This window comes from Streptomyces sp. NPDC002513 (genome assembly GCF_053595355.1).
This window is the reverse complement of sequence record NZ_JBSFXK010000055.1, coordinates 1-48,588: the sequence shown is the minus strand read 5'-3', so window position 1 is coordinate 48,588 and position 48,588 is coordinate 1. Positions and strand designations below refer to the sequence as shown.

Sequence of the window (48,588 nt, the reverse complement as noted above, 5' to 3'; positions counted from 1 at the left end):
TGTCCGTAGCCTGATCCGCCAGGCATGGACGACCCACCGCTGGGACGACCGCCCGAACCGCCGCCCATGAGCGCACGCCTATCTGCGCGGCCTCTAAGAAGCTGCTCCTGGTCGACGGGGCCCAGGCTCGCGCAGTCCCGGTGGTGATCGAAGACATACAACACGCGAGCAATGCTCAGGACGTGCGGCGACCGGCGTAGGGGTGATGGGCGAGGGTGAGCATCCGCCGCTCGTAGGTGGCGAGGAAGAGCTTGAGGGTTTCGCGGGTCATGCGGCAGTTCGTCTCCGGATGGTCCTGGATGTCGAAACCGGCGGGCGTGATCTTTCCGGAGTCGCAGATCCGGGTGACGACGCTGTCGACCACGACGGGCCGGAACTCCTCGATGAGGTCGAGGGCCAGGCTCGGCCGGCCTCGTTGGAGATCGTGCAGGAGACCGACGGCCGGGTCGAGGCCCGCGATTTCGAGTGCGGTGACGGCTTCGCGGGTCAGGAGGGTGTAGCCGAAGGACAGCATGGCGTTGACCGGGTCGGGAGGCGGGCGGCGCTGTCGGTGGGTGAAGCCCCAGACGGGGCCTGGTCCCCCACCACGCTCTCAGTAGGCTGGCGTAATGAACGAAGACTGGTTCGAGGTCGAAGATGAAGTGGACGATACACAGAAGACTTTTCTGGATGTCTTGAGGCCGTATGCCCGAAGCTGGGTGGATTGCCCCCCGAGTCATGCCATCGCCCTTGTGTTCGACGAGGACCTGAAGGAGGGCGATGAGGTGGAGATGCGGGCGGTCGTGGACGTGAGTGACGCGATGGGGGACCGAATTCTGCTGACTCTCGCGGCCTCCCTGGTCGGGAACACCATGCACTGCAGCGAAGTGCACACGCAGACGTATCTACCCGAGGAGAGCGGGGACGGCGTGCGGGTGCTGGAGGCCACCGGGGCCCCGGAGGACCTGGCCCGGATGGCTGCCGCCTGGTTCGACGAGGTGCTGCGGCGACCGGTGATCACCCCAGTGGGGAAGCGGGGGTGGTCCTTCGCCGACCCGGGCCGACCGCTCCCTGAGGGTTTCCGCCTGATGCGTGGCGAGATGCCGGGCCCCCGCGCATGAGACCGCGGGGCGCTCAGGGAGTTTTCCTGAACGCCCCGCTTACGTCAGTCCCGTCGCCCGTTGTCCGCCGGGACAGGGGCGTGGTCCGTCACTCGTCCTCGAGGCCCATCACCATGCCTTCGGCCATGCCCTCCGCTTCCGCTTCGGCCAGTTCTTCGGCTTCCTCTTGCGCCAGTGCCGAGTTCGAGCCCTGCTGGAGGTCGAGGCGCCCACCGGGCCTGAAGTTCGCACCGGACGCCCTGAACTGCTCGAGTTCATGGATGCCCTGACACCGGAGACAGATCTCGACCTCCTGGCCCCCGCGCGGACCAATGGCCTTGGTGAACTGGAGATCCTCCTTCGCGGATCCGTTCTTCACCGCTTCCTGGTCGCACAGGTCCTCGGCGCAGTACGGGCTCGATCCCTTGTTCTGTGCCTTCAGGGCGGCCACATAGATCATGCCCTTCTTCTCATCCCAAGCGGCGGCGGGCCACCGCCAGCGAGCCCGCGTTCGCCGCACGCCGGCGCCCCCCGGCCCGACGCGGGATGTTCTCCACCATCTCCCGCAGCACCAGCGCGTAACCCTGGCCGGTGAACAGCCACATCGCCAACGTGAAGTACACCATCAGCGTCGAAGGCAGCGACCGCGTCCGCTCCTCCCGCGCCCCAGCCTCCTCGACCGCCAGGTCCACCAACTCGGGCGTGAAGGTACGCGTGAGCAGCCCCAACCGCACCCGCTCCGGGTAACTCCCACCAGCAACATGATCACTCGGCACGAGACATGCACCCTACCCGGCCAAGATCAACTAATCGAACGACGTTGCCCGCAGCGCATGCGACGGCCCGTCCCACAACGACAGGGGACAAACCGGGCAGTCAACCGCTCACTGCGACGCCGCCACGACGCAGAAGAATCGAGGCAGACGCGCCGTCACACGGCGGATCGGGCCTGAGAAGGCTCATCGGGATCTACGACGCCGCCGAGCGCGGCGGATTTCCAGGACCACCAGCAAGGTCACCAGGAGAATGCCAGGAACCACCAACCAGAGCAGTCTCAACGCCGCAACCTGGTCGTCTTCCTGACCAGTATAGCCCCCCAAAGGTGATGAATAGGACACATAAAACAGCAGGGAGTCACCAATCACGGCTACGACTGCAAGCAGCAATGCCACCAACTCAAGGGCGATAATGATTCCACGCCCCATCCAACGGATACCGTTCACCGAGCTCCTCATCTTCAACAGCCGCACCGGCCAGGGCGGGTTCCGCCATGACCGGTGCCACAGCCATTCGACCTTTCCCCTCCTATGCTATAGACGCAGATCCGAACGTGTAGTCGAGCATTGCCTGAGCCTGGCCCACGTAGCCGTCAGTGCTTTGTACGTAGTCCGTACCGCGAGGACCGAACACTCCGTTGACTGCGGCTCCCCTACGGAAGGCGTCCTCTCCTGTGTTGTAGATCCCCTCCACGATCTCATTATCGGTGTAGTTGCTCCGCAGTTTGGACGAAGCGGTATCCACATACGTCCGCTGGAGGTATTTGACGTAGTAGGCCGTCGCCTTGATGTCGAGGGAATCATTGCCCTCGAGGTCGGACCACCCCACCCCTTTGAACTGATCCGGAAAGGCCTGCTTGACCGTGCCGAAGACCGTTGGCTTGACGTTGGTCACGCCCAGCGAGGCCCCGCCGTGCGGCCACACACCGAGGTCGGTTCCCACGACGCTCGACTTCTGGTAGCTCTGGTAGATCAGTCCCTCGCCGCCCAGCACCTCCATCTTTCCGGAGGTCTCCTTCATCGCGATCCCGAGCAGCAAGGCGGGGTCGACCCCGGCTTCTTGCCCGTACTTCTCGCTGGGATCGGTCCACTTGCCGGAGTAAGGCTGGAAATATGGCACCGCATTTCCGAAGAGGTTCAGTGGCGGTGCCGACGACGAATCGCTGTGGTTCGCTTCGTACTGTTCCTCGCAATGCGTGATGCCGGCCACCGTTCCCGAGCAGCCGTTGTCGTCGATCAACATGTGGCCGTCGAGTTCGATGTTGGTGGTGGGGTTGCCGGCGCCGAAGGCGTAGCGGTTGCCGGTGAGTGGGTTGGTGGTCAGGTTCATGTCGGCGAGGGCGCCGTTGTACATGTCCCTGCTGGTGAAGGTGTTCAGGCCGGGGTCGTAGGTCCGGAAGCCCATGTCGTAGGTGCCAAAGGTCTGGTCCCAGCGTTTGGCGTTGAACCGGTAGGCGTCATACGGCTCCTTGGTCGGGTCCTGGGCGTCGGGTTTGTCAATGCCGGTGAGCTCGGTGGTGTCGTTGTTGCCGTAGGCGGTGTAGCCATAGGTGGCTTTGGTCTGTCCGGTGGAGTCGGTGAGGGTTTCAACGTCGGTGTGGCTGTTGTAGCCGTAGTAGGAGTCGGCGGTGGTGCCGTCGGTGTTGTGGGTGACCTGGGACAGCCGCTCGCCCCAGGGCGAGTACTGGTAGGACTTGGTGAGCTGGCCTGCGACGGTTTCGTCGAGGATCTGGCTGGTCAGGCCGAGGTAGGAGAAGTTGGTGGTTTTGCCGCCGACGGTCTTGGAGGCGGTGCGGTCGAGGGGGTCGAAGGTGTAGTTCGTGGTGGTGGTGACGCCGCCGGTGCCCAGTTTGGTGTTCTTGGTGATGTGGTCGAAGCCGTCGTAGGTGTTGCGTTCGATGACGGTGCCGGCGGCGGTGACGGTGTCAAGGCGGCCGTAGGGGTCGTAGTTGTAGGCCGCGCTCGTACCTCCGGAAGCGGAGGACAGCAAGCGGTTGCGGTCGTACGTGTAGGTGGTGGTGGCGCCGGCGACGGTTTGGGAGGTGACGTTGGCGTTGTCGTCGTGGACGTAGGTCTCGATGGTGGCGCCGTTGCCGGTCTTGACGGCCTTGGCCAGGCGGTCGACGGGGTCGTAGGTGTAGTCGGTGGTCGAGTTCAGGTATGCACTGTGGTTGTCGGCGTTCTGTTTGCTGGCGATGTCTTCGGCTTTGTTGCCGTTGGGGTCCCAGGTCAGGGTGTGGTCGTCGACCAGGGTGCCGCCGGTGGTCTTCTCGGTCTGGGTGTGGACCTCGCCGGAGGGCCAGTAGGTGAAGTCGACGGTGTTGTTGTTGCCCTTGGTCTGCCGCAGTTGCTGGCCGCGGGGGGTGTAGGTGTAGCTGGTGGTCTTGGGGGAGGCGTCAGTTGAGGAGTCGCCGACCTTGACGGTCTGGACGAGTTCGCGCAGGTCGTAGGTGTAGGTGGAGTACTGGCCGGGGTGGTCGACGGTGGCTATTTTGCCGTCGGGGTCGTAGCTGTAGGAGGTGTGGGTCTTCTCCGCGCCCGACGCCGACTCCGTGACCTTCTGGACCTCGTTCAGGCCGGTGTAGTCGATGGTGTAGGTGTCGACGGCCGTGCCCGGCGAGCTGTCGCCGATTGTGGTGAGGTTGCCGTTGGGGTCGTGGCTGTAGGTGAAGGTGTGCTTCTCGCTGTCGGTGTCCGCGCTGTTGTCGCGGACCAGTTTGACCGCGTCCGCGGACACGGTGCCGCCGGTGTTCTGGGCGAGGGAGACCGATGAGCTGCCGCCCTGGGTGAAGCTGTAGGCGCCCAGAGACACCCACGTGCCCGCACCGGTGGCCTGGTTGACGGTCTTGGCGGTGTTGGTGCCGTCATGGGTGACGGTGTACGCAGCCGCCGTTGCCGCGCCGGTGACCTGCGGGTATTTGGCGTAGACGGTGTAGGTGCCGTCCTGGGGGATGTTGAGCTGCCAGGTGAAGGCATCCGTGCCGCTGCCGGCGGCGTGGGTGCGGTAGTCGTAGCCCTGATGGTCCGTGCCCGTGGACGCGGTGGCCCAGGTGCCGGTCGTGGTGGTGTTCTGGGTGTCGGAGTTGTCGACGAGCACCACCTGCAGTCCGACCGGCACACCGTCGTCACTGCGCGAGGCCAGGGAACCGTCCGGGTAGTACGACCAGCCCATCGTCCGCGACGACGACCCGCCGGCCGAGGTCAACGTCCGGGAGGTCTGCTGGCCCAGTTCGTTGTAGTCGTAGGCGGTGGTGATGTCCCACGGGTCGGTCGAGGTGCGGACCTGCCCGTCGTCGTAGTAGGTGTAGGTGGTGTCGTTGCGGACACTCTGCCCGTTGGACGGCGGCGCGGAGGTCTTGGTGACCCGCCCGACGTCGTCGTAGTAGGTGTACGTGGAGACCGGGTGGTTGTACTTGGCGTCGGCCGGGTCGTACGGCTGGATCGTCTCCCTCGGGCGGTTCAGCTCGTCGTACACGGTCTGGGAGATGAACGCGGTGGTGCTGCCCGCGGCCGTGGCGCGCGGTGAGTAGACCTTGGTGGTGTTGCCGACCTGGTCGTACTCGTACTTCGTCGTCCGGAAGGTCGGGGATCCGGCGCTGCCCTGGTACGGGGTCTGGACCTGGGCGACCTTGCCCCGCTCGTCATAGGTGGTTGTGGTGGTGTTGTTGTCGGCGTCCGTGGACGTCGTCTTCAAGCCGTCCTTGTCGTAGCCGGTCTTGGTGACCTTCCCTGCCGCGTCGGTGACCTGGTAGGGGCGGTGGTCGAAGTCGAAGTCGGTCTTGGTGGTGTAGTCGGTGGTGTCAGGGGTGGCGTTCTTGACCGGGTCGATGACCGTGGTGGCGTTGCCGACGTCGTCGTACTGGTACGACACCTTGTCGCCCTTGGCGTTGGTGACGTCGGTGAGTTCACCGATGGAGTCGTAGGTGTTGGTGGTGACGTAGTCCGTCGGATCGGACGTGGTCAGGGTGCCCTTGGGCTCGGTGGTCGTCTTCAGCTCGCCGATCTTGTCGTAGGTGTAGCTGGTGGTGCGGTCGGGGTCGGTGGTGTGGTCCTTCGGCGCGGTCGCAGAGGTGATCTCGTCGGCGTTGTCGTAGACGGCGGTGGAGACGGCGTTGTTGGGGGCGGTGGACTGGGTGACGTTGTCGTTCGCGTCGTACACCGGCGCCGGGGTCGTGATGTAGACGCTGTGCGCCTGATCCTTCGGCACCTTCTTCACCAGCGGACGCCCGAAGACGTCGTAGGTCTGGCTCGTGGTGTGACCGAGCTGGTCGGTGACCGAGGTGACCTGGCCGAGCGAGTCGTAGGCGGTCGTGGACGGCTGGTCGTACGGGGCCGGGTTGGTGGTGGTCCTCGGGTAGCCGTTCGGATCGAAGTCGCTGTAGGTGGTGGTGTGCTGGTTGGCGTCCTTGGCCGACGTCAGCTCACCGTTGGCGTCGTAGGAGTAGATGGTGGTGTAGTCACCAGCCGTGGAAGTGGCCACGCCCTTGGGGTCGGTGACCGAGGTGAGGTTGCCGAAGGAGTCGTAGCCGAACTGCCACTGGCGGCCCTCCCGGGGAGGTCTTGGTGAACACGTCGGCGGAGTAGCCGTCCAGCCGGGTCTGGTACGTGTAGGCCGAGGCGGGCCAGCCGTTCTTGACGGCCTCGGCGTCCTGCATCGTCAGCGGGTAACCGGTCTTCGGGTCGTAGGTCCACTTGGTGGTGGCGCCGTTGTCCTCGACCAGTTGGGTGACGTTGTTGTCCGCGTCCCAGCTGAGCTTGGTGACCTGGTTCTTGGCATTCGTGGTCTGCACCGGGCGGGCGAAGTCGTCCGTGACGTACGTCGTCGCATGGGTGTTGGCGTCCGTGACCGTCGTGTCGGTGAACGCGGAGTTGGAGGTGTCGGTCGCATACGCGACCGATGTCGCGTCGTTCAGCCGGTCGGTGAGGGTCTTGGCCCACCAGTGGTACTTCGGGTTGTCACCGGTCTGCGGGGCGTAGTAGTCCAGCCTCGTCGCATGCCCGCGCGGGTCCGTGACGGACACCAGCTTGACGTTCTTCGCGCCCTGGGTGGCGTCGTAGCCGAACCTGAACACCTTCGGCTGCGTGGCTCCGTCACCGTCGGTGAGCTGGGCCATCAGGCCCTTCGTGGTGTACTCGAACGTGATCTTCCGCGCCGGGTTGGTGCCGTCGCCCAGCGCCGTCATCGACGCGACATGGTCGATGATCTTCGGGTTGGTCAGGTTCGTGCCCGGCTGCTCGGCGCCGGTGTCGCAGCGTGAGCTTCGACAGGATCCTTCTGATCGTCTCGGTGACGATCTCCACCGTGCTGGCCGTGCGACGGATCTGGGCCCGGCTCAAAAAACATCAGAAGCATGATCGAAGACGGGATCTGACGGTGACGCGCGCTCGTGCTACGTGGTGCCCACCGTGCGCAGCACGGCGAGGACGAGGGTGCGGGCCACGGCGACGATCTCCGGGACGGACACGTGTTCCCGGGGGCTGTGGGCCAGCCGCACGTCCCCGGGCCCGAACTGCAGCGTGGGGATGCCCGCCGCGGCGTAGAGCCTGAGGTCGCTTCCGTAGGGGGCGCCGCGCTCGCGCACCCGCGGCCCGCCGACCGCATCGCCGTGGGCGTCGCGGACCAGCTCCGCGAGCGGGTGTCCCGCGGGCAGGCGGCCACTCGCGAAGCGGCCGCCGGGCCAGGTGACGCGTGCGGGGTGGTCCCGCAGCCAGGGGTCGTCGGCGCACGCCTCGGCCACCCAGTTCTCGAAGGCGGCCACCGCCTCGGCCGGATCCTCGCCGAGGCGGACGCCGAGCCTGCCCTCGGCGACGAGGCTGTCCGGCACGCTGCTCGCCCAGTCCCCGGAGCGCAGCACGCCGACGGACAGTGCGTAGGGGATCCCGTACTCCGCCATCAGCGGGTCGACCGCGGTGTTCCGCCGGGCTTCCAGCCGGGCCAGCGCCTGATGCAGGGGCAGGTACGCGTCGATGGCGCTCACTCCCGCATCGCGCGTACTCGCGTGGGTGGCGAGGCCCGTGACCTCGATACGGAAGGTCAGCGCACCGGCGTTGGCGGTCACGAGCGTGCCGCCGGTCGGCTCGGTGATGACGCAGGCATCGCCGGTGTGACCCCGCTGGAGGGTGGCGAAGGCTCCGAGCCCGCCGTCTTCTTCACCGACCACGAAGTGGGCGGCCACCCGGCCCCGCAGCCGTGTTCCGCTCGCCCGGATCGCCGTCAGGGCGGCCAGGTTGGCCACCAGCCCGGCCTTCATGTCACAGGCGCCGCGGCCATGGACCAGGTTCCCCTCCACTCGCGGAGTGAAGGGATCACCGATCCACTGTCGCGGGTCGCCGGGGGGAACGACGTCGACGTGCCCTTGCAGAATCATCGTCGGCCCGTCATGGCCGTCCGGTGTGGTCGCCGCCAGACCCCATGCCTCCTCCCGCGGTGCCTCGGTTCCGGGGAAGTCCGGGTGGGCGCGCAGCGCGGGCAGATCCGCCTGCCACAGGTCGACGTCGAGCCCGAGACGGTCCAGTCGTCGCGCCAGATGGTGCTGGAGGTCGGACTCGGCACTGCTCCCGGTCACGCTCGGGATGGCGAGCAACTCCAGGAGAGACCGGGCGACTTCGGTCTCGTCGATGGCCTCGAGGGCGGCGGACTCCTCGGGGCTGAGCGCGGCCGGCATGGGGGCACTCCTGTCGTTGCGGCTCGGCGGTTGATCCCGGATGCTACGACCACACCCCTCGCGCCATCAATCGCCGTATCGCCCCTTCGCCCCGCGGAAGCGGGAACCGGCCGCCGCCTTCCTCCCCGGTGGCTCACCCGGCTTCCCCCCAGTGGCTCACCTGGCTTCGTTCCTGGTGACCCCCCAGTTCCTCCCCGATAACTCACCCGGCGCCCTCCCCCGTGGCTCAGCCGGCCGTCGAGCACCTGGCCCCGTTCACGGTGAAGGCGCGCGGTGCGGTGTTGCCGCCGTGCCGGGACGCGACGAACCCCACGGCGAAGGTGCCGTTCGCGGCGACCTGCTTGTCGTAGTCGGCGGCCTTCGCGGTGACCTCGGGGCCGTTCTGGCTGACGATGCCGTCCCACATCTGGGTGATGCGCTGGCCGTCGCCGAAGCTCCAGTCGATGTGCCAGTCGTCGAGCGCTTCGGTCGAGGTGACCGTGACCGTGGCCTGGAAGCCCGTCGACCACTCGTCGACGATGTCGTACGCCACCCGGCAGACCGGGGCCGTCTGCCGGGCGGGGGCCGATGCCGTGGGCGTGGCGGCGTCCACCGGGCTCGTCGACCCGCCCTGGGGTTCGGTGTCGGTGTCACCGCTCCTGGTGGCTCCGCCCGGGCCGGCCGGGCGCGCGGTCGGGGACGCGCCGGTCCGGGCATGGCCCGCAGACGCGCCGCTCCGGGTATGGCCCGGGGCCGTGCCGAGGGGTGACGGGGACGACGGGGACGGTGTCGAGGCGGCGATCGTCCCGTCGACCGGGTCACCGCTCGCGCTCGCCCGCCCGTCCGGGTCGCCGAAGTGCATCAGCGAGACCGTCAGGGCCAGCGCGGACACGATCACGGCCGCGGCCAGGATCCCGGCCCGGCCGATCCGGGGCCGCGTCACGGCGCCCGCCGCGATGCCCCGGTCGGTGCCCGCGTCCGCGCGCCCGCCGCTCAGCCCGGCTTCCGCGGCCCGGCGCCGCCGTTCCAGATAGGCGAGCCCGCCCCAGCCGATCACCCCGCTCGCCAGTGCGGCGGGCGTGCCTCCGTCGTGCGACCGCAGGCAGGCCGCGGCCTCCGCGCACTCCGCGCAGGTGGCGAGGTGCCGGGAGAGGTCCTCGGGCGTGTCGGCGCCCGGGGAGCGGGTGACCGCGTCGAGGAGCCGGGCGAAGCTGCGGCAGTCCGCGTCCATCGGCGTGTCGAGATGGTCGCGCCGGCAACGGTCCCGGAACAGCGCCCGCACCTGGACGAGTTCCTGCGCGACGGCCGCCGGGTCCAGGCCGAGGCGGCGGGCCACGTCCGGCAGGGGCAGCGCCTCCACCTCCGCCAGCCACAGCAGCGCCGCGTCCGGTTCCTGAAGGTCCTTCAGTCCACGCAGGGCCAGCGGGCGCTTCAGGGGCGGACCGGTGTACCGGGCGGCCTTCCGGGAGTTCAGCCACAGCCGCAGATCCGGGTCGAGCAGGTGTCCCTGGCCGTTCTCCTCCCAGGCCGCGGCGGTTGTGCGGACCGCGGCGAGCAGCAGCGGGATCCGGGGCAGCCGCGGGGCTCGGCGCCCGGTGGTCCTCTCCTGGGTCTCGGCCTCGCGCGCCTCGTGGACGCCGCGGCGGAACGCCTCGGTGGCCAGTTGCCTGCCGGCCGACGATCCGGAGGTGCACAGGTCGGCGTACGACAGGACCGCGTCCCAGCACTCCGAGAACAGCGCCGCCTCGGCGGCGTCCTGAGGGGTCGGCAGGTCGGGCATGGGGGCTCCTGCATCAACTGCATCCACAAGCAAAGCCAGCCAATCCGCTTGCAATACAAGGGAGTTGGGGTCTTCCCACGGCAGGCCCAGAGCCTTTCATGCCTTCCGCGCAACTGACAAGCGGCCTATTCAATTGCCGTTGCCAGGTGGTGCCTTGCGTCGAGTGGTACGGATACGGGCCCCCGCACGACTCACCGTGCGGGGGCCCGTGATGCCTTCGTTACGCGTGCTACGCGCGGGCGGGTTCCTCGGCCGCCTCCTGCGCCGGAGTTTCCTGTGCCGGAAGGCTGTCCATGAAGGAGCTGACGGAGAACACCGCGCGGCCGGGGCCGGGCGGGCCGTAGCCGGGCGGCGAGGAGAGCCCGAAGTCGTCCATCGTGGCGCGGTAGGCCTCCAGCAGGCGGATGTGGTACTCCAGCGGCGCGCCCTGCGGGTTGGCCTTGCCGAGCGGGGTCGTCGGCTCCGGGCACCAGGTGGTGAAGCGGGGTGTGATGCCGTGCGACATGAAGAAGCGCAGGCCCTCCGTGGTGGAGGCGATCGCCTCGTCGACGGTGGTGAAGCCGAAGGGTTCGGCCATCTCCACGCCCGCCACGAAGTTGGGGATCACGTTGCGGGCGCCGAAGACGTCCGCGGAGTCGAGGATCCGCCGGTGCCACTCGTCCCGGCCGACATACCGCTCCTTGCCCGGGCAGTACAGCTCGAACAGGCGCCGGTCCCACACCTCGAAGTTGGGGTGGTAGATCTGCACGCCGTAGTCCTTGAAGCGCTGTACGTCGGCCTTCGGCAGCGCCTGAGCGACGACCTTGCCGATCCAGCGGCCCGGGAAGCGCTCCTCGATGGCCTTGGCGTAGTGCCCGTAGAAGTCGGCCTCGTCCCGGCCCGCGACCTTGGACGTGATCGCGCCGCCGGTGAGGGTGTAGGCGGTGGACGCCCGCTGGGTGTCGTACCGGTCGATGATCTCCAGCGCCTCCAGGACCTCCTCGACGTCCTTCACGCCGGTGTACGGGCGGCCGGCCGCCTTGTGCTGGCGCCAGTTGTGGTTGATGTCGCAGTACTGGCACTCCTCCTTGGCGCCGAAGTACTGGCACACGCGGAAGACCGTGAGGTAGATCAGATAGCCCCACTGGATGGTCGGGGCCACCTCCATCACGGACTTCCCGTTGGACAGGGTGTGCCGGTAGTACTCGGGCATGGGCGGCACGCCGACGTCCGCGATCCGCCGCCCGTCGAGGTAGAGCCCGAGCAGCCCCTGCTCGTCGGCGGCCACCCGGTAGGGCGAGGCCGGGTTGACCCGCACGGAGACGACGGTCCGCCGCAGGTCGTAGGGGCCGCCGGTGAGGATGATCTCCTCGGGCGGGCGTCGCAGGGCCGCCTCGCCCAGTTCGGGGAGGGTGCCGTGGTCGAAGGAGAAGATGAAGTACGACTTCGGCTTGACCTCGCCGCTCTCGTTGTCCGAGAGGGCGGACGCGTCGAAGGCCACGCCCCCGCGGAGCAGGTCCTCCTTGACGACGGCTTCCCGCGGTACGTGCGGGAATCTCTCCATCAGATCCTCGACCAGTGCGGTGCGGCTGCCCATCCCGTGTCTCCTCCCGGCTCAGGCGTTCGACTCCTCACGGTATGCCCCCGCCTGGGCGTCCGCCGTGCCGGGTCCCCTCGCGCCGCGCGATGTGCCTTCGGGGGGGCAGGGCGAGCAGGGTGGCGGCGGCTGTAGGTTTCCCGGTGGATGCGTGGTCGCCGTGCGGCGCGGTCGTGCTGTGCGGGTGTGGATGCGTGGTGGGGCCTGACGTGGCCCTCGATGCCACGGGAAGGACGACGGATGACCGAGAGCGTGACCAACTGGGCGGGCAACATCACGTACACCGCCGGGGAACTGCACCGGCCGGCCTCGCTCGACGCGCTCAGGGCACTGGTCGCCGCGCAGGCGAAGGTGCGCGTCCTGGGCAGCGGCCACTCCTTCAACGAGATCGCCGAACCGGGCGCCGACGGTGTGCTGGTCTCGCTGTCCGCGCTGCCGGGCGAGGTGGACGTCGACACCGCGGCCCGTACGGTACGGGTGGGCGGCGGCGTCCGGTACGCCGAGCTGGCCCGGGCGGTGCACGCGCACGGGCTCGCCCTGCACAACATGGCGTCCCTGCCGCACATCTCGGTGGCGGGCTCGGTGGCGACCGGCACACACGGCTCGGGGGTCACGAACGGCTCGCTGGCCTCCGCCGTGCGTGAGGTGGAGCTGGTCACGGCGGACGGGTCGACGCTGCGGATCGGGCGGGGCGAGCGCCGCTTCGACGGTGCCGTGACCGCGCTCGGGGCGCTCGGCGTGGTCACCGCGCTCACCCTGGACCTGGAGCCGGACTTCCGCGTCGAGCAGCATGTGTTCACCGAACTCCCCCTGGATGGGCTGGACTTCGAGACGGTGGCGGCGTCGGCGTACAGCGTGAGCCTGTTCACCGACTGGCGTGCGCCCGGCTTCCGGCAGGTGTGGCTGAAGCGGCGTACCGATCAGCCGCTGCCGGACTTCCCGTGGGCCCGGCCGGCCACCGAGGCGCTGCACCCGGTGCCCGGCGTGCCCGCGGTCAACTGCACCCGGCAGGGCGGCGTCCCGGGGCCCTGGCACGAGCGGCTCCCGCACTTCCGGGCGGACTTCATGCCGAGCAGCGGTGCCGAGCTGCAGTCGGAGTATCTGCTGCCGCGCCCGTACGCCCTCGACGCGCTGCACGCCCTGGACGCGATCCGTACGACGCTGGCGCCCGTGGTGCAGACCTGCGAGGTGCGTACGGTCGCCGCCGACGCACAGTGGCTGAGCCCCGCACACGGGCGGGACTCGGTGGCGCTGCACTTCACCTGGGTCGAGGACGCGGCGGCCGTGCTGCCGGTGGTGCGGCGGGTGGAGGAGGCCCTCGACGGGTTCGAGGCCCGGCCGCACTGGGGGAAGGTGTTCACCGTGCCCGCGCGGACGCTTCGCGCACGCTATCCACGGCTCGGGGACTTCGCGGCGCTGGCGGCCGAGCTGGATCCGGCGGGGACGTTCCGGAACGTGTTCGTGGCGGACGTGCTGGGAGCGCGCTGAGCGGACGCCCTGACCACGGTCCCCTCGCTCCGCACGGCACCGGCACCTTCCTTCCTCCTTGCTTCGTAAAACGCGCTTCGTAAAACCCCTTTCCTAACCCCTTGAAGAAACCCCTCGGCAGCCATAGGCTCGCGCCGCGCCAGGGCCCGGATCGCAGGTGGGGGGAAGTCGGATGAAGCGCGGCACCTCACGCGACATTCGCACCGCGAACCGGTACGAGGTGCTGCGTCAGATCATCGCCCGGTCGCCGACGTCCCGGCAGCGGCTGGCGGCCACGACCGGGCTCAGCCTGCCCACGGTCGCCACGCTCGTCGGCGAACTGCTCGACCTCGGGATGCTGACCGAGGTCGGCTTCGAGGACTCGGCGGGCGGCCGGCCGCGCGGCCTGGTCGCCGTCAACGCGTCGGGGGGCGCCCTGATCGGCGTCGACATCGCGGAGACGTACGTCCGCGTGGAGCTGTTCGATCTGGCGCTGAACGTACGGGCCCGCGCCGAGAAGGACATGCGCCCCGGACAGACCCGGCCCGAACAGGTCGTCGCCCGGGTGGCCGCGGCCGTCGGCTCCGTGGTCGCCCAGGCCGGCGCGGCGGGCGCCCGGGTCCTGGGGACCGGCATCAGTGTGCCCGGTCAGGTCGACCGCGACCGGGGCGTGGCCGAGTACGCCGCGAACTGGGGCTGGCACGACGTGCCGCTGCTCGACCTGCTCGCCGAGCACATCGCCCCTCCCCTGTACCTGGACAACCCGCTGCGGGCCGGCGTGGTCGCCGAGCTGTGGTTCGGCGCGGCCCGTGGACGCGGGGACGCCGTGGTCGTCAACCTCGGCACGGGCGTCGGGGCCGGGCTGGCGCTCGGCGGCGGACTGCACCGGGGCGTCAGCAACAGCGCGGGCGAATGGGGCCATACGACGCTGGTGCTGGACGGGCGGCCCTGCCACTGCGGCAACCGCGGCTGTGTGGAGACCTATGTCGGGGCGCCCGGGATCATGCGGAACCTGCGGGAACTGAGCCCGGACAGCCCCCTGTTGCACCCCGGGGACCAGACCGCCACGATCGACGCCCTCGCCCGCGGGGTCGCCGACGGGGACCCGGTCGCGCTCGCGGTCCTCAGGAACACCGCCCGTTATCTGGGTGCCGCGATCGCCGACCTGGTCAACCTGCTCAACCCCGAAGTGGTGGTGCTCAGCAGCTGGGTCGCGGCGGCGCTCGGCGAGCCGCTGCTGACCGAGGTGCGCGCGGCCGTCGGCCGGTACGCGCTCGGGCGCCCGTTCACCGCCACCGAGATCGTCCTGTCCCCCATCCCCACCGACCCGGTGTGCCTCGGCGCCGCGACCTTCGCCCTCGAAGGCGCGCTCCAGCCGGCCGGCGCGCCCCGCACCACCACCAGCACAGCCTCCGCGAGAACCTAGGAGACCGATGTCCTTCCACACCTCTCCCTCCCGTTCTCTCTCCTCTCCTCCTTCCTCTTCTCCTTCCTCGGCCGTCGACTACGTCGAGGACGTCGCACCGGGCAGCGGCAGCCTGCCGCCGCGCGCCTGGTACGCGTCCTCGGACGCGGCCTCCCTTTCCCTGAACGGCAGTTGGCGCTTGCGTCTGTCCCCGACGGCGCACGCTCAGGACGACTCGTTCGCCGAGCCCGGGTACGACGCCGGGGACTGGGCGCAGATCGCCGTGCCCGGCCACTGGGTGCTCCAGGGCGGCGGTTCCCTCGGCTCCCCCATCTACACCAACCACCTCTATCCCTTCCCGGTCGACCCGCCCCGCGTCCCGACCGAGAACCCCACCGGCGACCACCTGCGCCTCTTCGACCTGCCCGACGACTGGCCGTCGGACGGCGGGGCGGTGCTGCGCTTCGACGGCGTGGAGTCCTGCGCCCGTGTGTGGCTGAACGGCACCGACATCGGCGAGTTCAAGGGCTCCCGGCTGCCGCACGAGTTCGCCGTCGGGCATCTGCTGCGGCCGAGCGGCAATGTGCTCGCGGTCCGGGTCCACCAGTGGTCCGCGGGCTCCTACCTGGAGGACCAGGACCAGTGGTGGCTGCCCGGCATCTTCCGGGACGTCACACTGCTGCACCGTCCGGCGGGCAGCGTCCTCGACTTCTTCGTGCACGCCTCGTACGACCACCTGTCCGGCGAGGGCACGCTGAAGGTCGACTCGGACGTGGACGGCCGGGTCACCGTGCCGGCCCTCGGCATCGACATCGCCACCGGCGAGTCGGTGACCGTCCCCGTGGAGCCGTGGTCCGCGGAGATCCCGAGGCTCTACGACGGTGTGCTGGCCACCGAGGGCGAGCGGGTGCCCCTGCGGATCGGCTTCCGCACGGTCGTGCTCCAGGACGGCCTGATCAAGGTCAACGGGAGGCCGGTGCTCTTCAAGGGCGTCAACCGGCACGAGTGGCACCCCGAGAAGGGCCGCGCGCTCGATCCGGACACCATGCGCGAGGACGTGCTGCTGATGAAGCGGCACAACATCAACGCCGTACGCACCTCGCACTATCCGCCGCATCCCGCGTTCCTGGACCTGTGCGACGAGTTCGGCCTGTGGGTGATCGACGAGTGCGACCTGGAGACCCACGGCTTCACCGAGGAGGCCTGGCGTGACAACCCGGTCGACGACGACCGCTGGACCCCGGCGCTCCTCGACCGTGCCGCCCGCATGGTCGAACGCGACAAGAACCACCCGTCGGTCGTCCTGTGGTCCCTGGGCAACGAGGCCGGCACCGGGCGCGGGCTGACGGCGATGGCCCAGTGGATCCGCGGCCGGGACGGCTCCCGGCTCGTGCACTACGAGGGCGACCTCACCTGCCGCGACACGGATGTGTACTCGCGGATGTACGCCTATCACGAGGAGGTGGAGAGGATCGGCCGGCGGCTGGACGGCGGCAGCCACAAGCGGCGCGAACTCCCCTTCATCCTCTGCGAGTACGGGCACGCCATGGGCAACGGACCCGGCGGGCTCGCCGACTATCAGCGGCTCTTCGAGACGTACGATCGGCTCCAGGGCGGCTTCATCTGGGAGTGGATCGACCACGGCATCAAGGACGACCGGTACGGCTTCGCCTACGGCGGCGACTTCGGTGAGGAACTGCACGACGGGAACTTCGTCTGCGACGGGCTGCTGTTCCCGGACCGCAGGCCCTCGCCGGGCCTGATCGAGTTCAAGAAGGTCATCGAGCCGGTCCGGATCGAGGGCGACGGCCGCAGCGGCACGGTGCGGATCCGCAACGGCCATGACGTCGCCGACCTCTCGGCACTCGCCTTCGAGTGGTCCCTCCAGGCGGACGGCGAGACGGTCGCCTCGGGCGCGCTGCCGGTGCCGGTGCTCGCGCCGGGCGAGTCGGCGGACGTGAAGCTGCCGGAGCCGCCCGACGTGCGGGGCGCCGAGACCCTGTGGACGGTGCGGGCGGTGCTGGCCTCCGACACGCCGTGGGCGCCCAAGGGGCACGAGGTGGCGTGGGGTCAGTTCCCCGTGGCGCGGCGGACGTCGGTGCGGTCCGCCCCGGACCGGGCCCCCGTCGTCACCGACGGCCGGATCACGCTCGGCCCGGCCACCTTCGACGCCCGCACGGGCGCGCCGAGGACCATCGGCGCGGTGGACCTGACCGGTCTGCGCCTGGATGTGTGGCGGGCCCCGACCGACAACGACGACGGCGCCTCATGGCAGGGCGACCCCCGCTACGGTCTGCTGTGGCGCAAGCTCGGCCTGCACCGTATGCGGCACCGGCTGGACGCCGTGGAGCCGGGCGAGGACGCGCTGACCGTGCGGACGCGGGTCGCGCCCGCCGCCCGGGAGATCGGCCTCGCCACGGTGTACCGCTGGACGTCCGACGGGGACCGGCTGAAGCTGACCGTGTCCGTCGCGCCCGAGGGCGACTGGACGGTGCCGCTGCCCCGGCTCGGCGTCCGGCTCGGGCTGCCGGGCTCGGCGGACCGCGTGCGGTGGTACGGCGGCGGGCCCGGCGAGGCGTACCCGGACACCGGGTCGGCCTCCCGGATCGGCCGCTGGGAGTCCACGGTCGACGCGTTGCAGACGCCGTACGTCAAGCCGCAGGAGAACGGCGCCCGGGCCGACGTCCGCTGGGCGGAGATCGGCGGTCTCAGGATCGAGGGCGACCCGGAGTTCTGGTTCAGCGCGCGGCGCTGGACGAACGAGGAACTGGACGCGGCCGGACACCTGACCGACCTCACCCCGGGCGACACGGTGTGGGTGAACCTCGACCACGGCCAGCACGGCATCGGCTCCCAGTCGTGCGGCCCGGGACCGCTGCCGCAGTACTTCCTGTGGGCCGAGCCCGCGGAGTTCTCCTTCGTGTTCTCACCGACCGGCTGACCGACCCGAGCGCACGGTCCGGAGGCCGTCCGGCGATCCGCCGCCCCGTCAGGCGGCCTCGCCGACGGCCTCCGGACGGCACTACGGCCTCGGCACCCGCACCTCCGCCCAGACCACCTTGTACGCGCACCCCGGCCGCGGGTCCGCACCCCATCGCTCGGCGAGCGCGGCGACGATCAGCAGCCCGTGCCCGTTCTCGCCGCCGGGCGCCCGCAGCACGGGCAGCCGCTCGGTCCGCCCGTCGGCCACCTCGACGCGTACGACGCCGTCCCGCAGCACCAGCCGCACGCGGAAGTCGCGGCCCGGCACACGGCCGTGGCGGACGGCGTTGGCGGCCAGTTCGGCGACGACGAGCGTCACGTTCTCGTTCGGGTCGCTGTCATACGGGAATCCCCAGACGTCCATGCGGTTCGCCACGAGCCGCCGCGCGAGCCGCGCGCCTCGGGGCGTGGCGCTGAAGAGCTGGGTGAACGTACGTACGGTGACGGGCTCGTGGAGCTGCGGGTCTGCGTGCATGGCCCAACCGTCGCCGGGGTCACGGCAGTCGCACCAGGTACGACACTCGTACGCCGCCGACCGTACGAGTTCACCGAGTGGACAGTGCGGGTAACGGTGCGTGACCATGGGGGGACTTGGCGGGGTTGGCACCAGTGCACTCGGGGGTTCCCGTTATGACCGACAGCACCAACGGCAGCACGAACGAACCGGAGTCGTCCGACAGTCTGAAAGGCTTCGGGGCGGTCCACAAGGCCTTCCGCGAGCGTGCGGGACTCACCCAGGAGCAATACGCACCGCTCGTGGGCTACCAGCCGTCGACGATCGCGTCGATCGAGCAGGGGCGACGCTTCCCGCCGCGCGCGTTCGTGGAGCGCGCGGAGGAGGTACTGGACGCGTTCGGCGCGTTGAGGGCGGCCTACAAACACGTCGGGCGGGAGAAGGGGCTGGCGTCCTGGTTCCGGCAGTGGGCGGAGCTGGAGGAGCAGGCGATCAGTCTGTGCACGTTCGAGAACCGGCTGGTGCCGGGCTTGTTGCAGACGGAGGCGTATGCGCGGGTGCTCTTCGACGAGCAAGTGCCCGTGCTCAGGGACTCTCAGATCGAGGCCCAGCTTGCCGCGCGCGAGGAACGGCAGCGCCTGTTGACCGACCGGCCCGACGCGGCGTTCAGCTTCATCGTGGAGGAGTACGTCATCCAACGGGGCACCGGCGGGCGGGACATCACGCGTGAGCTGATCGGTCACATCCTGGAGGTGACGAAGGCGCGCCACGTAGAACTCCAGTTGCTCCCCGTGGCGCTCGGCGCCCACGCGGGGCTGGCCGGTCCCATCCAACTGCTGGAAACCCCGGAGAACGAGTGGTGCGGGTACTGCGAAGGACAGCGCAGCGGTCAGTTCGTCGCGGACCCGAAAGCGATCAGTGTGCTCCAGATGCGCTATGCGAAACTGCGTTCACAGGCTCTCTCCCCGGGCGACTCCCGGAGCCTGCTCGAACGGATACGAGGAGCGCTATGAGCACCAGCGAACTGGCCTGGTTCAAGAGCAGCTACAGCAGCAGCGGTGATGGCGACTGCGTAGAAGTGGCCCTCCGCCCCACCACCGTCCACGTCCGCGACTCCAAGGACACCACCGGCCCCCGGCTCGCCCTCTCCCCGGCCGCCTGGTCGGGGTTCGTGGGGTTCGCCGCGCATCTCCACCACCCCCTCTCCTAGGTGCGCTAGGCTCCAGCCTAGGACCCCTAGGTAAGGAGTCGGCCCATGCCCCGTGCCGGGCTCACCGTCGAGCGGATCGTCGCGGCCGCCGCCGATCTCGCGGACGAGGTCGGCTTCGACAAGCTCACCCTGTCGGCCGTGGCCCGGCACTTCGGGGTGAAGGACGCGAGCCTGTACTCGCACGTCAGGAACCTCGGCGAGCTGCGGACCCGCCTCGCCCTGCTGGCGAGCGAGGAGATGATCGACCGCATCACGGCGGCCGTCGCCGGGCGGGCCGGCCGGGACGCGCTGGCCGCCTTCGCGGGCGCCTACCGGGAGTACGTGCTGGCCCACCCGGGACGGTACGCGGCCACCCAGATCCGGGTCGACGACTCACTCCGCTCGCTGGTCACCGAGTCCGGAGCCCTGCGCCGCACCGCCAAGGTCACCTACGGCATGCTCCGCGCCTACGGCCTCTCCGAACCCGATCTCACCGACGCCGTCCGCCTGCTGCGCAGCACCTTCCACGGCTACTGCGCCCTGGAGGCCACCGGCGGCTTCAACGCCCCGAGACAGGCACAGGCGTCCTGGGACAAGGCCGTCGAGGCCCTGCACACGGCACTGGAGCACTGGCCGCACGAGGAGACGAAGACCGATGACTGACCTCCACTACGACACACGGGGCAGCGGACCCGTGCTGCTGGTCGTTCCCGGCGGCGCGGGGCACCCCATGGGGCTCGACGCGCTGACGGACGGCCTCGCCGGGCACTTCACCGTCGTGACGTACGACCCCCTCGGGCTCGCCCACGGTCACCTCGGGCTGCCCGTCGCCGAGCAGCGGGTGGAGGCGTGGGGCGAGGGCGCGCACCGCGTGCTCGACCAGGTGCTGCCGGAGGGCGAGTCGGCGTACGTCCTCGGCTTCAGCTCGGGCGGCATCGCCGTACTCGACCTGCTCGCCCGCCACCCGGAACGGCTGCGGCACGTGATCGCGCACGAGCCGCCCGTGGTGCGGGTGCTGCCGGACGCCGAGCGGCAGTTGGCGATGTTCGCGGAGGTGGCCGACACCTATCGCGCCGCGGGCCCGGCTGCTGCCGGAGCCCGCCTGGCCGCCGGTCTGACGGGTACGCCCGCCGCGCCCTCCAAGGACGGTCCGCCGCCGTCCCCCGAGGAGGAACTGGGCAGCCCTATGGCCCTCTTCCTGACCCGTGTCCTGCCCCGGTTCACCGCGTACGCGCCGGACCTGGACGCCTTGAGGTCGGCGCCTCTCACCCTGGCGGCGGGAGTCGCATCACGCGGCGGGCTGCTGCACCGGACCGCCTCCGTGGCGGCCGAGCTGACCGGGGGCCGCTTCGCCGAGTTCCCCGGCGGACACGTGGGGGCGGTCGAACATCCCCGGGAGTTCGCGGCGAGCGTGGTGGAGACGCTGCCGGCCTGACCGGGTGGGCGCCCGTCGGACGACTCCCGTACGGGGGCCGGGACCTGGGGCGCCCCGGTTCCGGTCGGGACGCCCCAGGGGCGTGCGGGCAGGGGCACACGGCCGACACGCTCGCCCCGCGCGTCAGGGTCTCTCACGGTGAAGGTGACAGACCCTCGGTATCAAATCCTGCGCCACCGGCGCCTCGCGCACCAGACCCACGAGGCCCCCATGCCGTGAACGGACGTGTGCCGCGCCGGCGGAACCGGGCACGGCGCCACCGGCTGGACGCCCACCGGCACCTCGCGACCGGACCGCCGCCGGCCGCCGTGCGCGAACATCGCACGCACCGGCCACCATGCGCCGTCTACTGTGGCGGCTCCGGAGTCTCAGGGCACTGGAACATGGCCTGGAGATCGAGTTCCAACTTGATCCGCGGTCCCACCACAGCGATACCGCGAGCCAGCATCGAGCGCCAGTTGAGAGTGAAGTCCTCTCGGTGCAACTCGGCTGTGGCCAGTGCGGCGCAGCGCAACTCCTGCTCGTAGCCTCCGTTGACCATGCCCAGGTAGGTGGTGTCCAGCTGTACGGAACGGCTGACGCCATGCATGGTCAGCACGCCCTTCACGGTCCAGTTGGCGCCCTGCCGGTGCACGAAGGACTCGCTGGCGAAGTGGATGTAGGGGTAACTGCGCACGTCGAGGAAGTCGGCGGAACACAGATGGCTGTCGCGGGTCTTGTTGCCGGTGGTGAGGCTGGCCGCCTCGATGGCGACCTCGACGTACGAGTCCTCCATCCGCTCGCCGATCTTGATCTCACCGTCGAACCGGGTGAAGCGGCCGTGCACGTTTGCCATACCCACGTGCTGCGCGATGAAGCGGATGGCGGTGTGCGGCGGGTCGAACACCCAACTGCCGGGGTGGGGAAGCTCTTTCACCGGGGAGGGGAACAGCTGGATCTGTCCCAAGCCGTGATGCGATCCGGCGGATATCGCGGCGGTCCTGCGGACGGGCTCCAGGCTGTCGGCAGTCACCACGACCGTGTAGGCGCCAGGCGGCAGCATCGTGACAAACCCCCCGTAGGGGTCGGTGCAGGAGGTGACCATCACGGTGCGTGTGGCGTCGTCGGTCACGGTCACGGTCGCACGGTGCAGCGGCACTCCTACCGGATCCACGACCTCGCAACTGATGACTCCCGCGCCCGCAGGAGGCGCGGGGAGCAGGGCTGTCGAACTGGTTCCCCGGTGCTTCCGACGAAGCAGGAAGTTCATAAAGGTCGTCCTCTTGGAGCGGAGGTGATCTGGAAGGCTCCATCGTTACACGCTCGAACAAGGGGAAACGGCCACAGGACGGTGAAACCCGTCGGCACACCATCTCCACAACCCCGTGACCGGCCCGGACTGTTGGCCCGTGCCGTAGATCACGGCACCCGCAGCGTAGGCAGCCGGGTCGCCCGAGGCGGCCCGCGGCAGCGGCGGGCGCGTTCGACTGGCGTTAGCGTCATGTCATGACCAGCGGTGCCACTCCCACCCTCGCCGAGGCGCTCGCCGCCGGGACCGTCGTCCTGGACGGCGGTATGTCGAACCAGCTCGAGTCGGCCGGGCACGACCTGAGCGACGCGCTCTGGTCGGCGCGGCTGCTCGCGGAGCGGCCCGAGGCGATCACCGAGGCGCACCTCGCGTACTTCGAGGCGGGCGCGGACGTGGCGATCACGTCGAGCTACCAGGCGACCTTCGAGGGCTTCGCGCGCCGCGGCCTCGACCGCGACCGCGCGGCCGGGCTGCTCACGCTGAGTGTGGACCTGGCCCGCGAGGCGGCGACGCGAGCACGCGCGAGGGGCATCGCACGGCCGCTGTGGGTGGCCGCGTCGGTCGGTCCGTACGGGGCGATGCTCGCGGACGGCTCCGAGTACCGGGGCCGCTACGGCCGCACGGTCGCCGAGCTGGCGGCCTTCCACCGCCCGCGCCTGGAGGTGCTGGCCGCGGCCGGCCCCGACGTACTGGCCCTGGAGACGGTGCCCGACGCGGACGAGGCGGCGGCCCTGCTGCGGGCGGTGCGCGGGCTCGGCGTCCCCGCCTGGCTGTCGTACACCGTCTCCGGCGACCGTACGCGCGCCGGGCAGCCGCTTCAGGAGGCGTTCGCCCTGGCCGCCGACGCGGACGAGGTGATCGCGGTGGGCGTGAACTGCTGCGCGCCAAAGGACGTGGAGGCCGCGGTGCGGACGGCCGCGCGGGTGACCGGCAAGCCGGTGGTGGTCTACCCGAACAGCGGTGAGAGCTGGGACGCCACGGCCCGCGCCTGGGACGGCCGCACCACGTTCACCGCCGCACAGGTCACGGGCTGGCGCGCGGCCGGGGCCCGGCTGATCGGCGGATGCTGCCGGGTGGGCCCCCGGACGATCACGTCGATCGCGGGCGCGCTGGGTGCGCCGGCGGACCCGGCGTCGGGTTGAGCGCCGCCGGGTCCGCCGCGGGGGCGGGACCGCCCGGCGTGGGTCTTCCCGCCGCCTCCCGTCTCACCGCCGAGGGATGGCGCCGGGGCGGCGCAGGCGCCGTACCGCCGACAGCGGGGTCGCGCCCCGCAGCAGCGACCTGCTTCCGGCGCCCGGTGCGGCGGGCGCGGGCTCCGGCCGGGTGGACGCCGCCTCCCAGAGCGCCATCTCCGGGTCCCGGAGGCCGTGGACCACGGCCGCGCCGTCGCCGCCGAAGACGCGCACGGGATGGGTGGCGTCCCAGACCGGCCAGCCCGGGTCGCCGTCCGTGGCGAAGCGCACCCATGCCGTGTGCATCGCGCGGGCGAGTGCACGGGGCGCGCCGGGGCCGGCCAGTTTCGCCGATTCCGGCACCTCCGCGCTGTCGAAGACGAAGCCCAGCTCCAGGGCGTGACAGGCGCCGAGGCCGGGCAGCCGGGAGCGCCAGGCGAACTCGTAGACATGGCAGGGCGCACGGCCGCCGCCCGTGCGGGAGCCGGCCAGCCGGTGCAGCGGACGGCGGAGCAGATGGTCGGTGACCATCTGCCCCACCAGCTCGGAGGCCGGGGCGTCCGGATGGGCGGTGCGGTAGCCGCGGGGCACCTCGGGGCCGCAGTGGCAGCGGGCCATCGCCCCGGCCAACGCCACCGCGCCGAGCCGGTCGATGTGTTCGGTCAGCCCGGTGGGCACGAGCCACAGCCGGTACTCCTCACTGGTCCAGCCGAGGAGCAGGGGTACGTCCCGGGCGGCGCCGTCGAGCAGCGCCTGGAGCGGGTCACGGGGCACCAGGTCGCCGTCGACGACGATCCCGAAGGCGGGCCCGCCGAGGATCGGACCGGCCCGGCGGCCCACCTCGGCCTGGGCCTCGGCCAGCAGCGTACGGTCCACCTCGGCGAACGCGGCCGCGGTGGCCGGTACCTTCAGCCGGGCCGCCATGCGGCGTACCAGGCGCCGCACCTTGTCCCGGTCCGTCGACTCGGGCGGCCCGCTCTGCAGCACGGCCCGGTGGAACAGTCCCCGCGCGCGGGGGCTCGCCAGCAGCGCGCCGATGCTGATGGCGCCCGCGGACTCCCCGAAGACGGTCACCCGGTCGGGGTCCCCGCCGAACGCGGCGACGGCGCCCTGCACCCACTCCAGCGCGGCGAGCTGGTCGCGCAGTCCCGGGTTGGGCGGGGCGTCCGGGAAGAGGCCGTACCCCTCCACGCCGAGGCGGTAGTTGAAGGAGACGAGGACGACCCCGTCGCGTGCGAAGGAGCTGCCGTCGTAGACGGGCACGGCGGAGGAGCCGCGGGTCAGGGCGCCGCCGTGGATCCACACCATGACCGGGAGCCGGGCCCCCGGGTCCGGTGCCGGTGTCCACACGTTGAGGTTGAGGCAGTCGTCGCCCGCGACCACCGGATCGGACAGATAGCGGGCGAACGCCTCGGAGTACGGCGGTTTCGGGGGCGTCGGCCCGAACGCGCCCGCGTCCCGCACGCCGTCCCAGGGCTCGGGCGGTACGGGCGGGCGGAAGCGGCGCGGGCCGAAGGGCGGGGCGGCGAAGGTGACGCCCCGGAAGACGGCGATCCCGTGCTCGTACCGTCCACGCACGGCTCCGTAGGGGGTGCGGACCACGGGGTCCGCCGTGTTCGCCGGGTCCGTGGTCGCCTCGTCCGCACGCTTCATCCGGTCTCTCCTCATCGTCGCCTGGGGGCTGCCCGATCGCCCCGGAAATTGCCCAGGGTCTGCCCAACTGTCCGGGGGGACCGCCCGACCGTCCCGGAAACCGCCCGACCGCCCTGAGGACTGCCCGCCTCACCGCATCTCATCTCTTCCCCGTCAAGCCGCCCTTGCGACGGATCCGGCCCGGCTTCCTCGGCACGGCATGGGGTCTCGCCGGTCATGCTGCTGGATTGAACGCCAAGGAATGATCACGGTTCGGGGGCCTCGGTTCGATCACGCTGCGTGGGACACGGGGTGACCGCGCAGGGCACTGGCCGATTGTGTGGTGCCGTCCGGTTCGTGGTCGATGAGCGGCCACGGGCCGTTTCCCGGCGCTGACCAAGGCCGTGCACGACGGCACGGACGTGGACGCCGATACATCCTTCGCGACCGGCCTGAACTGGGTCCTCGACGCCGTGGCCGCCAAACTCACCAGGCCGTCGGCGTGACGCTCAGCTCTTGCCGAATGTGAGCGAGGCCGGGGTCGGTGTCCACGGACCGTGCGGACTTGCGCCGCCACCACTTCATAACGTTGGTGCTGCCATCGGGCCGCCGGGAGCGTCCGCTTCTTGGGCCGGGTCGCGGAAGGGCCGCAAGCCGATGCCTTTAACGGTGCGTGCTGGGACGTGTTCGCGTCGCCGTCGAACCGGCTGCGTGCCCGCCGGGGCGGTGTGTCAGATCATGGCGAGCCGGTCCACCAGCAGTTCCACCCTGCGCTCGGTGTCCTCCGGCGGCAGCCGCCCCGCCCGGGTCAGGGTGGCCAGGCCGTGCAGGGACGCCCAGAACAGCTCGGTGAACAGCCCCGGGTCGACGCCGTCCCCGGCGACCTCGCCCAGGCTCTCCAGCAGCGCGGCGAAGGCGTCCTTCAGCGGCTCCGGGGTGTCCTCCTGCGCGTACGCCAGGCCGCCGTCGAGCTGGAACAAGGCGTCGTAGACCGCCGGGTTGCGTGCGGCGAAGTCGAGGTAGGAGCGGGCCAGGGCGGCGACCCGGGCTCGCGGGCCGTCCGCGGCGGAGGTCGCGGCCCGCACCGCTGTGGCCAGTTCGGCGGCCCCCTGAAGGGCGACGGCGCCGATGATCTCGCGCTTGCCGCGGAAGTGGCTGTAGAGGACGGGCTGGCTGTATTCGATGCGTTCGGCGAGCCGGCGGGTGGTGACCGCATCCCAGCCCTGCTGCTCGGCGAGTTCGCGGGCGGTCGCCACGATGAGGCGCTCGCGGCTGGCCCGTTCGCGCTGTTTGCGTTCCTGTACCGACATGACTCGATTCTAGCACCGCTAGACAAGCGAGCGGCAATAGTACTAGCGTTGCTTCATCACCTAGCAGCACTAGATGTCAGGGGGGCATCATGTTCAACGCACTCGAGGTCGTCACCACCGTGATCGTCGGCGTGATGGTGGGGGTGGAGTTCTCCGTCGCCTTCGTCCTCAACCCGATCCTCAACGCCCTCCCCGAGGACAGCGGCCAACTCGGCCACGCCCACGGGGGCCGGATGCTCGGCGCCGTGATGCCGTTCTGGTACATCGGCTCGCTCGTCCTGAGCGCGCTCTGGGCCATCGCGGGATGGCATCACCACGGCACCGGCCTCGTCGTCATCGCCGCCGCGCTGCTGATCCTGAGCGTGATCATGTCGCTCCTGCTGCTCGTCCCGATCAACAACCGGAACAAGACGTGGACTCCCGAGAACCGGCCCGAGGACTGGAAGGAGCAGATGAACCGCTGGGACCGCTACCACTACGTCCGCGTAGCCGTCATCATCGCCGCCTTCACCCTGCTCGTCGCCGCCCTCACCTGAGCCCACGGGCTCAGGTGCCCGGTCGTCAGCCGCAACCGCTCGGCCGTGCGCCCGAAGTGCGGCACCGCCACCTCCACCTGCATCCAGGACCCGGACACCCACACCCTCGAACTCCGCTGGTATCCGCAGGACGCGGGCCCCAGCGACACCCATTCACCGATAGCGAGAGGAAGTTCCGAAAATGGCCAAGCTGCAGAGTCTCGACCCGAATACGCCGATGTTCGCGCAGTTCAAGGAGGAGACCGGGCCCATCGTCCTGGCCAACACCTTCTTCGTCCCGAAGCAGAGGACTGAAGCGTTCCTGGCCCTCTTTCACAGGCAGGCCGAGTTCATGAAGGCTCAGCCGGGATTCGTCTCCCTGCAGATGCACAAGGGAACGGCGGACAGTCAGCTTCTGATGAACGTCGCGGTCTGGGAGTCGACCGAGGCTCTCGCCACGGCGTTCGGCAGCCCGGAGTTCCAGCGCATGGCTGCCGAGTTCCCCGACGACATCGTGTCGTACCCGCACATCTTCGAGCAGATCGACGCATGACACGGCAGTTGCAGCCGGGGGAGGGCAGCCGGAGAAGCCCTGCCTTCCCCCGGGCAGCCACGCGTCCGGGCACCATGCCGGATCGCCAAGGACGCCGAGAAAGCGGGCGAGTGATCTGTGTACGGTGAGCTCGGGAAAGTGATCCTCGCGGGGGTCGCCCACAACAACCCGAACTACGACCCCGGCTGGAAGGGCTTCTTCTCGGCGCTGGTCGTTATTGCTGGGGGTGCACTCATCCTCGCGGGTGTGACCGCGGGCTTCACAACGTGGCGTCGCGCCGAGCAGCCGCGTGAAAAGGGTCTTTGGCGGGTGCTCCTTGCCACGACGGGGTGCTTCGGGGTCGTGGGCCTCGCGATCATCGCCGTCGGCGTGTGGCTGTACTGAGCCGCACACCCCGTGGCCCCTGCCGGGGCGGCAGGGCGACAGCGTGCCAAACCAGCAGGCCTGCTACGTCTGAAGGTCTCCGCGGCGACCTCCTGGGCCTGGCTCAGCACCTCCAGCCCCTCCCGCGCCCGTACCTCACGCTGTTCGAGCAGACCGATCACCGACGGCATCGCACGCTCCAGAGTCGACAACAACCGTCCGCTGCCTGCCCCCGCCCCACCACGATCATGCCCCGGACGCGAAGAAACCCCTGGTCATCGAGCAGAGGTTCCGTTTGCCACAACGCGCTCAGCAAGCTCCACAAAGCTCGCACCGCCGCCGGGGGCTGCCCGCGCCCGGTGGCGGCCGTCAGTCCCCCGAGCCCTCGTCCTTCTTCCCGCGCTGGTGGGAGACGCTGCGGGCATGCGTCCGCAGGCGGGACGAGAGGTCCTCGTGGGGCAGGAAGCGGGACCAGCGCTCCGGGAACTCCGAGGGCATATCCGGATCGTCGGGGTCGTCGGGATCGGCGGCGCGCGCCGCGGCGGCGCGGGCCACGTAGTCGGCGGCCTGCTCCTGCCGCAGCCGCTCGTTCGCCGCGCGGGCCGCGGCCGTGGCGGCGGCGGGCCACACCCGGTCGATGGCCGCGTTGACGGCGGCACCGACGAGCACGGCGAAGGCGGCCACCCCGATCCACAGCAGCACGGCCACGGGCGCGGCGAGCGAGCCGTAGATCGTCGGCCCCTCGATCGCGTAGGTCAGGTAGATGCGCAGCAGGAAGCTGCCCAGCACCCACATCGCGAGGGCCACCAGGGCGCCGGGCACGTCCTCCACCCACGGAGAGCGCACGGGCACGGACACGTGGTAGAGGGTCGTCAGGAAGACGACCGACAGGACGATGACCACCGGCCAGTACAGGATCTGGACCACCGTCGTGGACCACGGCAGGACGTTCACCACGGCGTCCGGACCGGCGACCATCAGCGGCAGGGCGATCGAGCCGATCAGCAGCGCCACGATGAACAGGACGAACGCCAGCAGCCGGGTCTTCACGATCCCCCGGGTGCCGTCGAGCCCGTACATCACCGTGATCGTGTCGATGAAGACGTTCACCGCCCGGGATCCGGACCACAGGGCGAACAGGAACCCGAGGGAGATGACGTCCGGCCGGCCGCCCCTCATCACGTCGTGCAGGATCGGCTGGGCGATCTGCGTGACACCCTTGTCGGACAGGACCGTGCGCGACGCCTCCAGGAGGTTGCGCTCCAGGCTCTGGATGGTGTCGGCACCGGTCCAGGCGTCCACGTACCCGAGCAGCCCGATGAGGCTCAGCAGCAACGGCGGCACGGACAGCAGCGTGAAGAACGCCGCCTCGGCCGCGAGCCCGAGAATCCGGTACTCCATGCACGAGTTGACCGTGTCCTTCAAAAGCAGCCAGGCGGTCCTGCGCTTGGAGACGTTCCGGTACAGGGCGCGCGCCCGGTGGAGACGGCCGGACGGCCGCTGGGGAGGTTCGCTTGCTGCTGACTGCACGCCTTAACGGTATCCGCCGCCCGGGCCTGCGCTCATCCCCAGCCCGGGCTCCCGCCAGGGGGTGCGGTCGGATGCCCGGGAGATACGGGTGACCCACGGCGTACTGAGGGGTAAGTTCGCTCCATGGCAGCCACCACGCACACCGTGACCAACCAGGCTCCGCCGCTGGTCGGGTACGACGTCTTCACCGCCGACCGCGCCCTCGTGGAGGCCGTCGACCGGCATCTCGACCCCGCGCTCCTCGACGAGGCGCGCACCGAGTTGACCGGGCTCGGGCGCAGTGCCGGTTCCGCCCAGGTGCAGGAGTGGGGCGTCCAGGCCAACGAGAATCCGCCGAGACTGCGCACCCACGACCGCTACGGCAACCGTATCGACGAGGTCGAGTTCCACCCGGCCTGGCACCGGCTGCTCGGCAAAGGGGTCGCCGCGGGGCTGACCGCGGCCTGGGCGCGGCCGGGCGGTCATGTGCGGCGCGCCGCCGCGTTCGTGGTCTGGTCGCAGGTCGAGGCGGGCAACGGCTGCCCGCTGTCGATGACGCACGCCGCGGTGCCCGCCCTGCGCACCGACCCGGCGCTGGCCGCCGAGTGGGAGCCCCGGCTGACCTCGCTGGCCTACGACCAGGATCTGCGCCCCGCCGCGCAGAAGGCCGGTGTGCTCTTCGGCATGGGGATGACGGAGAAGCAGGGCGGCAGCGACGTACGCGCGAACACGACCGCGGCCCGGCCGCTCGCGGAGGACGGGACGTACGCGCTGACGGGCCACAAGTGGTTCTGCTCGGCGCCCATGTCCGACGGGTTCCTGGTGCTGGCACAGGCGCCGGGCGGGCTGACCTGCTTCCTGGTCCCGCGTGTGCTGGAGGACGGCACCCGGAACGTGTTCCTGATCCAGCGGCTCAAGGACAAGCTCGGCAACCGGTCGAACGCCTCCAGCGAGGTGGAGTTCGACGGCACATGGGCACGCCGGGTGGGCGAGGAGGGGCGCGGGGTGCGGACCATCATCGAGATGGTCGCGGCCACGCGGCTCGACTGCGTCCTCGGCTCGACGGCGCTGATGCGGCAGGCGGTGGTGCAGGCGATCCACCACTGCGGCCACCGGGAGGCATTCGGCGCCAAGCTCGTCGACCAGCCGCTGATGCGCAATGTGCTGGCCGATCTGGCCCTGGAGTCGGAGGCGGCGACGACGGTGGCGCTGCGGCTGGCCGCGGCGTACGACGACGGGAGCGAGCAGGAGCGGGCGTTCCTGCGGCTCGCGGTGCCCGCCGCCAAGTACTGGGTGACCAAGCGCTGCACCCCGGTGGTGGCCGAGGCCTCCGAGTGTCTCGGCGGCAACGGCTACGTCGAGGAGTCGGGCATGCCCCGGCTGCTACGGGAGTCGCCGCTGAACTCGGTCTGGGAGGGCGCGGGCAACGTACAGGCGCTCGATGTGCTGCGGGCCCTGCAGCGCGAGCCGGAGGCCCTGAACGCCTTCCTCCAGGAGGTCGGCCGGGCCCGCGGCGCGGACCACCGGCTGGACGGCGCGATCAAGGATCTGCTCGCCGAACTCGCCGATCTGGAGGGCATCGAGGCACGGGCGCGCCGCCTGGTGGAGCGGATGGCGCTGGTGCTCCAGGGGTCGCTGCTCGTCCGGTACGCGCCGCCGGAGGTCGCCGACGCCTTCTGCGCCTCCCGGCTGGGCGGCGACTGGGGCACGGCCCTCGGCACGCTGCCGCACACGCTGGATCTGGCCGCGGTGGTGGAGCGGGCGCGACCGGTCGTCTGAACCCTGGGGCGCGACGGGCGCATCCCCTCGGGAGCCAGGAGCGCAACGGGGTGCATCCGGTCGTGTCCAGGCGTATCGCGGTGCATCAGGGCCTACGACGTCACCGGCCGCGAGGCCGGGTGCGTCAGCGGCCATCGCACCGTGGCGCCGTAGCCGGAGTACGCGCGGGGGTGGTGCTGCGCCGACACGGCACCACCCCCGCGCGCCTGGCCCCCCTGAAGGAGCGCGGACACCGCCGCAGCGGCGTCGCACAAGTTTCAACCACCCCGGACACGTCCGCCAGGGTTGCAGAGGGTTGCAAGGAATCCGAAACGTGCTAGCCCTCACGGTGGGGATATCCCTTCTTTTCCCGGGTCTTCGACCGGCGCCCCATCCGTCTGCCGTAGCATCCCCTTCACAGGCCACCCCACCCGCTCCCCCGTCAACGTCCGGACCGTGAGGAGCAGTTGGTCCACGCCGGGAGGTTGTATGAAGCACCGTGGCAGACACCGCCGCAGGCAGCGGGGCCGTGCGCTGCGGGCCGCGCTGACCGGGACCGCGCTGGCGCTCACCGCCGCCGCCACGCTCATCAGCACCTCCCAGGCCGCGGGCGGGGACAACCCCGGGAGCCTGACCCGGGTCACCGCGGCGGCCGAGACCGCCGGGCTCCGCCTCCACGAGGACCTCACCGACCACCGCGCACTCGACTCGCTCACCCGTGCGATGGGCGGCAGTGTGGGCGTCCACGAGGTCCTTCAGGCCGCCGACCACCCGATGCGCGACCAGGCCGCGTGCGACGCCACCGAGACGGCCGCGCTGCCGGTGAAGCCGACGGCCACGCGCGCGTACTGCTGGGACAACAGCGACGCGACGACCACCGAGTGGCTGCCCCGGTCCGTCACCACCTCCGGGGACGCCGACGACGACGGCCGCTGGGGCCCCGACCGGGTCATCCTGTCGGGGTGGACGCACGACGACCGCCACGCCGGGCGCCGCTCCCCCTCCGCCGACCGGGGCCTGGCCCGGGTCGCCTTCATCGACGCGAACGATCCGGCCCGCCTCGCCTACCGCTGGGTCCTGCTGGTCGCCCCGCGCGCCGACGGCAAGGACTTCGACGCCGTACACACCCGTCTGTCCGGGATGGTGTGGTACCAGAACAAGCTGATCGTCACCACCCGCGACTCCCTGCTCGTCTTCGACCTGGGGCGCATCCTGAAGGCGGACGTCGACAGTGACGCCATCGGCCGGGTGAAGGGCGGCTACTCGGCACACGGCTACCAGTTCGTCCTGCCCGCGATCGGCTCCTACCGCCTGGCCGGCGGCCCCTGTTCGACGGCCGGCGACCGCACGGTCCCCTGCTTCTCCGCCCTCTCCCTGGACCGCACGTCGGCCCCGGACAGCCTGGTGGCGAGCGAGTGGATCCCGCCCGGGGGCACCAGCCGCCCGGCCCGCCTGTGGCGCTACGCCTACAGCTCCGCGCCCGGCCGCACCGGACTGCTGGCCACGGACGCGCACGGAGACGTCCGGGCCACCGAGACCTATGAGACCGACGCCTCCGGGGTGCAGGGCGTGCTGTCGCACAAGCGCCCCGGAGCGGCCGGGTCCGACTGGTACGTCGACCGCGCGCCCACCGTCGGCGACCGGCACGGAACGCTCTGGCGGCAGACCGCGTCCGGGGCGAAGGCGACCACCTGCGCCGCCGACGAGACCCACGCCTGCTGGGGCCTGGACACCACGTCCCTGTCGTACTGGCAGCAGACGGGCGACCTGTGGACGCTGACGGAGGGGGCGGTCGGCGGGGACGACGACGCGGGGACGGACTCGGCCGACGGGCGGGTGCTGTACGCGGTGCCGCTGGACTCCGTGGACAAGGCGCTGGAATAGCGGGCGCGGACCGGCCGGGGTCCGCACTGCGGACCTCCCTCGTCGTGCCGCGCGCCCCCGTGATTCCCTGACCGCATGAGCACCCTCACCGTGACCACGTGGTCCCTGGAACAGACCTCCCCGGCCGATCTGCGGCCCGCCATGTCCCCCGAGGGCGATGTCCGGGTCGTCCGCGCGGAGGTGCCCTCGCCGGAGTTCAACCGCTTCCTGTACGCGTCGGTCGGCGGCGACATCCGCTGGACCGACCGGCTGGGCTGGACCTACGCGCGGTGGCAGGAGTACCTGGAGCGGCCGGGCGTGGAGACGTGGGTCGCCTACGAACAGGGCACACCGGCCGGGTACGTCGAGCTGGACCCGGGGGACGAGGGGGTCGTGGAGATCGCCTACTTCGGGCTCATCCCGGCGTTCCGCGGGCGACGGATCGGGGGGCATCTGCTGTCGTACGGCGCGGCGCGCGCCTGGGACCTCGCGGACCGGTGGCCGCGGCGGGTGCCGACGAAGCGGGTGTGGCTGCACACGTGCAGCAAGGACGGCGAACACGCGATGGACAACTACCGGCGCCGGGGTTTCCGGCTTTTCGACACCAAGGTCGAGGAGGAGCCCGACGTGCCCACACCGGGTCCCTGGACGGGGGCCTACCCGGCCTGAAGTGCATCGGCGCCACAGCGTCGGCCGTGCGGCCGAGGACGCCCTTGTTCCGCATTCCGGGACAAGGGTGTCCACATGACGGACGGATCTGGACTGGCTCCAATACGGCGTGCCACGCTTCGGCCATGTCTGGAACTGGAATCGCCTTGGTGAGTCGACGTCACGTCGATCTCGGCCGCATGTCCAGCGCCATTTGTCCGGCGAGCTGAGACCCCAGCCAGCTCCCGTTCTTCTTCTCTTTCTCCTTCTTCTTCTCCTTCTCGCCCTCGCGCAGCGTCGCGCACTGCTGACGTGTACCGGTAAGCGCAGGTCAGAGCCGCTGCCCCGTCTGTCCCGAAGGACGTACCCACCATGGCCGCCACCCCGCAGAACTCCGCCACGCCCCGCCGCAAGGTGAGCCGTCACCGTGGCGAGGGGCAGTGGGCGGCGGGTCACTTCACCCCGCTCAACGGCAATGAACAGTTCAAGAAGGACGACGACGGTCTCAATGTGCGGACACGCATTGAGACGATCTACTCCCGGCGCGGCTTCGACTCCATCGACCCCAATGACCTGCGCGGCCGGATGCGCTGGTGGGGCCTGTACACCCAGCGCAAGCCCGGGATCGACGGCGGAAAGACCGCGATCCTGGAGCCGGAGGAGCTGGACGACAGGTACTTCATGCTCCGGGTCCGCATCGACGGCGGCCGGCTGACCACCGGGCAGCTGCGCGTCATCGGTGAGATCTCGCAGGAGTTCGCGCGCGGTACCGCCGACATCACCGACCGGCAGAACATCCAGTACCACTGGATCCGAATCGAGGACGTCCCCGAGATCTGGAACCGCCTGGAGGCCGTCGGGCTGTCCACCACCGAGGCCTGCGGTGACACGCCCCGCGTCGTCCTCGGCTCGCCCGTCGCCGGCATCGCCGAGGACGAGATCATCGACGGCACCCCGGCCATCGACGAGATCCACCGCCGGGTCATCGGCAACCCGGCGTACTCGAACCTGCCGCGTAAGTTCAAGAGCGCGATCTCGGGATCGCCGCTGCTCGACGTGGCGCACGAGATCAACGACGTCGCCTTCGTCGGCGTGGTCCACCCGGAACACGGCCCCGGCTTCGACCTGTGGGTCGGCGGCGGTCTGTCCACCAACCCGAAGATCGGGCAGCGCCTCGGCGCCTGGGTGCCGCTGGAGGAGGTGCCGGACGTCTACGAGGGCGTCATCTCCGTCTTCCGTGACTACGGCTACCGGCGGCTGCGCACCCGCGCCCGGCTGAAGTTCCTGGTCGCCGACTGGGGCGTCGCGAAGTTCCGCCGGGTGCTGGAGGACGAGTACCTGGGGCGCGGGCTGACCGACGGTCCGGCGCCCGCGCAGCCCGTGCGGCGCTGGCGCGACCACGTCGGGGTGCACCGGCAGAAGGACGGCCGCTACTACGTCGGGTTCGCGCCGCGGGTGGGCCGCGTGGACGGGACGACGCTGACGAAGATCGCGGACCTCGCCGAGGCACACGGCTCCGGCCGGGTCCGGACGACCGTCGAGCAGAAGATGATCGTGCTCGACGTCGAGGAGGACCAGCTCGACTCGCTCGTCGAGGGCCTGGAGGCGCTCGACCTCAGGGTGAAGCCCTCCACCTTCCGGCGCGGCACCATGGCCTGCACCGGCATCGAGTACTGCAAGCTCGCCATCGTCGAGACCAAGGCGCGCGGCTCCTCGCTGATCGACGAACTGGAGCGCCGCATCCCGGACTTCGACGAGCCGATCACCATCAACATCAACGGCTGCCCGAACGCCTGCGCACGCATCCAGGTGGCGGACATCGGTCTCAAGGGCCAGCTTGTCCTCAACGCCGAGGGCGAGCAGGTCGAGGGCTTCCAGGTGCATCTGGGCGGCGCGCTCGGCCTGGAGGCGGGCTTCGGCCGCAAGGTCCGCGGTCTGAAGGTCACCTCCGAGGAACTGCCGGACTACGTCGAGCGTGTCCTCAAGCGCTTCCAGGCGGAGCGCGAGGACGGCGAGCGGTTCGCGGCCTGGGCGGCCCGCGCTTCCGAGGAGGCCCTGTCATGAGCGAGCGCGCGGCTCCCTTCTACTGCCCCTACTGCGGCGACGAGGACCTGCGGCCGCATGAGGAAGGGCATGGCGCCTGGGAGTGCGCCGCCTGCAATCGGGCCTTCCAGCTGAAGTTCCTGGGCCTGCTGGCCAGGGGGCTGCGGCGCGACGACACGGGAGGGAACGGGATATGACGACGACTCGGCAAGAGCGCACCGCCGACGATCTCAGGGCACTCGCCGAGCAGGCCGGCCGCGATCTGGAGGACGCCTCCGCGCTGGAGATCCTCCAGTGGGCGGCCGGCACCTTCGGCGGGCGCTTCTGTGTGACCTCCTCGATGGAGGACGCGGTGGTGGCCCACCTCGCCTCCCGGGCGATGCCGGGTGTGGAGGTCGTGTTCCTCGACACCGGCTACCACTTCCCGGAGACCATCGGCACCCGCGACGCGGTCGAGGCCGTGATGGACGTCAACGTCATCACGCTCACCCCGCGCCGGACGGTCGCCGAGCAGGACGCCGAGTACGGGCCCAGGCTCCATGACCGCGACCCCGACCTGTGCTGCAGGCTGCGCAAGGTCCAGCCCCTGGAGGAAGGGCTCACGGGCTACGACGCCTGGGCGACCGGACTGCGCCGCGACGAGTCCCCCACCCGGGCGGACACCCCGGTCGTCGGCTGGGACGAGAAGCGGCGGAAGGTGAAGATCTCACCGATCGCCCGCTGGACCCAGGACGACGTGGACGCGTACATCGCCGAACACGGCGTCCTCACCAACCCGTTGCTGACGGACGGCTACGCCTCCGTGGGCTGCGCCCCCTGCACCCGCCGCGTCCTGGCGGGCGAGGACGCGCGCGCCGGCCGCTGGGCGGGCCGCGCCAAGACCGAGTGCGGGCTGCACGGGTGACCACGACCCGGCTTTCCAGAGCCGTTCCGACAACCAGGGAGACCCACGTGACGACCGGAGCCACCGTCTGGCTCACGGGTCTGCCGAGCGCCGGCAAGACCACGATCGCCTACGAGCTGGCCGGCCGGCTGCGCGCGGAGGGCCACCGGGTCGAGGTGCTCGACGGCGACGAGATCCGCGCGTACATCTCCGCGGGCCTCGGCTTCAGCCGCGCGGACCGGCACACGAACGTGCAACGCATCGGCTTCCTCGCCGATCTGCTCGCCCGCAACGGCGTCAAGGCGCTGGTCCCGGTGATCGCGCCGTACGCGGACAGCCGCGCGGCGGTGCGCACGCGCCACCAGCAGAGCGGGGCGCCGTACATCGAGGTGCATGTGGCCACGCCCGTGGACGTGTGCTCCGTACGCGATGTGAAGGGCCTGTACGCCAAGCAGGCCGCGGGCGAGCTGACGGGCCTGACCGGGGTCGACGACCCGTACGAGGAGCCCGAGTCGCCCGATCTGCGGATCGAGTCCCAGAACCAGACCGTGCAGGAGTCGGCGGCTGCGGTGTACGCGCTGCTCAGCGAAAGGGGGCTGGCATGACGACCACCGTCGCCACGACCGCGGAGGGCACGGACAGCCCGTACGCCTTGTCCCATCTGGACGCGCTGGAGTCCGAGGCCGTCCATGTCTTCCGTGAGGTGGCGGGCGAGTTCGAGCGGCCGGTGATCCTGTTCTCCGGCGGCAAGGACTCCATCGTCATGCTGCATCTGGCGCTGAAGGCGTTCACGCCCGCACCGGTGCCCTTCTCGCTGCTGCACGTGGACACCGGGCACAACTTCCCCGAGGTGCTGGAGTACCGCGACCGCGCCGTCGCGACGCACGGCCTGCGGCTGCATGTGGCGTCCGTCCAGGACTACATCGACCGCGGGGTCCTCAAGGAGCGCCCCGACGGCACCCGCAACCCCCTGCAGACCCTCCCCCTCACGGAGAAGATCCAGGCCGAGCGGTTCGACGCCGTCTTCGGCGGCGGCCGCCGGGACGAGGAGAAGGCCCGTGCCAAGGAGCGCGTCTTCTCCCTGCGCGACGAGTTCTCCCAGTGGGACCCCCGCCGCCAGCGCCCCGAGCTGTGGCAGCTCTACAACGGCCGGCACGCCCCCGGCGAACACGTCCGGGTGTTCCCCCTGTCCAACTGGACCGAACTGGACGTGTGGCAGTACATCGCCCGCGAGGGCATCGAACTGCCCGAGATCTACTTCGCCCACGAGCGCGAGGTGTTCCCGCGCAGCGGCATGTGGCTGACCGCGGGCGACTGGGGCGGCCCCAAGGACGGCGAGACGGTCGAGCGGCGCCTGGTGCGCTACCGGACCGTGGGTGACATGTCCTGCACCGGCGCCGTGGACTCGGGCGCGGTGACCCTGGAGCAGGTGATCGCCGAGATCGCCGCCTCCCGGCTCACCGAGCGCGGCGCCACCCGCGCCGACGACAAGCTCTCCGAGGCCGCCATGGAGGACCGCAAGCGCGAGGGGTACTTCTAGCCATGACCACGACCACGGAACTCTCCGCCACCACCCTCCTGCGGTTCGCCACCGCCGGCTCGGTCGACGACGGCAAGTCCACGCTCGTCGGACGGCTGCTGCACGACTCCAAGTCGGTCCTCGCCGACCAGATGGAGGCCGTGGAGCGCGCCTCGGCGAGCCGCGGCCAGGACGGACCGGACCTCGCGCTGCTCACCGACGGCCTGCGCGCCGAACGGGAACAGGGCATCACCATCGACGTGGCGTACCGCTACTTCGCCACCCCCCGCCGGCGGTTCATCCTCGCCGACACGCCCGGCCATGTGCAGTACACACGGAACATGGTCACCGGCGCCTCCACGGCGGAGCTGACGGTGATCCTGGTCGACGCCCGCAACGGCGTCGTCGAACAGACCCGCCGCCACGCCGCGATCGCCGCCCTGCTGCGCGTCCCGCACGTGGTCCTCGCCGTGAACAAGATGGACCTCGTCGACTACCGGGAGTCCGTGTTCGCGGCGATCGCCGAGGAGTTCACGGCGTACGCGACCGAGCTGGGCGTCCCCGAGGTCACCGCGATCCCGATCTCGGCACTGGCCGGTGACAACGTGGTGGAGCCGTCCGCGACCATGCACTGGTACGGCGGCCCCACCGTTCTGGAGCATCTGGAGACCGTCCCGGTCAGCCACGACCTGGCGCACTGCCACGCGCGGCTGCCCGTGCAGTACGTGATCCGCCCGCAGAGCAGCGAGCACCCCGACTACCGGGGCTACGCGGGCCAGATCGCGGCCGGCACGTTCCGCGTCGGCGAGCAGGTCACCGTGCTGCCCTCCGGCCGGACCACGAAGGTCGCCGGCATCGACCTGCTCGGCGCGCCGGTCGACGTGGCGTGGACCCCGCAGTCGGTGACCCTCCTGCTGGAGGACGACATCGACATCTCGCGCGGCGACCTGATCGTGCCGAGCAAGGACGCGCCCGCGACCACCCAGGACATCGAGGCGACGGTCTGCCACGTCGCCGACCAGGCGCTGGCCGTCGGCCAGCGGGTGCTGCTCAAGCACGGCACCCGCACGGTCAAGGCGATCGTCAAGGACATCCCGTCCCGCCTCACCCTCGACGACCTGTCGCTGCACCCGCACCCGGGACAGCTCGTCGCCAACGACATCGGCCGGGTGAAGATCCGTACCGCGGAGCCGCTGCCGGTGGACTCCTACGCGGACTCCCGCCGCACCGGATCGTTCATCCTGATCGACCCGGCCGACGGCACCACGCTCACCGCGGGCATGGTCGGCGAGTCGTTCGCCGCGCCCGACCCGGTGAAGGACGACGCCGACGACGACGGGTGGGACTTCTGATCATGACCACCACCTGCTTCTACTCGATGTTCGCGAAGGAGGGCGGCCGCGTCGGCAGCGGTGCCCTCGGGAGCGGGCAGGGCGGAGTGGCGCGATGTGCGCGATGACGTACGCGCACTGCCTGCGCGCTCCCTCCCCCCACCCGACGTCCCGGAAGCGACGAAGACCCTCAGCCGAACTCCCGGCCACGACCTGAGAGTCCGTGACCGCCGGGCCAACGAGAGGACAGCCTCCCGTGCCTGCCAACCGCTCACCGCTGCGCAGCGGCATAGCCGCGCTCGCCGCTCTTCCCCTCCTCACCCTCACCGCCTGCGGCTACGGCTCCCAGGCCAAGGACGACACCTCCAGCCAGAAGGTCGCCGCCGGAGCCAAGAAGACCGACGGTCTCGACTCCGTGAAGATCGGCTACTTCGGCAACCTCACCCACGCGACGGCGCTGGTCGGTGTCCAGAAGGGCTTCTTCCAGAAGTCGCTCGGCGCCACGCAGGCCAAGTACCAGATCTTCAACGCCGGCCCCTCCGAGATCGAGGCCCTCAACTCCGGTGCCATCGACATCGGCTGGATCGGCCCCTCCCCGGCGATCAACGGCTACACCAAGTCCGACGGCAAGAGCCTGCGCATCATCGCCGGTTCCGCCTCCGGCGGGGTGAAACTCGTGGTCGACCCGAAGAAGATCAAGACGCTGAAGGACGTCAAGGGCAAGAAGATCGCGACGCCTCAGCTCGGCAACACGCAGGACGTGGCCTTCCTCAACTGGATCGCGGAGCAGGGCTGGAAGGTCGACGCGGAGAGCGGAAAGGGCGATGTCTCCGTCGTCCGCACCGACAACAAGGTCACTCCGGACGCCTTCAAGTCCGGCTCGATCGACGGCGCCTGGGTGCCGGAGCCGACCGCGTCCAAGCTGGTCGCCGAGGGCGGCAAGGTCCTGCTGGACGAGTCGTCGCTGTGGCCCGGCAAGAAGTTCGTGATCACCAACGTCATCGTGTCGCAGAAGTTCCTCACGGAGCACCCGAAGGCCGTGGAGGCGGTGCTGAGGGCATCGGTCGACACCAACAAGTGGATCAACGCCAACCCGGACCAGGCGAAGGCCGCGGCGAACCAGCAACTGGCGGCCGACTCCGGCAAGGCCCTGCCGGCGAACGTGCTGGACCCGGCGTGGAAGTCCATCCAGATCACCGACGACCCGCTGGCCTCGACCCTGAACACCGAGGCACAGCACGCGGTCAAGGCCGGTCTGCTGACGGACCCGAAGCTGGCCGGCATCTACGACCTGACCCTGCTGAACAAGGTCCTCAAGGACGAGGGCGAGAGCACCGTCGACGACGCCGGCCTCGGCGTCAAGTAAGCCCGGATCCCGCCAAGTTCCCAGGAGGTGACGACCATGGCCACCGCTCTCGCCAAGGCCGCCGAAGGCGCCGCGTCGGTGGAACACGCCGCCCGCATCGAGCATGTCTCGAAGTCCTTCGCCGGGCCCGCCGGGCAGCAGCTCGTCCTCGACGACATCACCCTGGATGTCGCCCCGGGCGAGTTCGTCACCCTCCTGGGGGCCTCGGGCTGCGGCAAGTCCACCCTGCTCAACCTGGTGGCAGGGCTCGACAAGCCCTCCGCCGGCAGCATCACGACCGAGGGGCGCCCGGCCCTGATGTTCCAGGAACACGCCCTGTTCCCGTGGCTGACCGCGGGCAAGAACATCGAACTCGCCCTGAAGCTGCGGGGAGTCGCGAAGGCCGAGCGGCGCGGAAAGGCCGAGGAACTGCTCGAACTCGTACGGCTCAAGGGCGCGTACGGCAAGCGCGTGCACGAGCTGTCCGGCGGTATGCGCCAGCGTGTCGCCCTGGCCCGCGCCCTGGCCCAGAACAGCAAACTGCTGCTGATGGACGAGCCGTTCGCGGCACTCGACGCGATCACCCGGGACGTGCTGCACGACGAGCTGACCCGCATCTGGGCGGAGACGGGCCTGTCCGTGCTGTTCGTCACGCACAACGTGCGGGAGGCGGTGCGGCTGGCGCAGCGCGTCGTGCTGCTGTCCTCGCGTCCGGGCCGGGTGGCGCGGGAGTGGACGGTCGGCATCCCGCAGCCGCGCCGTATCGAGGACGCCCCCGTGGCGGAGCTGTCCGTCGAGATCACCGAAGTACTGCGTGGGGAGATCCGCCGTCATGGCCAGCACTGAGACCACCGATCCGACGGCGGGCTCCCCCGTCCGGGACAACGCCGGGCTGGGCGGCCTGGAGGCGGGCCTCGACGCCCTGGAGGCCTCCGCCACCGGCCGGACACCCTTCCGGCAGACCGTCGTCCACAAGATCCTCCCGCCGGTCGTCGCGATCGCGGTCGTCCTGCTGGTCTGGCAGGCACTGGTCTCCTTCAGGATCGTCGACGATCCGACCAAGCTGCCGTCCCCCGCCGACGTGTGGGGCGAGGTGAGGGACGCCTGGCTCCAGGGCAAGCTGCTCGGCTACATCTGGACCAGCGTCTCGCGCGGCCTGCTGGGCTTCCTGTTCGCCCTGGCGATCGGCACCCCGCTGGGTCTGCTGGTGGCCCGCGTGCCGTTCGTGCGCGCCGCGATCGGCCCGATCCTGTCCGGGCTCCAGTCGCTCCCGTCGGTGGCGTGGGTGCCGCCCGCGGTGATCTGGCTGGGCCTGAACAACTCGATGATGTACGCGGTGATCCTCCTCGGTGCCGTGCCGTCGATCGCCAACGGCCTGGTGTCGGGTGTCGACCAGGTGCCGCCGCTGTTCCTGCGGGCGGGCCGGACGATGGGCGCGACCGGACTGAGGGGCACCTGGCACATCGTCATGCCGGCCGCGCTGCCGGGCTATCTGGCGGGTCTGAAGCAGGGCTGGGCCTTCTCCTGGCGCTCACTGATGGCGGCGGAGATCATCGCCTCCTCCCCCGACCTCGGCATCGGGCTGGGCGCGCTGCTGGAGAACGGCCGCAACGCCAGCTCCATGTCCATGGTGTTCGAGGCCGTCATCCTGATCCTGATCGTCGGCGTCGCGATCGACCTGCTGATCTTCAGTCCGCTGGAGCGGTGGGTGCTGCGCGGCCGCGGTCTCCTCGTCAAGAGCTGACGTCCCGTGCGCCCGCAGCCTGTTCTCCTCGTCATCGCCCACGGCAGCCGCGATCCGCGGCACGCCGCCACGGTGCACGCCCTCGTCCGGCGGGTGCGGTCGCTGCGGCCCCGACTGCGCGTGGAGACCGGCTTCCTGGACTTCAACGTCCCCTCCGTGCACGGGGTGCTGAAGTCACTGGCGGACGAGGGAGTGCGCGAGGTGGTGGCCCTTCCCCTCCTGCTGACCCGGGCGTTCCACGCCAAGGCGGACATCCCGGCGGTGCTGCGGGAGGCACCGCCCCGGCTGCGGATCCGGCAGGCGGACGTGCTGGGCCCCTCGCCGCTGCTGCTGCGCGCGCTGGAGCGGCGGCTGCACGAGGCGGGACTGACGCCCGCCGACGCGTCCTCGACCGGGGTCGTGCTGGCCTCGGCGGGGTCCACGGACCCGGAGGCGATCGCGGTGATCGCTGACATCGCACGACAGTGGCGGCACACCGGTTGGCGCGCCGTGCGGCCCGCGTTCGCCTCCGCATCCCTGCCCCGCACCGAGGACGCGGTGCGGGAACTACGGGCGGCGGGCTGCGCGCGGGTGGCCGTGGCGCCGTACGTCCTGGCCCCCGGCTTCCTCCCGGACCGCATCGCCCGGGGCGCCGCCGAGGCGGACGTCCTGTCCGAGGTCCTGGGACCCGCGCCGGAGGTGGCCAGGGTGGTGCTGGAACGCTACGACGAGGCCCGGCTGCCCCTGCTGACGGCCCTCGGGGCCTGAGACGGCCACCGCCCGCCACCGCGTCGACGATCGCCGAGGTGAACGTTTTTTCCCTTCGTATGCGGAAGGGCCTGCTGGAGGAGTGGTTCGAGGGTTTCGGTGGGGCGCGTCGGTGCCACGGCCGCGGTCGGCCCCTTGGCGTGGGCGGGCTCGTCCGAGGTCGAGCAGGCCGTGGCCGCGGTCAGCGCGGCGACGGCCTGCAAGCCACCGGCGATCCGCATTCCGATCGCGATCGGTCCCCTGTTCAGTCCTGCGCGACGCGGATGATCGTCTTGCCCGGGGTGCGCTTGCCGGGGGCGAACGCGGCGGGCGCTTCGGCGAGCGGCCGCACAGCGCCGACGACCGGCTTGAGCCGTCCGTCCCTCAGCCGCGCGGCGAGATCGGTGAGCCGGACCCGGTCGGGCTCGACGACGAAGAAGACCGCCCGCCCGTCCTTGGGCCGGACCTGGGGCGGCATGGCGATGGTGACGAGCGTGCCACCGGCCCGGACCAGAGCGGCCGAACGGTCGAGGATGTCGCCGCCGATCACGTCGAACACGACGTCGGCCTCGCCGGCGTCCGCCAGCTTCTCGGTCCCCAGGTCCAGAAAGGTGTCGACGCCCAGGGCGAGCGCCCTGTCCCGGTCGGCGGACCGGCCGGTGCCGATGACGCGGGCGCCGGCCTCGCGGGCGAGCTGTACGGCGATCGAGCCGACGCCGCCCGCAGCACCGTGGATCAGGACGGTCTGGCCGGTGGTGAGGCGGCCGTGGTCGAACAGGCCCTGCCAGGCGGTCAGCCCGGAGATCGGCAGTGCGGCGGCCACGGTGTGGTCGACGTCCGCCGGCAGCGGCGCGAGGTTGCGGGCCTCCACCGCGGCGTACTCGGCGAGCGAGCCGTTGCGGGTCCAGTCGGCCAGGCCGAACACCCGCTGCCCGACGCTCAGACCGGTGGTGCCGTACCCCAGCTCCACGACGACACCCGAGAGTTCGTGCCCGGGCACGCTCGGCGTCCGGTCGCGGCCGGCGCGATCGGTCCACGTGCCCGGCCAGTCCAGCTCGCCCGGGGTGAAGCCCGCGGCGTGCACCCGCACGATGACGTCGTTCTCGGCCGCATGAGGGTAGGGCATGTCCGTCAGGGACATCCCGGCAAGTCCGGCGTCACGGTCTCGCACAGTGATGGCTTGCATACAGATCCTTACTGGGTGGGGCGACTCGAGCGCACAGCCCGTTCACGCACGGGCTCGTAACGGCTCGTCATCGGGAAGACGCAGCAGGTGGATGTATGCCGCTGCGCATGATCGGTCTCACCTGCTCGCACGTATTCCGTCGTCGCCTGTTGTGCGTTCTCATCAGGGAGACGAGGTAGGCCCTTGGGGTGTGACAGCTCAGACGCGCGCGAGTTTGCCCGGATTGATGACCCTGCGGTACGCGGTGATCAGACCGTCTGCGATCTGGACCGTGTCGACGGAGAACACCCGGCCCTCCCGGTGGAACACGAGAGCGAGTTCGCCGCCGACCTCGACGAAGTCGATGCGGTCCGGACGCCACTGGCGCCCCACCCGCACCATGACCTCGGCGACGCGCTCGCCGCCGTGGATGAGCTTGCGTGCCGCGGAGACCTTGCCGCCGCCATCGGTGACGTAGACGGCATCCGGATGCAGGAGCCTGACCAGGCCGGCCAGGTCCCCGGCCTCGTAGGCGGCGCGGAAAACCGTGAGGACACGTTCGCGCTCCGCCTTCGACGCCTGCGGCATGGACTGCTTCGCCTTGGCCACCCGCCGTCGCGCCCGCGAGGCGAGCTGCCGGGCACCCGGCACGGAGACGTCGAGCACGTCGGCGATCCGGCCGAACTCAAGACCGAAGACGTCGTGCAGGACGAAGGCCACCCGCTCCGGCGGGTTCAGCTCTTCCATGATCAGCAGCAGCGCCGAACTGACAGACTCGTCGACGAGTACCGACTGCGACGCGTCCGGCCCTGTCAGCAACGGCTCCGGCAGCCACGGCCCGACATAGGTCTCCCGGCGGACACGGGCGCTCTTGAGAATGTCGTACGACCGTCGCGCGGCCACCGTCACCAGCCAGGCCCGCAGATCACCGACGTCCCGCAGATCCGCTCCGGCCGCCCGCAGCCACACGTCCTGGGTCACGTCCTCGGCATCGGCCACACTCCCCAGTAGCCGGTAGGCCACACCGAAAACCGCGGGCCGGTGGCTCTCCCATTCGACTCCGAGCGCGTCCTCCTGCTCAGAACGTCCGGGCCCGTGCCCGTCACGCATATCGCAGCCTCCTCCAGCTTGCGGATCCAGCGTAGCCATCCGAACTCGGGATCTTCGCAGCCAGCTCCGCGAAGGCGAACCAGCTCGGACGCCCAGACAAGGACGCAGGACGGTGTTTCTCGAGTGCTGATAGCTTCGCGCCCGTGATCGTGTATCCGCTGTGGCATGTTGGCCACCAGAACGAAGCTGGCGATGACGGCTCGACAGTGCACGTCGATGAGAGCGGCGTGTTCTGCGACGAGTCGGACGGCGATGACGTAAAGCTGCTCGGTATCTACTCAACCCTTGAACGGGTCGAAGAGCGTATGCGTCAAGCTCGACTGCTACCGGGCTTCCGTGATGAACCAGAGTGCTTCTACTTCGACGCCTGCGAGCTCGATGAGGACGATTGGACCGAGGGCTTCGTTCGGGTTCCGCTGGGCGAGTAGGCCCGTGGGCAAAGTCTCGGTGGGATGCCGTTCCGTGTTCACGTAAGCCCCAAGGCTTCGGCGTGGTCGAGTTTGTGGTTATGTGAGTCCCAGGAGGGCGAGGGGGCGTCGTGTGTCGCGGGCGTTGTATCGCAGGCCGGCGGCGATGTTAGTGCTCCCTGCGGGGCGGAGGGCGCCAATGGCGAGGTTGCGCCAGGCGGCCATGGCGCGAGGCGCGGTGCCGGTCCTCAGTTGGGAAGCGTCCTCCGCGAGGTCGGCGGGTGTGGTCTGTTCGGCGGTGAGGCTGGTGACGGCGTAGACGGTCTTGATCCTGATCCTGCCGGCCCTGCGATTCACGCGGCAACGCATGAGCTGGACGGCTTGGCGGGCCCCGGGGAAAAGCAGGCTTCCACGCCGCGTCCGGCACGGCACCTAGCTCCCGAACGGGGGTTCAGGGCTCCGGCGCGTAGTGGTGGGCCAGTGCGGTCACCGTCTCGGCGATGGCGCTGCGGAGCTCCGGCGGGCCGAGCACCTCCGCCTCCGTACCGAGTCTGAGCAGATCGCCCACGGCCACGGCCTGGGCCTCGACCGGCAGTTCCACCTGCACCCAGCCCTCGTGATCCGGCGGCCCGGCGTCTTCGAGGGCCCGTGTGCCGGCCGCGCCGAACTGCATGGGCAGCAGCCGCTGTGCCCGGGGAGAGAGCCGCACCGTCGCGGTTCCCTGGTGGCGCGCGTCCTCCAGCCGCCGGGAGGACTCCGCCCAGTACGCGGCCAGCTCGAACGCGGGCGGCCGTGCGAAGACCTCGTCGGTGATCTCCACCGCCAGGAACCGCGACATCCGGTAGGTGCGCACCGCCTCGCCGACGAGCGCCACCAGATACCAGATCCCGCCCTTGAGGACGACGCCGAGCGGGCACAGCTCCCGGCGGACCTCACCGCGCCAGCGTCGGTAGTGGGTACGCAGCACACGCTGCTCCCACACCGCCTGCGCGACCCGCGCCAGATGGGGAACCGGGTCGGCGTCCCGGAACCAGGCCGGCGCGTCGAGGTGGAACCGATCCTCGATGAGCCGGGTGCGCGCGGCCGGTTCGGCGGGGAGGGCCGCCCTGAGTTTGAGCTGAGCGGTCGCCAGCACCGGTCCCAGGCCGAGATCCCGCGCCGGGCCGGGTGCCCCGGCGAGGAAGAGGGCGCCCGCCTCGGCGTCGGTGAGCCCGGTGAGCCGTGTGCGGTATCCGTCCATCAGACGGTAGCCGCCGACGGGCCCGCGGTCGGCGCGCACCGGTACGCCCGAGGCGATGAGCGCCTCGATGTCGCGGTACACCGTACGGACCGACACCTCCAGCTCGGCCGCGAGGTCCGGCGCGGTCATCCGCCCACGGTTCTGGAGCAGCAGGAGCAGTGAGAGAAGCCGGTCGGCGCGCATGGGGCCATTGTTCCGCCGTACCTGACAGTAGGTGTCAGGTACGGCGGCCAGGCTGGTCACCGCACCGCCGGACCCGGCGGACGACCGAAAGGATCCCCATGCCCGCGCACACCACCGGACACATCGCCTACGCCGACTGGGAGGAGCGTCCGGCCGGACCGGCCGAGGCGACGCCGAGACTCGCCCGCGCCTCCGTGGCCAACACCTTCACCGGCGGCATCCAGGCGGACCGCACGACGTGCGAGAACACCATCGTCTACGTCACCGAGAAGGCCGGCACGTTCACCGGTATGGAGCTGCTGACCGGGCGACTGGACGGGCGGGAGGGCAGCTTCGTCGTGGAGGAGCGCGGTACCTTCGCGGCCGACGGCACCGTGCACTGCACCTTCGAGGTGGTGGCGGGGACGGCCACCGGCGCACTGACCGGCCTCGCCGGCACCGGCGCGTTCACCTACACACCGGGAGAGTCACCCTTCCCCTACACCTTCGACTACGACCTCGGCTGATCCTCGACGCCGGTCCGGGCCCACGGTCGGACTTCTTCCGGGGCCCGGGCATCCGCGCCAGGGCCCGCCGGTTGTCATTCTCCCGGAGCGGTCAGCTCGACCAGCTTGACGACGGTGTTCCAGTTCCGTGTGGTGGCAATCACGTCTTTGGTCAGCCGGCGCCTGGCGAGGTGCTCGGCGAGCTTGGAGCGGCCGAGCCCGACGGGGGCGTAGAGGTAGAGGGCGCGGTCGCCCAGCCGGAACTCCTCCGGCCGGTACACGGCCGCGTCGATCTCGGCGAACCGCTCCGCACCGACCGGCTGCGAGAAGTACGTGACGTGCAACTGCCTGCCCTCCAGCCGGTCGGCGGGGAACGGACAGGCCGCGCGTACGGACGTCAGATAGGCGTGGTCGCGCACGATCACGTCGACGGAGAAGCCGAAGCGCTTCTCGATCGCCTCGGTGAGGCCGGCGGCGAGGGACTCCTCGTCGTCGTGGTCACAGGAGAAGACGGCCTGGCCGCTCTGGAGGTAGGTGCGGACGCCGTCATAGCCGAGCCCCTCCATGAGGGTGCGCAGTTCGGCCATCGGAAGCTTCTTGCTGCCGCCCACGTTGATCCCGCGCAGCAGCGCCGCGTACGTCGTCGCCATCCGCACACCCTAAAGCACTGCCAACCGGAGGAAGAAGGGCTCCGGGGGCGGTCGGCCCGTCAGCCACGACGCCGACCTCTACAAGGAGAGCAACACCGTCGAGCGCCTGATCGACAAGCTCAAGGCCTGGCGAGGCATCGCCACTCGGTACGACAAGACCCCGGACAGCTACCTCGCCGGTCTTCACCTACGCGCCTCAATGATCTGGCTCAAAGACCTCACGAGAACCGCCCCTTGATCACAATTCGATACGCACCCTAGCCAGGCAACGTCGCTTCCTAAGCGGCCTTTTGCAGCTCGGCGTTGATCTTCTCCTCGGGGTCGAGGCGGTGGATGTGGATGTCGTGTGTGACGCGGCT

At 70.5% G+C, this 48,588-nt stretch carries 46 protein-coding genes and 3 pseudogenes; 30 read left to right on the top strand and 19 right to left on the bottom strand.

From position 1 onward, the window contains the following. Positions 1-175 precede the first annotated feature (175 nt). Positions 176-553 (bottom strand): annotated as a pseudogene (cas1, locus tag ACWD5Q_RS28100) (CRISPR-associated endonuclease Cas1); the annotation flags it as partial. 55 nt (positions 554-608) lie between these two features. On the opposite strand from cas1, the gene ACWD5Q_RS28095 reads away from it, so the two are divergent. Further along, positions 609-1,100, top strand: a complete 492-nt coding sequence (locus ACWD5Q_RS28095) for a hypothetical protein (RefSeq protein WP_451429851.1) — start codon at positions 609-611, stop codon at positions 1,098-1,100. A gap of 88 nt (positions 1,101-1,188) precedes the next feature. Here the strand turns inward: ACWD5Q_RS28095 and ACWD5Q_RS28090 are convergent, their stop codons facing one another. From ACWD5Q_RS28090 to ACWD5Q_RS28055, 8 genes are all read right to left on the bottom strand, one after another. After that, complete coding sequence (locus ACWD5Q_RS28090; protein WP_451429850.1) at positions 1,189-1,539, bottom strand: hypothetical protein; 351 nt, start codon at positions 1,537-1,539, stop codon at positions 1,189-1,191. 10 nt (positions 1,540-1,549) lie between these two features. Further along, a complete protein-coding gene (locus tag ACWD5Q_RS28085; RefSeq protein WP_451429849.1) occupies positions 1,550-1,855 on the bottom strand; it encodes a transposase domain-containing protein in 306 nt (101 codons plus the stop codon). Positions 1,856-2,038: 183 nt separating this feature from the next. Beyond that, positions 2,039-2,302, bottom strand: coding sequence for a hypothetical protein (locus ACWD5Q_RS28080; protein ID WP_451429848.1), 264 nt, complete (start codon positions 2,300-2,302; stop codon positions 2,039-2,041). An 82-nt stretch (positions 2,303-2,384) separates the two neighbouring features. Continuing rightward, positions 2,385-6,335, bottom strand: coding sequence for a golvesin C-terminal-like domain-containing protein (locus tag ACWD5Q_RS28075; RefSeq protein WP_451429847.1), 3,951 nt, complete (start codon positions 6,333-6,335; stop codon positions 2,385-2,387). Then, entirely contained in the window at positions 6,313-7,038 is a 726-nt protein-coding gene (locus tag ACWD5Q_RS28070) for a hypothetical protein (protein WP_451429846.1), read from the bottom strand. Before ACWD5Q_RS28070 ends, ACWD5Q_RS28075 begins: the two co-directional genes overlap by 23 nt. Positions 7,039-7,245: 207 nt before the next feature. Beyond that, positions 7,246-8,520 carry an ArgE/DapE family deacylase gene (locus ACWD5Q_RS28065; RefSeq protein ID WP_451429845.1) on the bottom strand — a complete coding sequence of 425 codons (1,275 nt, stop codon included), beginning with the start codon at positions 8,518-8,520 and terminating at the stop codon, positions 7,246-7,248. A gap of 226 nt (positions 8,521-8,746) precedes the next feature. Beyond that, positions 8,747-10,279 carry a cellulose binding domain-containing protein gene (locus ACWD5Q_RS28060; protein WP_451429844.1) on the bottom strand — a complete coding sequence of 511 codons (1,533 nt, stop codon included), beginning with the start codon at positions 10,277-10,279 and terminating at the stop codon, positions 8,747-8,749. A gap of 229 nt (positions 10,280-10,508) precedes the next feature. After that, complete coding sequence (locus tag ACWD5Q_RS28055; protein ID WP_451429843.1) at positions 10,509-11,855, bottom strand: radical SAM protein; 1,347 nt, start codon at positions 11,853-11,855, stop codon at positions 10,509-10,511. 240 nt (positions 11,856-12,095) lie between these two features. Between ACWD5Q_RS28055 and ACWD5Q_RS28050 the strand changes: the two genes are divergently transcribed. From ACWD5Q_RS28050 to ACWD5Q_RS28040, 3 genes are all read left to right on the top strand, one after another. Continuing rightward, the gene (locus ACWD5Q_RS28050) at positions 12,096-13,343 is read left to right on the top strand and encodes an FAD-binding protein (protein ID WP_451429842.1); all 1,248 of its coding nucleotides are present in this window, start codon (positions 12,096-12,098) and stop codon (positions 13,341-13,343) included. 172 nt (positions 13,344-13,515) lie between these two features. Beyond that, the gene (locus ACWD5Q_RS28045) at positions 13,516-14,748 is read left to right on the top strand and encodes an ROK family protein (protein ID WP_451429841.1); all 1,233 of its coding nucleotides are present in this window, start codon (positions 13,516-13,518) and stop codon (positions 14,746-14,748) included. Positions 14,749-14,755: 7 nt separating this feature from the next. Continuing rightward, entirely contained in the window at positions 14,756-17,668 is a 2,913-nt protein-coding gene (locus ACWD5Q_RS28040) for a glycoside hydrolase family 2 TIM barrel-domain containing protein (RefSeq protein WP_451429840.1), read from the top strand. An 81-nt stretch (positions 17,669-17,749) separates the two neighbouring features. Here ACWD5Q_RS28040 and ACWD5Q_RS28035 read toward each other — a convergent pair whose 3' ends face one another. After that, complete coding sequence (locus ACWD5Q_RS28035; protein ID WP_451429839.1) at positions 17,750-18,184, bottom strand: ATP-binding protein; 435 nt, start codon at positions 18,182-18,184, stop codon at positions 17,750-17,752. 155 nt (positions 18,185-18,339) lie between these two features. On the opposite strand from ACWD5Q_RS28035, the gene ACWD5Q_RS28030 reads away from it, so the two are divergent. The 4 genes from ACWD5Q_RS28030 to ACWD5Q_RS28015 are packed head-to-tail and all read left to right on the top strand — an operon-like array spanning position 18,340 to position 20,787. Then, positions 18,340-19,176, top strand: a complete 837-nt coding sequence (locus ACWD5Q_RS28030) for a helix-turn-helix domain-containing protein (protein WP_451429838.1) — start codon at positions 18,340-18,342, stop codon at positions 19,174-19,176. Further along, on the top strand, positions 19,173-19,373 hold the full coding sequence (locus tag ACWD5Q_RS28025; RefSeq protein ID WP_451429837.1) for a DUF397 domain-containing protein: 201 nt from the start codon (positions 19,173-19,175) through the stop codon (positions 19,371-19,373). Before ACWD5Q_RS28030 ends, ACWD5Q_RS28025 begins: the two co-directional genes overlap by 4 nt. A 45-nt stretch (positions 19,374-19,418) precedes the next feature. After that, entirely contained in the window at positions 19,419-20,015 is a 597-nt protein-coding gene (locus tag ACWD5Q_RS28020) for a TetR/AcrR family transcriptional regulator (RefSeq protein ID WP_451429836.1), read from the top strand. Beyond that, complete coding sequence (locus ACWD5Q_RS28015) at positions 20,008-20,787, top strand: alpha/beta fold hydrolase (RefSeq protein ID WP_451429835.1); 780 nt, start codon at positions 20,008-20,010, stop codon at positions 20,785-20,787. Before ACWD5Q_RS28020 ends, ACWD5Q_RS28015 begins: the two co-directional genes overlap by 8 nt. Positions 20,788-21,133: 346 nt before the next feature. Here the strand turns inward: ACWD5Q_RS28015 and ACWD5Q_RS28010 are convergent, their stop codons facing one another. Continuing rightward, complete coding sequence (locus ACWD5Q_RS28010; RefSeq protein WP_451429834.1) at positions 21,134-22,036, bottom strand: YceI family protein; 903 nt, start codon at positions 22,034-22,036, stop codon at positions 21,134-21,136. A 236-nt stretch (positions 22,037-22,272) separates the two neighbouring features. Here ACWD5Q_RS28010 and mmuM point away from each other — a divergent pair, with 236 nt between their 5' ends. Beyond that, a complete protein-coding gene (gene mmuM, locus ACWD5Q_RS28005; RefSeq protein ID WP_451429833.1) occupies positions 22,273-23,217 on the top strand; it encodes a homocysteine S-methyltransferase in 945 nt (314 codons plus the stop codon). Positions 23,218-23,280: 63 nt separating this feature from the next. Here mmuM and ACWD5Q_RS28000 read toward each other — a convergent pair whose 3' ends face one another. Continuing rightward, positions 23,281-24,900 carry a carboxylesterase/lipase family protein gene (locus tag ACWD5Q_RS28000; RefSeq protein WP_451429832.1) on the bottom strand — a complete coding sequence of 540 codons (1,620 nt, stop codon included), beginning with the start codon at positions 24,898-24,900 and terminating at the stop codon, positions 23,281-23,283. 350 nt (positions 24,901-25,250) lie between these two features. Here ACWD5Q_RS28000 and ACWD5Q_RS27995 point away from each other — a divergent pair. Continuing rightward, positions 25,251-25,385 (top strand): annotated as a pseudogene (locus ACWD5Q_RS27995) (TetR/AcrR family transcriptional regulator); the annotation flags it as partial. Positions 25,386-25,610: 225 nt separating this feature from the next. On the opposite strand, the gene ACWD5Q_RS27990 reads toward ACWD5Q_RS27995, so the two are convergent. Next, entirely contained in the window at positions 25,611-26,189 is a 579-nt protein-coding gene (locus ACWD5Q_RS27990; protein ID WP_451429831.1) for a TetR/AcrR family transcriptional regulator, read from the bottom strand. Between the two features lie 89 nt (positions 26,190-26,278). On the opposite strand from ACWD5Q_RS27990, the gene ACWD5Q_RS27985 reads away from it, so the two are divergent. From ACWD5Q_RS27985 to ACWD5Q_RS27975, 3 genes are all read left to right on the top strand, one after another. Then, positions 26,279-26,725 (top strand): anthrone oxygenase family protein, encoded by a 447-nt coding sequence (locus ACWD5Q_RS27985; RefSeq protein ID WP_451429830.1) that lies wholly within the window; start codon positions 26,279-26,281, stop codon positions 26,723-26,725. A 181-nt stretch (positions 26,726-26,906) separates the two neighbouring features. Beyond that, positions 26,907-27,257, top strand: coding sequence for an antibiotic biosynthesis monooxygenase family protein (locus ACWD5Q_RS27980; RefSeq protein ID WP_451429829.1), 351 nt, complete (start codon positions 26,907-26,909; stop codon positions 27,255-27,257). Positions 27,258-27,395: 138 nt separating this feature from the next. Beyond that, positions 27,396-27,641 carry a hypothetical protein gene (locus ACWD5Q_RS27975; RefSeq protein WP_451429828.1) on the top strand — a complete coding sequence of 82 codons (246 nt, stop codon included), beginning with the start codon at positions 27,396-27,398 and terminating at the stop codon, positions 27,639-27,641. A gap of 348 nt (positions 27,642-27,989) precedes the next feature. Here ACWD5Q_RS27975 and ACWD5Q_RS27970 read toward each other — a convergent pair whose 3' ends face one another. Continuing rightward, positions 27,990-29,150, bottom strand: a complete 1,161-nt coding sequence (locus ACWD5Q_RS27970) for a YihY/virulence factor BrkB family protein (protein ID WP_451429827.1) — start codon at positions 29,148-29,150, stop codon at positions 27,990-27,992. 123 nt (positions 29,151-29,273) lie between these two features. Here ACWD5Q_RS27970 and ACWD5Q_RS27965 point away from each other — a divergent pair, with 123 nt between their 5' ends. The 14 genes from ACWD5Q_RS27965 (at position 29,274) to ACWD5Q_RS27900 (ending at position 43,010) form a co-directional block, all read left to right on the top strand. Next, a complete protein-coding gene (locus ACWD5Q_RS27965; RefSeq protein WP_451429826.1) occupies positions 29,274-30,908 on the top strand; it encodes an acyl-CoA dehydrogenase family protein in 1,635 nt (544 codons plus the stop codon). Between the two features lie 468 nt (positions 30,909-31,376). Then, on the top strand, positions 31,377-32,771 hold the full coding sequence (locus ACWD5Q_RS27960; RefSeq protein ID WP_451429825.1) for a hypothetical protein: 1,395 nt from the start codon (positions 31,377-31,379) through the stop codon (positions 32,769-32,771). Positions 32,772-32,846: 75 nt separating this feature from the next. Then, positions 32,847-33,419 (top strand): GNAT family N-acetyltransferase, encoded by a 573-nt coding sequence (locus ACWD5Q_RS27955; protein WP_451429824.1) that lies wholly within the window; start codon positions 32,847-32,849, stop codon positions 33,417-33,419. Positions 33,420-33,544: 125 nt separating this feature from the next. Further along, complete coding sequence (locus tag ACWD5Q_RS27950; RefSeq protein ID WP_309486338.1) at positions 33,545-33,628, top strand: putative leader peptide; 84 nt, start codon at positions 33,545-33,547, stop codon at positions 33,626-33,628. Positions 33,629-33,770: 142 nt separating this feature from the next. Continuing rightward, positions 33,771-35,462, top strand: coding sequence for a nitrite/sulfite reductase (locus ACWD5Q_RS27945; RefSeq protein ID WP_451429823.1), 1,692 nt, complete (start codon positions 33,771-33,773; stop codon positions 35,460-35,462). Beyond that, complete coding sequence (locus ACWD5Q_RS27940) at positions 35,459-35,638, top strand: hypothetical protein (protein ID WP_451429822.1); 180 nt, start codon at positions 35,459-35,461, stop codon at positions 35,636-35,638. Before ACWD5Q_RS27945 ends, ACWD5Q_RS27940 begins: the two co-directional genes overlap by 4 nt. After that, positions 35,635-36,345 (top strand): phosphoadenylyl-sulfate reductase, encoded by a 711-nt coding sequence (locus ACWD5Q_RS27935; protein ID WP_451429821.1) that lies wholly within the window; start codon positions 35,635-35,637, stop codon positions 36,343-36,345. Before ACWD5Q_RS27940 ends, ACWD5Q_RS27935 begins: the two co-directional genes overlap by 4 nt. 47 nt (positions 36,346-36,392) lie before the next feature. Next, positions 36,393-36,929, top strand: coding sequence for an adenylyl-sulfate kinase (gene cysC, locus ACWD5Q_RS27930; protein ID WP_451429820.1), 537 nt, complete (start codon positions 36,393-36,395; stop codon positions 36,927-36,929). After that, positions 36,926-37,864: a sulfate adenylyltransferase subunit CysD gene (gene cysD, locus ACWD5Q_RS27925; RefSeq protein WP_451429819.1), complete on the top strand. Its 939-nt coding sequence runs from the start codon at positions 36,926-36,928 to the stop codon at positions 37,862-37,864. Before cysC ends, cysD begins: the two co-directional genes overlap by 4 nt. 2 nt (positions 37,865-37,866) lie before the next feature. After that, a complete protein-coding gene (locus ACWD5Q_RS27920; protein WP_451429818.1) occupies positions 37,867-39,195 on the top strand; it encodes a sulfate adenylyltransferase subunit 1 in 1,329 nt (442 codons plus the stop codon). 235 nt (positions 39,196-39,430) lie between these two features. Then, a complete protein-coding gene (locus tag ACWD5Q_RS27915; protein WP_451429817.1) occupies positions 39,431-40,540 on the top strand; it encodes an aliphatic sulfonate ABC transporter substrate-binding protein in 1,110 nt (369 codons plus the stop codon). A 36-nt stretch (positions 40,541-40,576) separates the two neighbouring features. Then, on the top strand, positions 40,577-41,365 hold the full coding sequence (locus tag ACWD5Q_RS27910; RefSeq protein ID WP_451429816.1) for an ABC transporter ATP-binding protein: 789 nt from the start codon (positions 40,577-40,579) through the stop codon (positions 41,363-41,365). Beyond that, positions 41,352-42,263 carry an ABC transporter permease gene (locus tag ACWD5Q_RS27905; protein WP_451429815.1) on the top strand — a complete coding sequence of 304 codons (912 nt, stop codon included), beginning with the start codon at positions 41,352-41,354 and terminating at the stop codon, positions 42,261-42,263. The genes ACWD5Q_RS27910 and ACWD5Q_RS27905 overlap by 14 nt, the downstream gene beginning before the upstream one ends. A gap of 6 nt (positions 42,264-42,269) precedes the next feature. Continuing rightward, entirely contained in the window at positions 42,270-43,010 is a 741-nt protein-coding gene (locus tag ACWD5Q_RS27900; RefSeq protein WP_451429814.1) for a sirohydrochlorin chelatase, read from the top strand. Between the two features lie 244 nt (positions 43,011-43,254). Here the strand turns inward: ACWD5Q_RS27900 and ACWD5Q_RS27895 are convergent, their stop codons facing one another. Both ACWD5Q_RS27895 and sigJ read right to left on the bottom strand, forming a co-directional pair. Further along, positions 43,255-44,175 carry an NADP-dependent oxidoreductase gene (locus tag ACWD5Q_RS27895; RefSeq protein WP_451429813.1) on the bottom strand — a complete coding sequence of 307 codons (921 nt, stop codon included), beginning with the start codon at positions 44,173-44,175 and terminating at the stop codon, positions 43,255-43,257. Between the two features lie 198 nt (positions 44,176-44,373). Further along, the gene (sigJ, locus tag ACWD5Q_RS27890; protein WP_451429812.1) at positions 44,374-45,264 is read right to left on the bottom strand and encodes an RNA polymerase sigma factor SigJ; all 891 of its coding nucleotides are present in this window, start codon (positions 45,262-45,264) and stop codon (positions 44,374-44,376) included. A 143-nt stretch (positions 45,265-45,407) separates the two neighbouring features. Here sigJ and ACWD5Q_RS27885 point away from each other — a divergent pair, with 143 nt between their 5' ends. Beyond that, positions 45,408-45,692 carry a hypothetical protein gene (locus ACWD5Q_RS27885; protein ID WP_451429811.1) on the top strand — a complete coding sequence of 95 codons (285 nt, stop codon included), beginning with the start codon at positions 45,408-45,410 and terminating at the stop codon, positions 45,690-45,692. A gap of 78 nt (positions 45,693-45,770) precedes the next feature. Here the strand turns inward: ACWD5Q_RS27885 and ACWD5Q_RS27880 are convergent, their stop codons facing one another. After that, positions 45,771-46,028, bottom strand: coding sequence for a hypothetical protein (locus ACWD5Q_RS27880; RefSeq protein WP_451429810.1), 258 nt, complete (start codon positions 46,026-46,028; stop codon positions 45,771-45,773). A 94-nt stretch (positions 46,029-46,122) separates the two neighbouring features. After that, the gene (locus ACWD5Q_RS27875; RefSeq protein ID WP_451429809.1) at positions 46,123-47,094 is read right to left on the bottom strand and encodes a helix-turn-helix transcriptional regulator; all 972 of its coding nucleotides are present in this window, start codon (positions 47,092-47,094) and stop codon (positions 46,123-46,125) included. Positions 47,095-47,192: 98 nt separating this feature from the next. Between ACWD5Q_RS27875 and ACWD5Q_RS27870 the strand changes: the two genes are divergently transcribed. Then, the gene (locus ACWD5Q_RS27870; protein WP_451429808.1) at positions 47,193-47,600 is read left to right on the top strand and encodes a DUF3224 domain-containing protein; all 408 of its coding nucleotides are present in this window, start codon (positions 47,193-47,195) and stop codon (positions 47,598-47,600) included. Positions 47,601-47,674: 74 nt separating this feature from the next. Here the strand turns inward: ACWD5Q_RS27870 and ACWD5Q_RS27865 are convergent, their stop codons facing one another. Beyond that, positions 47,675-48,229 (bottom strand): DUF1697 domain-containing protein, encoded by a 555-nt coding sequence (locus tag ACWD5Q_RS27865; protein ID WP_451429807.1) that lies wholly within the window; start codon positions 48,227-48,229, stop codon positions 47,675-47,677. Between the two features lie 19 nt (positions 48,230-48,248). Between ACWD5Q_RS27865 and ACWD5Q_RS27860 the strand changes: the two are divergent. Beyond that, positions 48,249-48,467 (top strand): annotated as a pseudogene (locus ACWD5Q_RS27860) (IS5/IS1182 family transposase); the annotation flags it as partial. Positions 48,468-48,588: the final 121 nt, after the last annotated feature.

Bases quoted from the DNA above. Each gene is read 5' to 3' on its own strand.
- ACWD5Q_RS28095 (WP_451429851.1), top strand. From the start codon at position 609: ATGAACGAAGACTGGTTCGAGGTCGAAGATGAAGTGGACGATACACAG.
- ACWD5Q_RS28090 (WP_451429850.1), bottom strand. From the start codon at position 1,539: ATGATCTATGTGGCCGCCCTGAAGGCACAGAACAAGGGATCGAGCCCG.
- ACWD5Q_RS28070 (WP_451429846.1), bottom strand. From the start codon at position 7,038: ATGACGGCGCTGGGCGACGGCACCAACCCGGCGCGGAAGATCACGTTC.
- ACWD5Q_RS28065 (WP_451429845.1), bottom strand. From the start codon at position 8,520: ATGCCGGCCGCGCTCAGCCCCGAGGAGTCCGCCGCCCTCGAGGCCATC.
- ACWD5Q_RS28060 (WP_451429844.1), bottom strand. From the start codon at position 10,279: ATGCCCGACCTGCCGACCCCTCAGGACGCCGCCGAGGCGGCGCTGTTC.
- ACWD5Q_RS28055 (WP_451429843.1), bottom strand. From the start codon at position 11,855: ATGGGCAGCCGCACCGCACTGGTCGAGGATCTGATGGAGAGATTCCCG.
- ACWD5Q_RS28050 (WP_451429842.1), top strand. From the start codon at position 12,096: ATGACCGAGAGCGTGACCAACTGGGCGGGCAACATCACGTACACCGCC.
- ACWD5Q_RS28045 (WP_451429841.1), top strand. From the start codon at position 13,516: ATGAAGCGCGGCACCTCACGCGACATTCGCACCGCGAACCGGTACGAG.
- ACWD5Q_RS28040 (WP_451429840.1), top strand. From the start codon at position 14,756: ATGTCCTTCCACACCTCTCCCTCCCGTTCTCTCTCCTCTCCTCCTTCC.
- ACWD5Q_RS28035 (WP_451429839.1), bottom strand. From the start codon at position 18,184: ATGCACGCAGACCCGCAGCTCCACGAGCCCGTCACCGTACGTACGTTC.
- ACWD5Q_RS28030 (WP_451429838.1), top strand. From the start codon at position 18,340: ATGACCGACAGCACCAACGGCAGCACGAACGAACCGGAGTCGTCCGAC.
- ACWD5Q_RS28025 (WP_451429837.1), top strand. From the start codon at position 19,173: ATGAGCACCAGCGAACTGGCCTGGTTCAAGAGCAGCTACAGCAGCAGC.
- ACWD5Q_RS28020 (WP_451429836.1), top strand. From the start codon at position 19,419: ATGCCCCGTGCCGGGCTCACCGTCGAGCGGATCGTCGCGGCCGCCGCC.
- ACWD5Q_RS28015 (WP_451429835.1), top strand. From the start codon at position 20,008: ATGACTGACCTCCACTACGACACACGGGGCAGCGGACCCGTGCTGCTG.
- ACWD5Q_RS28010 (WP_451429834.1), bottom strand. From the start codon at position 22,036: ATGAACTTCCTGCTTCGTCGGAAGCACCGGGGAACCAGTTCGACAGCC.
- mmuM (WP_451429833.1), top strand. From the start codon at position 22,273: ATGACCAGCGGTGCCACTCCCACCCTCGCCGAGGCGCTCGCCGCCGGG.
- ACWD5Q_RS28000 (WP_451429832.1), bottom strand. From the start codon at position 24,900: ATGAAGCGTGCGGACGAGGCGACCACGGACCCGGCGAACACGGCGGAC.
- ACWD5Q_RS27990 (WP_451429831.1), bottom strand. From the start codon at position 26,189: ATGTCGGTACAGGAACGCAAACAGCGCGAACGGGCCAGCCGCGAGCGC.
- ACWD5Q_RS27985 (WP_451429830.1), top strand. From the start codon at position 26,279: ATGTTCAACGCACTCGAGGTCGTCACCACCGTGATCGTCGGCGTGATG.
- ACWD5Q_RS27980 (WP_451429829.1), top strand. From the start codon at position 26,907: ATGGCCAAGCTGCAGAGTCTCGACCCGAATACGCCGATGTTCGCGCAG.
- ACWD5Q_RS27965 (WP_451429826.1), top strand. From the start codon at position 29,274: ATGGCAGCCACCACGCACACCGTGACCAACCAGGCTCCGCCGCTGGTC.
- ACWD5Q_RS27960 (WP_451429825.1), top strand. From the start codon at position 31,377: ATGAAGCACCGTGGCAGACACCGCCGCAGGCAGCGGGGCCGTGCGCTG.
- ACWD5Q_RS27955 (WP_451429824.1), top strand. From the start codon at position 32,847: ATGAGCACCCTCACCGTGACCACGTGGTCCCTGGAACAGACCTCCCCG.
- ACWD5Q_RS27950 (WP_309486338.1), top strand. From the start codon at position 33,545: ATGTCTGGAACTGGAATCGCCTTGGTGAGTCGACGTCACGTCGATCTC.
- ACWD5Q_RS27945 (WP_451429823.1), top strand. From the start codon at position 33,771: ATGGCCGCCACCCCGCAGAACTCCGCCACGCCCCGCCGCAAGGTGAGC.
- ACWD5Q_RS27940 (WP_451429822.1), top strand. From the start codon at position 35,459: ATGAGCGAGCGCGCGGCTCCCTTCTACTGCCCCTACTGCGGCGACGAG.
- ACWD5Q_RS27935 (WP_451429821.1), top strand. From the start codon at position 35,635: ATGACGACGACTCGGCAAGAGCGCACCGCCGACGATCTCAGGGCACTC.
- cysD (WP_451429819.1), top strand. From the start codon at position 36,926: ATGACGACCACCGTCGCCACGACCGCGGAGGGCACGGACAGCCCGTAC.
- ACWD5Q_RS27920 (WP_451429818.1), top strand. From the start codon at position 37,867: ATGACCACGACCACGGAACTCTCCGCCACCACCCTCCTGCGGTTCGCC.
- ACWD5Q_RS27910 (WP_451429816.1), top strand. From the start codon at position 40,577: ATGGCCACCGCTCTCGCCAAGGCCGCCGAAGGCGCCGCGTCGGTGGAA.
- ACWD5Q_RS27905 (WP_451429815.1), top strand. From the start codon at position 41,352: ATGGCCAGCACTGAGACCACCGATCCGACGGCGGGCTCCCCCGTCCGG.
- ACWD5Q_RS27895 (WP_451429813.1), bottom strand. From the start codon at position 44,175: ATGCAAGCCATCACTGTGCGAGACCGTGACGCCGGACTTGCCGGGATG.
- sigJ (WP_451429812.1), bottom strand. From the start codon at position 45,264: ATGCGTGACGGGCACGGGCCCGGACGTTCTGAGCAGGAGGACGCGCTC.
- ACWD5Q_RS27875 (WP_451429809.1), bottom strand. From the start codon at position 47,094: ATGCGCGCCGACCGGCTTCTCTCACTGCTCCTGCTGCTCCAGAACCGT.
- ACWD5Q_RS27870 (WP_451429808.1), top strand. From the start codon at position 47,193: ATGCCCGCGCACACCACCGGACACATCGCCTACGCCGACTGGGAGGAG.
- ACWD5Q_RS27865 (WP_451429807.1), bottom strand. From the start codon at position 48,229: ATGGCGACGACGTACGCGGCGCTGCTGCGCGGGATCAACGTGGGCGGC.